Source organism: Ahrensia sp. R2A130 (genome assembly GCF_000179775.1).
Taxonomy (GTDB): Bacteria; Pseudomonadota; Alphaproteobacteria; order Rhizobiales; family Rhizobiaceae; genus Pseudahrensia.
The window spans coordinates 57672-115342 of record NZ_AEEB01000016.1 but is presented as its reverse complement, the minus strand read 5'-3'; the positions used below and the strand labels follow the sequence as shown (position 1 = coordinate 115342).

Sequence of the window (57671 nt, the reverse complement as noted above, 5' to 3'; positions counted from 1 at the left end):
TCGGTGATCTGGTGCAGGCGTTGGAGGGTTAAACACACCGCCCTCCATCAACCTCCAACGCTACACCAGTTATGAAATCCGCTTGGTCGCTTGCCAGATAGAGCGCAGCGTTTGCCATATCGCGGGGCTGGCTGAACCGCCCGAGCGGAATGACAGCCTGAAATTTCTCGCGGATTTCCGGCGTGTCCTCGCCCATGAAATCGGACAGCATCGCGGTGGGGGATGCGACGGGGCACAGCGAATTGACGCGAATGTTTCGCGGGGCCAGTTCCACTGCGAGGCATTTGCAGGCGTTGATGACCCAGGCTTTCGAAGCGTTGTACCACACCAACCCGGGGCGCGGGCGCAGGCCTGCGGTTGAGGCAGTGGCGATGATGCTGCCGCCGCCGAAGGCCGCAAGATCATCTGCCATCACTTGCGTGGCGTGGAACATGGCCTTCATGTTCACCGCTGTGATGAGATCGAAATCCGCTTCCGACACGGTGAGCGCGGATTGGTTTTTATGCGTCACGCCCGCGTTCAAAACGAACGTGTCAAGGCGGCCGAAACTCTCAGCCGCGCAATCACGCATGGCGATGTTGCCCGCCCGCGTTGCCACATCCACGCCGATGCCCACAGCACTTGCGCCGATGGCAGAGGCCACCGCATGAGCGGCATCTTCGCGAATATCGGCGATGACGACATTGGCGCCCTCTTCGGCAAACCGTGTGGCAATCGCTTCACCAAAGCCGGAGCCTGCCCCCGTGACGATTGCCGTTTTTCCTTCCATTCGCATATCGATCGATCTCCCGTTTTTGCGTGAGCAAAGCCTATGGTCATGCCCCGCAACCAGCAATAGAAAGAGCGTATGATTACGCTTCGCCCAGCCACCGAAACCGACCTGCCGAATGTCAGCGAATGGGCACGGGCCGCCTATGCGCCTTATGTTGCGCGCATCGGGCGTGAGCCTGCGCCGATGGTGGCCAACTTTGCAGCCCACCTTGCAGATGGTGATTTGCATGTGATCGAGGCGGATGGCGATGCGGTTGGTTACAGCGTTCATCACATGACCGATGCCACGTTATTTATGGAAAACATCGCGGTCGATCCGCAACGGCAAGGCGGTGGAATTGGCCGGTTTGTTTTCGACCATTTGGCCGATCTTGCCCGCGCAAAAGGTGCCGCCCGTATCGACCTCTACACCAACGCCAAAATGACCGAAGCGCTGGCTTTCTATGACCGACTAGGATTTCGCATCACCGACCAGCGGATCGAAGATGGGTTTGATCGCGTTTATTTGTCGAAAGACGTGTGACAAGCGCGTCGATTTACTTGGCGACTTAAACCGATTAGATTAACATCAAGAACAGCGTCCTTTCTCCCCTTGGAGCATGACCCGTGACCGCACAGATCATCCCCGTCGACCCGTTCGACTATATCATTTTCGGTGGCACCGGCGACCTTGCCAAGCGCAAGCTGCTGCCCGCCTTGTACCACCGCGACCATGACGGCCAACTGCCCGATGAGGCGCGGTTGATCGGGGCATCGCGCTCGAAACACTCCGACAAGGCCTACCGAAAATTCGCAGAAGACGCGCTGCGCGAATTCGTGCCTGACGACCAGATCGATGAAGACACGTTGAAACGCTTTCTAGCCCGCCTACACTACCTCTCGCTCGACGTGACGGATGACGACGGCTGGGACGAGTTGAAGAAATTACTGGGCGATGAAGACCGCATCCGCGCTTTCTATCTAGCTGTCGGCCCCAACCTGTTCGGCCCGATTTCCGAAGCGTTGGAAAAGCATGGCCTCACCGACACCCGTTCCCGTCTTGTGATTGAAAAACCGTTGGGCCGCGATCTGGAATCCGCACAGGCGCTGAACCGCGAAGTCGGCGCGCATTTCGATGAAGAACAAGTCTTTCGCATCGACCACTATCTCGGCAAGGAAACCGTGCAGAACCTGCTGGCGCTGCGCTTTGCCAACGCGCTGTTCGAGCCGCTTTGGAACAACGCCCATATCGACCATGTGCAAATTACCGTGGCCGAAACCGTCGGTGTCGGAGATCGTGCGGAATATTACGATAAAGCCGGTGCCATGCGCGACATGGTGCAAAACCACCTGATGCAGCTGCTCTGCCTCGTGGCGATGGAGCCGCCAGCAAATGGCGATGCCGATTCCATCCGCGATGAGAAGCTGAAAGTGCTGCGGTCGCTTGCCCCTATCGACGCCGACAATGTCGGCAGTTCCACAGTGCGCGCGCAGTACCGCGCAGGTGCCGGACCCGAGGGCAAGGTCGATGGCTATCTCGACGAGTTGGGCCACGAAAGCGACACAGCTACCTTCGTCGCGATCAAGGCGGAAGTAGAGAACTGGCGCTGGTCCGGTGTGCCGTTTTATCTGCGCACCGGCAAGCGCATGGCGGAGCGGATGAGCGAGATCGTCATCTCCTTCAAGCCTGTGCCCCACGCGATTTTCGGCAAGGATGCCGGAACACCGATCTCCAACCAGTTGGTGCTGCGCCTGCAACCTGACGAGTCGGTGAAGCAGTGGATCATGATCAAAGACCCCGGACCCGGCGGTATGCGATTGAAGCATGTGCCGTTGGACATGAGCTTCGCCCAGACCTTCGACGGACGTTCGCCAGACGCTTATGAGCGCCTGCTGCTCGACGTTATTCGCGGCAATCAAACGCTGTTCATGCGCCGCGACGAGGTGGAAGCCGCATGGGCGTGGATCGATCCGATTTTCGACGCTTGGGACGAAACCAACCACCCGGTCGCTACCTATACGGCGGGCACCTGGGGGCCATCGCAATCCATCGCATTGATCGAACGCGACAGCAGAACTTGGAACGATGGCACGCGCTAAGCGCGATGCAAGGGAACGACGGGACACGCTAGATGGCCATAGACCAGTTCATAGAATTCGAGACACGCGAAGACCTTGCAAACCAATTGGCCGAGGACGTGGCGACACGGCTGGAGACCGATATCGAGGCGGGGCATTTCGCATCGCTGGCATTGTCCGGCGGCTCCACGCCCAAACTGTTCCTGCAAACGCTGGCGAAAAACCCATCCTTCGAAAGCGATATGACCTATCTCGCCATGGTGGACGAGCGTTTCGTCCCACCGACCCACGAGCGTTCTAACGAACGGATGATCCGCGATAACGCTGGCCTGCAAGACCATCCCGACAGCGAGTTTCTATCACTCTGGCGCGATGCCATGACACCGGGTGAGGCTGCTGCAGCGGCTGGTGAAAAACTGGCCGAAGATGAAGAACGCCCGTTCGACGTGCTGGTTCTCGGAATGGGCGAAGATGGCCATACGGCCTCGTTCTTCCCCGGCAGCCCGCAGCTTGCGGCTGCCACCGACCCGAAACAGGCCGCCAGCTTTTTGCGCGTTGAAGCGCCAGACGTGCCGGACCCGCGCATCACCATGACGCTACCGGTGATCGTGGAGGCGACCTATCTCGTGCTGCACATCGAAGGCGAAAAGAAACGCGCGGTTTTCGAAGAAGCAATGAAGGACGGACCGGCGGACGACCTGCCCATCCGCCACGTGCTGCGCCACCCCGATGCCCACCTGAACGTTTACTGGGCTCCATAAAACGACTGGAGAGCAACCATGACGATTGCCGCCATTATCGCCGTCACCGACCGCATTATCGAGCGTTCCAAGCCGACGCGCGAAGCCTATCTCGACCGGCTCGACCGCGCCGCTTCCGACGGACCGCACCGCTCGTCACTGACCTGCGGAAACCTCGCACACGGCTTTGCCGCCTGCGGCACCGGCGACAAGGAAAAACTGTCCGGCGACACGGTGCCGAACCTTGCGATCATCAACTCCTACAACGACATGCTGTCGGCCCATGAACCGTTCGGGCGCTTCCCATCCATCATCAAGCGCATCGCGTCTGAAGAAGGCGCGGTGGCGCAGGTGGCCTCGGGCGTACCGGCCATGTGCGATGGCGTCACGCAGGGCCAGAAGGGCATGGAGCTGTCGCTGTTTTCCCGCGACGTCATCGCCATGGCCACCGCCGTTGGCCTGTCCCACAACATGTTCGATGCCGCGCTCTACCTAGGTGTTTGCGACAAGATCGTGCCGGGTCTGATGATCGGCGCGCTGACCTTCGGCCATTTGCCCGCCGTTTTCGTGCCAGCAGGTCCGATGCCGTCCGGCATGGCGAACGACGAAAAAGTCCGCATCCGCCAGCTATACGCAGAAGGCAAAATCGGCCGCGATGAACTGCTGAAAGCGGAAAGTGCAAGCTATCATTCGCCCGGCACATGCACATTTTACGGCACCGCGAATTCCAACCAGATGCTGATGGAATTTATGGGCCTGCACCTGCCCGGGTCCAGCTTCGTGAACCCCGACACCACCCTGCGCGATGCGCTAACGGAAGAGGCGGTTCGCACTGCGCTTGCGATCACCGGGCAAGGCAATCGCTTCACGCCCATAGGTCGCGTGATCGACGAGAAGGCGATGGTGAACGGCATCATCGGCCTGCACACCACCGGTGGCTCCACCAACCATGTGCTGCATCTCGTCGCCATGGCGAAGGCGGCGGGCATCGTGCTCACGCTGGAAGACCTGTCGGACCTTGCCGAATGCACCCCGCTGCTCGCCCGCGTGTATCCCAACGGCATGGCAGATGTGAACCATTTTCATGCAGCCGGCGGCCTCCCCTATCTCATCGGTGAATTGCTGCGCGAAGGTCATTTGCACGACGACGTGACGACCATCATGGGCGAAAGCCTGTCGCTGATGGCGCAGGAACCGAAGCTGTCTGCCGATGGTGGCGTCGAGTGGAAGCCCGCGCCAAAAGAAGGCGGCAATACCAACATTCTCAGCACTGTCAAAAAACCCTTCCGCGCCGATGGCGGCCTGAAAATGCTCGACGGCAATATAGGCCGTGCGGTCATCAAGACCTCTGCCGTGAAGGAGGAATACCACATCATCGAAGCGCCGGTTCGTATCTTCGATACGCAGCACGGCATCCGCGATGCTTTCGAGGCGGACGAGTTGAACATGGACGTCATCGCCGTGTGCCGCTTTCAGGGTCCGCAGGCTAACGGCATGCCGGAACTCCACAAACTCACCCCGCCGCTGGGCGTGTTGCAGGACCGTGGCTACAAGGTCGCCCTCGTCACGGATGGCCGCATGTCCGGCGCATCCGGCAAGGTTCCCGCCGCGATCCACTGCACACCTGAGGCCAAAGCGGGTGGCGGCATAGCCAAGCTACGCGATGGCGACGTGGTGCGATTGAACGCGAAGACAGGCGAGTTGGTGGCCTTGGTGGATGAGGCGGAATGGGCTGCTCGGGAACTCGCAACAGCAGACATGAGCGGCAATGAATTCGGCATGGGCGTAGAGTTATTCCACGCGTTCCGCGCGAATGTTTCGACGGCCGATACGGGCGCAAGTGTTCTCGGTTAAGGCAACTCGACAATAGCGACACCCGCAACTCCGAGGGTCGCCTCGCCAACCAGCACCTTCGCACCGCTCGGAATCAAATGAGCCGTATCGCGTGGCTTGGGCCCGTAGTTCACGATGGTGCGGAGATTGCCGCGGTCACGGACCCGTAAGTCATCTCCAGTTTCGATGCGCTCGATACCCGCACGGTCTAGCGTGTCGGAAATGATACCGTCCAACAGGCTCTCATCCGGCCAGCCAGCGATGTAGTCCACCTTACCCTGCCGCAAGCGGGCCGGATGGCCTTCAGCAGTTTCCGCAATCACATCGACACCTCGCCCTGCCTCGACCTGTTCTGCCCATTTCACCAAGGAACCGGTATTGCCTACAAGGTGACAATGAGCAGGACGCAGGCTTTCCACACGGTTGATCTTTATGTCGATCAGCGCGCGCAACGGCCCGGGCGGCAGACCATCAGGAATGCGATGGTGTTCGGTTCGTGAACCGGTGCGCGAACCGAAAACGATGTGGCCGTCGCAATTTTCAAACGTCACCGACGCCTTATCGCTCACCATCAACAGGTGCGGCACGAAGACGGCTGAGTAACCGTCCAGCGCTTCGCCGGGGCGCACTATGTCGATGTTCTGGCCTTGGCGACGCAGGGCGGAATACCACTCTAACGCAAGCGTGAAGCCATCATAATCTGCACCTTGCGGCTGGATCTCGGTTGCCCAGATCGACGCATAGTCGAAGACCAACGCGACCTTCGCACGAGTGGTTTGGGCTTTCGGTAAGTCGGCCAATTCCAGCGCTACCTGCGCGGCTTCATCGTAACCACGGTCTTCGGTATCATCGGGCCGCAGCAGGCCCGCATGAAATTGCTCTTGCGCGAAAGGCGCTTGCCGCCAGCGGAAATAGCTGACGACTTCCGCGCCGTGGGCAATGGCCTCGTGGGTCCACAGGCGAACCATGCCGGGGTGCGGGTCGGGGTTCCACGGTGCCCAGTTCACCGGACCAGGCTGCTGCTCCATCACCCACATGCGGCCAGCTTGCGATCTGTCTTTCACTCGCCCACAAGCACGGTAAAGGTCGTGGTGGAAAGCCTGACTGTCAGGATCGCCCGCGCGCATATACCAGTTCTTCCACGCCGCATCGCGACCGTGCCGTTCCAGCATGCCAATGGGGTAGCTGTCCCACGTCGCCACATCGAGATCGACGGAAACATCGAAATGGTCGAACTCGGTGTAGTGCTGCATGAAATTGTGCAGCACATCGCGGCCCGGGGAATGGGCGCGGATGATGTCGACCTGTTCGCGGTTGAAAGCGACCACCTGATCGGAGGAGTAGCGGCGGAAATCCAGCACATGGGCGGGGTTGGGTTCTGTGACGGTGAGGTTCGGCAATTCCGCATCTTCGAAACTGGCTAATTCCATCGACCAGAAGATGTTGCCCCACGCCTCGTTCAGCGCATCGACGGTGCCGTAGCGCGCTGCAAGCCATACGCGAAACCCATCGCGGGCAGCATCGCTGTAGCTCATCGTGGTGTCGTGACAGCCATATTCGTTGTCGGTCTGCCACGCGATGATGGCGGGGTGCTCACCGTAGCGTTTGGCAAAAATTTCGGTGATGCGGCGGCTTTCAACGCGGAAGCCAATGTGGCTGAAGTCGTAGTGGCGACGGGAGCCGAATTTGCGTGGATTGCCCTGCGCGTCCACCGCCACCATGTCCGGCATTTCGTCCACCAGCCATTTGGGCGGCGTGGCTGTGGGCGTTCCCATGACGATATTCAGGCCAGCTTTTGCCAGCACTTCGACGGCGTCGTCCAGCCACTCGAACTGAAAATCGTCACGCGATGGTTCAATGCGCGACCAGGAAAACTCGCCAATGCGAACTACCGTGATTCCGCATTCCACCATGCGGGCCGCATCGTGCTCCCACATGTCGCGGGGCCAATGTTCGGGGTAGTAGCAAACGCCGAGGGTCGGGGAACGGTCAGCCATGTGCGGCGGCATCATAGGCGGCCACGAACGCGCGGGCCTGTTCGCCAACCTGCGCGGCTGACCAGCCAACTTTGAACACATTGGAGCCGATGCCAAAGCCCGCCGTTCCTGCCGCAAGCCATTCGCCGATGGTCGGCACGGTAACGCCGCCCACAGCCAGCACAGGAATTTCCGGCGGCAGCACAGCTTTGATCGCCTTCACGCCGTCCGGCCCGTGGAGCGATGCGGGGAAGAATTTCAGCGCGTGGCACCCGGCTTTGACGGCAGCGAAGGCTTCCGTAGGAGTGAACACGCCGGGGAAAGACAAGCCGCCCTTGTCGCGTGTGCGGGCGATCACGTCGACATCCATATTGGGCGACACGATGAGGCGACCGTTGACGCTCCGCACGGCATCCACCTGTTGCGTGGTCAGCACCGTGCCTGCACCGATGATAGCGTGGTCGCCGAACGCATCCGCCAGCGCGCCGATGGAGCGCAATGGATCGGGCGAATTGAGCGGCACTTCGATGATGCCAAAACCGGCGTCGATCAACTCACCGCCGATGGCGACAGCATCGTCGGAATCAAGCCCGCGCAGGATCGCCACCAAGGGGCGGTGGCCTTCGAAAAGATCGCTCATGTTTCGTTTCCAATCATATTGGCCTGCTGCGCCAGCGCGAACAGCGCGGGCCAGATGAGGGTGTCGGATTCCCGTGGCGTAACGTCAGCAGCAAGCACAGCTAGCGCCCGCGTGTAGCGCTCCACCAAGGCACCGCCACCGATTATAGTGACCGCCTGCACATCGAAACCATCCTGCGCGGCCGACGATAGTTCCATGCCGATAAGATAGCCGGACAGTTTTTCGCGCAACTGGCCTGGCAGGGTTTCACCCACCAGCGCTGCAGCGCGAAGGTTGAAGAAGCGCCCCCAATCGCTGCCCTTGGTCATGAACACATCACCCACAGCAACGTCGAACGCGTTGTCGTCTGCATCCAATTCGGCGGGCTGAACGGTGTGGCGTAAAATCGTGTGGCCCGCGAAAGCATCGAACAATTCACCGGTCATATAGGTTTTGAAATCGACCAGCTTGCCCTTGGCGATACGCGCCCATTTGGAGTGAGTGCCGGGCAGCACTATGGTGCCATCGAAAGCAGGATTTTCTGCCAGCAAGGCCGCGATCTGGGTTTCCTCACCGCGCATGACGTCGGCCTGGTCGAGGGTATCTTTCATGACACCGGGCACGATAGTGAGGTGGTTTGTGCGGTGCAGTTTTGCGGCAAGTTGCGAGACATCCAACGGCAATTCGCAATAGTGGGCTTCGCTCCACCCCTGTCTACTGCCGACCATACCACAAGCGATAGCGGGTAGCTTCGGCCAGCCTTCCGTCAGTTCTCCAAAACGGGCGATAAAACCCGCTTCATCCAAACTCCCCACACCGCTTTCGCCTTTGCGGGCCTCCAGCACTTGGCCTTCGCCATCCAGCAATGCAGCACGTACATTCGTCGTGCCCCAGTCAAGGGCGATGAGCGCGGGGTCAGTCATCGATAGCCTCCAGCGCCAAGGCCACGCCCGTCTGCGCGTAGAGCACCGGCAGTTGAACGCCGGCGGACATGAGCACTGCGCCTGTCAGTTCCAGCCGCCCGTCCATCAAGCGATTACGGAATTTGCGGGAGCCGTGCATGGCGACCTTGTTTTCGGTCTGCAACTCCACCTTATAACGCCGGTTCGGGTTCAACCCCGGCACTTGTATGGTGGGTGGAACGATGGAGCGGGGACGGTCTATCTGCATCATTACGATACGCGCAGAACGCTGTTCGGCATCGACCACGCAAGCGCCTAACAGGTCGGCATCGACGGTTGTGATACGGTGGTAATCACCGCTGTGCCATAGGTCGCGATCAGCCTTGTAGCGTTCCACAGCGGCGGCGAAGAGCGCGAATTCCTCATCGCTGACCTTCCGCAAATCCAGCTCCAAACCCATGTGGCCATAGCTTGCCACCAACGCGCGGAAGTCGGGATGGAAACCCCTGCCCGACGTGTGACACCACGCGGGGCCGACATGGGAGCCCATGACTTCGGGCGGCAGAAAATGCGTGAAGCCGTGCTGGATGCGGGTTCGCTCCACAGCGTCGTTGCTGTCCGATGTCCAGAAGCGGTGGGTGCGTTTTAGGATTTCATAATCCACACGCCCGCCACCTGACGCGCAACTTTCGATTTCGACATTCGGGAAACCTTCGCGCAACCGATCGAGCAGCGCGTAAAGCGCGGTGGTTTGCCGGTGAACAGCAGGCAAGCCCGTGCGGTCGCCGGGCAACACCAGATCGCGGTTCATGTCCCATTTCAGATAGGCGGTGCGGTAAGTTTTCAGCAGGTCACCGATGACCGTGTAAAGATATTCGAAGACTTCCGGATTGGTGAGATCGAGCACCAGTTGGTTGCGGCCCAGATGGCGTGGATATGGGTCCACCGCCAATACCCAATCGGGATGGTCGCGGTAAAGCTGGCTGTCAGGGTTCACCATTTCCGGCTCCACCCACAGGCCGAATTCCATGCCCTTCTCGTCCACCACATAATCGACGATGGGGTGCAGACCGTCGGGATATTTTTGCGGGTCGGGCGTCCAGTCGCCCAGCGATGTGGTGTCGTCGTTGCGGCCCACAAACCAACCATCATCCAGCACGAAACGCTCACCGCCGACTTTCGCCGCAGCGTCCGCCAATTCCTTCAGCGCGTCGATGTTGTGGTCGAAATAGATCGCTTCCCACGTGTTCACGGTGACGGGACGGGGCTTCTTGGCATCGGGAAGTTTCAGGATGTTCTCGCGCACATGGCGGTGGAAACGCTGCGACAGATCGTTGAGACCGACGTCCGATGTCGCCACATGGATTTCAGGTGTTTCCAATGCGCGACCGGCTGGCAACATGCCCTCGCGGGAGAAATGCAGCACACCCATTTGCAGTTGGCATTCGCCCGTCGTCATACGCTCCAGCACCATGCGGTGGTTACCGGACCAACCCATATGCACGCCGAGGCAGCGACCGGATTCTTCATCCGTGGTGGGTGCCAGCATGATGGTGCCGGGGAAGGCCTCATGGCTGGTGCGACCACGTCGGTTTTCGCTCTTCACCAAACCCATGGGCACGGTGCGGCGGTCGATGGCGAACTCCGCCGTCCAGCGACCGTGGAAGTGCAGGTACTCGGACAGATGTTGCGGCACGGGAATAACGGGAGCGCTCATCCAATCGACCATGCAGTCGTCAGCGCCTTCGTTCGTAAGGCGCGATTTCATGACAGCGACGCCGGATTTCCGGCAGAGCGTGACGGTGATATCGAGGCGCAACTCGCGGTGGTCGTCGCGGCAGATGAAGGTAACGCCGTCGTCGGTCTCCGCCGTTTCCACCCACTCGAAGATCCCGGCCCAACCGGGCTTGTCAGAATCTACCCGGTTGGCCACCAGACCCGGGTGGCCCATGAAGCCCGCGCCGATTTCCGGCTGCATGGAAACAGGGGCGTGTTCGTCCATGGTGGCGTGGCCCAACGGGCGGGCGCGGGAACGGGCGAACATCTCCACGTCCATGCCATCGTCCAACCGCGCGCCGATATAGATGATCTCCGGAATGCCGGTGACCCAGCCAAACAGGATGGTCGTGTTGTGGGCGTCCAGCCGATGGGTGTGGACGATGTTTTCTGAACTCGTTTTTGGGCTCATGGCAATGGCTCTGAAAGAGGGCACGAAAGCGCGCGGCGTTGCGCCCCTCTTAGGCGCGGGCGGCTAACAGTGAAAGCCGCCCTGCTGGATATTTTATCCCTTCGTCGCACCCAATGTCAGGCCCGCGATGAAGTGCTTTTGCATGAGGAAGAACATGGCGACGGGTGGCAAAGCTGCGATGAGCGATGCTGCGGAGACCAGATGCCAGCGGGACACGAACTGACCGTTCAGCGCCTTCACGCCCGCTGTGATCGGCTTGGCGTTTTCGCCGTTGGTTAGCACCGTTGCCCAGAAATAGTCGTTCCAGACGAAGGTGAAGATGAGCACGGCAAGCGCTGCCAATGCGGGGCGCACGAGGGGCAGCACGAGGTGCCAGAAGATGCGGAACTCACCAACGCCTTCGATGCGGGCGCTTTCGATCAACTCGTGCGGCAGCGCCTTGATGAAATTGCGCATGAACAATGTGCAAAAGCCGGTTTGGAACGCCGCGTGGAAGAGCACGAGGCCAGTGACGGTGTTGTAGAGGCCGAAGCTCAAGGACAAATCGCGGACGGGCACCATGAGGATTTGGAACGGCACGAAATTGCCCGCCACGAAGATGAAGAACAGTGTTAGCGAAAACCGAAATTTGTAGATCGCCAGCGCGTAGCCCGCGAGCGCCGCGAGGCCGACCGACAGGATCATTGTGGGAACGGTGATCTTCAGTGAGTTCCACAGATATTGCGCCGCCTGAGATTCAGCGAATACCGCGTAATAGTTTTCAAACAGCTGAAACTGGCTCGGCCAGCCGAAGACATTACCCGCGTTGATGTCGCCACCGGGGCGGACAGAAGTCATGAAAATGGCGAGCAGCGGCAACAGCCAAATGAACAAAGCGATAGGCAGGCCAATTTTGTAGAGCGTTTGCGTGCCTGCGGACTTCTTCTCGATAGGGGTCGGAAACATCGGTTAAGCCCTCCGCTCGTCGCGCCACATCTTCCACAGGAAGAAGGAGATGAAAATCAGCATGATCATGAACAGCACGGTGGCGATTGCCGATCCGTAACCCATGCGGAAACCGTATTCCGATAGCGCCTGTTCGAACATGAAATATGACAACACATTGGACGAGCCATAAGGACCGCCCTGGGTCATGATCGCGATCATATCGAACGAGCGCAGCGCGCCGATGACGGTGACCACGATGGCAAGGAACGTCGCGGGCCAAAGCTGCGGCAGCACCACGTACCACAGCATTTTCCAGCCCTTGGCGTTGTCCAACCTGCCTGCCTCGATCTGGTCCGGCGACACGTTGTTGAGGCCGGTGAGATAGAGGATCATGCAATAGGCGATCTGCGGCCACAGGCCTGCGAAAATGATGCCGTAGGTAACAAGGTCTTCATCGCCCAAAATGGACGGTGGAGATGCGCCGAAGAAGCCCCAGATTTCGGCCACGATGCCGAAGTTCGGGTTGTAGAACCACGAGAAGATAAGACCGACGACCACCTGCGAAATAACAAACGGGAAAAAGAACAGCGACTTGTAGAGCCGCATTCCCGGCACGGTCTGGTTCAGGAACAGCGCGATGAACAGGCCAGCGGGCACGGCCAGCATGTACAGCACCAGCCACAATATATTGTTGTAAAGCGAGGTGTAGAAGCGATCATCATCGGCCAGTTCGACATAGTTGCCGAGGCCCAGCCACTGTTTTTCGCCAAGGCCGTCCCACGCGTAAAAGCTGATCCAGATCGACTGGAAGATCGGGATGATGACGTAGATGAGAAAGAATATCAGCGCGGGGGCAAGGAACAGCCACGGCGCAACTTGAAGCCGGTTGCGGCGATACCACGACCGCTGGTCGGCAATAGATGCAGGCACGCTGGCGTTCGGCACGGCTGGTGCGACAGTCATGGCAGTCCTCCCTCACGCGCCACCGTCGTTGCGGTGTGCGTGCTGCAAGTGTGCCAGCAATCGGAAGCGCTTGCCAAGGGGGCAGCTGGTGCCAGTTTACATTTGCACGCAGGCGCACCTGACTGCGGAGTGCAACTACGGAAACAGCACCGGATAGAGCGAGGCCAACAAGAGCGCGGCCATGGTCCAGTTGAAAATCCTCAACCGCGTTGCGTTGGTCAGCACATATTTCAACTGCTGGCCCATCCATGCCCAACTACCCACGGATGGCAGGTTCACTGCGCCGAAAATGACCGCCACAAGAAGGATGGCAGCCAAGCTTCGGTCCGGTGCGTAAACGGCGATGGCAGATAGCGCCATGGCCCATGCTTTTGGATTGACCCATTGGAAGGCAGCAGCCTGCAGAAATGTCATCGGGGTGCCGGAGGTTTCCGCATCTTTGGGCGCGGCTGCAGTGGCGATCTTCCACGCCAGCCACAGCATGTAGATGACACTGATGACCTGAAGTACCGTGCGGCTGACCGGATAAAGATCGAAAATTTGCGCCAAGCCAAGTCCCACCAACGCGACCATGGCGACGAAACCCAGCGCTACGCCCAACATGTGCGGCACGGTGCGGCGCACACCGAAATTCGCGCCAGACGCCATGAGCATCAAGTTATTCGGCCCCGGCGTGATGGACGTGACGAAGGCGAAGGAGATGAGGGCGAGGAGTATTTCGAGAGACATGATCGTTGCGCCAAAGGGCTGCGTTCAGATGAATCATGGCGTGGATTGTGCATGATATCGTTGCAAACTTCGCGATATTCAATCTATCTACGCAACAAATGATCGATCTTACCGCCATAGACCGCAGGATATTGCACGCGCTGGAACAGGACGCGCGCCAGTCCAACGTTGCGCTGGCGGAAAAAGTGGGCCTGTCACCCTCTGCATGTTTGCGCCGGGTGCAGGCTCTGGAAGCGCGCGATGTTATACGCGGCTACCGCGCTGTGTTGGACGAAAGCACGCGTGGCATCGGCTTCGTCGCCTATATGTCGGTTGGCCTTTCGTCCCACACCAAGGCCGCGCAAGAGGCTTTCGAACGCGCCATGAAAGCTGCACCCGAAGTGCGCGAATGCCACAACATCACCGGCGTGGTGGAGTACTTATTGCGTGTCGAGGTTGCAGATTTACCGACCTACAAAGCATTCCACACGGACAAGCTGGGTGCGTTGCCGCAGGTGAGCAAGATCACGACGTTTGTTGTGATGGGATCGCCGAAGGACGAGCGGGCTTAGACACAAATGCTCTGTCATCCCCGCGTAGGCGGGGACCCACTTATCAACGCATGATGCCTTACAGGCTTCGGCAGCACGATGCCCAAGATGTGCGCCCTAACATCCACCGCCACGTCTCGCAGAGAAGTGGTTCCCCGCCTGCGCGGGGATGACAACGGTGGAAGACTAGTCGGCTAAAAGAAAAACGGGCCATCCTTTCGGACAGCCCGTTTTTAGTTCAATCAACCGGAGCGAAGAGCGACCGGTCGGCCAGACCGCGCCCGTGCAGCGAAGGGCGAAGCCCGACAGCGTGAGCGCAGAAAAAGCGCTTATTTATAAACGCGGGCCTGAACTTTATCGAGACGCTCGAGGATCTTGTCGAGGCGGTCCGGCTTCAACATGAATTCCTGGAAACCTTCCATACCGGCCTTGGCCATTTCGGCTGGCGCGTCACGGTCGAAGAACTGGGCGAGGCCGGAAGCCGTGGAGACAGTTTCGAAGCCTTCCTGAATGAACTTGTCATCGCTGACGGCAGCTTTCGAGTTCGGCGGAAGCTGACCAATGGTCTTGTTCCATTCAGACTGGATTTCAGGGCGCGCGACGAAGGCGAGGAATTTGCGGGCATCTTCCTTGTTCTTCGCGTTGGTAGGAATGAACAGCGCATCGGCTGGTGCTTCCTCAGCGCGCGGCAGACCGGGAGTGATTTCCGGGAAGCGCATGTAGTCGATCTGGTCGTCGGTCAAACCGGCGTCCTTCATCGCGGCAACCGCGAAGTTGCCCATCACATACATGGCAGCTTCACCCTTGGCGAAGGGTGCCAGCGCATCCTGCCAGGACATGGTGGCGTGGTTGTCCACGAAAGAGCACTCGTCCAGCATCTGCTTCCAGTTGGTGAACACCTGGCGCACTTTGGGGTCGGTGTACTTCACCTTGCCTGCGGTCAGATCGTTGTGGAACTCGTAGCCATTGGTGCGCAGGTTGATGTAGTCGAACACGCCGGCCGCGGTCCAAAGGAACTTGGTCCCGATGGTGAAGGGCGTGACGCCGGCAGCTTTCAGCTTGCCACAGGCAGCCATCAGTTCATCCCAGGTTTTGGGCTCTTCGGTGATGCCGGCTTTGTCGAAGATGTCTTTGCGGTAATAGATACCCCACTGGTAGTAGGAATACGGCACGCCGTACTGCTTACCGTTCATCGACATGGTGGGCTTGATAGCTTCGAAGCTGGTGGACAGGTTCGGGTCAGACGCCCACAAATCGGAGATGTCTTCGAACTGACCAGCGTTCACGAATGGTGCCATACGGTTGCCGGGATACCATGCCGTGACGTCCGGTGCTTCGGCGGACAAGAAGTTGCGGATCGCGGTCTTGTGCGCTTCACGGTCGGTGATGTTGAGCGTGACGTTAATGTCCGGGTTAGCAGCCTTGAACGCTTCAACGGCAGCTTCGATGCCGAGTTTCGGCTTCGGATTCGGATCGTCGAAGTTTATGACGAGATCGCCTGCAAGCGCCGTGGTTGCGTAGAGCGTGGCGGCAGTAATTGCGGTGCCAATCTTAAAGAAGGTGGTCTTCATGCGATAATTCTCCCGTTGCATGTAAATGATGGGAGGACACGCCAAAGCGTTCGACGCCGCCTCCCAACAGCTAGGAGCACACTAACCATCAAATGTGGCGCTCGCAAACAGGCGATGGACCCAATTTATCACCATGCCTGTAACCAGCGGGTTGTTTTCGCACCGATTCCCCGCTTTGATTGCGAGACTGGGAGTATCTGGGAGAATACGGCCATGGCCGGAGTCACACTGCGCAATGTGAAGAAGTCATTTGGCGATATCGACGTCATTCACGGTGTCGATCTCGACATCGAGGACGGCGACTTCATCGTTTTCGTAGGACCGTCGGGTTGCGGCAAGTCCACGTTGCTACGTCTGGTCTCCGGTCTGGAAGACATCAGCAGTGGCACGATTGCGATTGGCGGCGAAGACGTCACCCATGCTGAACCGTCCGACCGTGGCGTGGCGATGGTGTTCCAGTCCTACGCGCTCTACCCGCACATGACGGTCTACGACAACATGGCGTTCGGCCTGAAAATGAACGGCGTGGACGCGAAGGAAATCGACGAGCGGGTGCAGAAAGCAGCCGCCATCTTGGAACTCGGCCCGCTGCTGGACCGCAAGCCCGCCGCCATGTCCGGCGGCCAGCGCCAGCGCGTCGCCATCGGCCGGTCCATCGTTCGCAACCCAAAGGTGTTCCTGTTCGACGAGCCGCTCTCGAACCTCGATGCAGAGCTTCGCGTGCAGATGCGGTTGGAAATCGCCAAGCTGCACAACGATCTCAAAAACACGATGATCTACGTCACCCACGACCAGACGGAAGCGATGACGCTGGCCGACAAGATCGTGGTGCTGCGCGCGGGTCGTGTGGAGCAGTACGGCTCGCCGCTGGAACTCTACGACAACCCGGACAACGCCTTCGTCGCCGGTTTCATCGGTTCCCCGCGCATGAATTTTCTGGATGCTGAAGTGACCTCATCCAAGAAGGGCTCTGCCACCGTCTTGGTTCCACAGTTGGGTAATCTCAAAATTACCGCCGCGACCCGCGACCGCACGCCGGACAAGGGCGAAAAGGTAGAGATAGGCCTGCGCCCGGAACATTTCATCGCGGCCACTGGCAATGCGAATTCCTTCTCCGCCCCCACCACGGTGGTGGAGCAGCTGGGTGGCAACTCCTTCCTCTACCTCGACGTCGGCGGCGACGTTCCGCTGACGGTCGAGCAAAAGGGGCACACGGATGTGAAGGATGGCGATGTGGCGAAGATCGGTGTCGATCCAGCAACGGCGATGTTGTTCGGGAGTGACGGATTGCGGATTTAGGCCACCGCAAATCACAACACATATTCCACTGTCATCCCCGCGAAGGCGGGGACCCACTTCGAAGGGCGACGGATATGTGAGACAGCAGCCGATGTGGCAACATCCGCGCGCTTCTATTGATGTTAGAGCTTGCAGATGAGTTGATCCCCGCCTGCGCGGGGATGACAATTGTGTGTGGTGACTAAGCCACCGCCAGCCCCACCTCTTCACCAGCACGTTCAAGCCAGCCCCAGAAGTCGCGGGCGTAGCTGCTGAAAACGGTGAGGTCGTAGGCTTTTCTGTCGGCCACATCGGGCAAGCGGCGTATTGTAAGCGGGATGCCGTGGTGGGCAGTGAGCGCTACGTCGCCCGGTTCCATGTTCGCGAAATCCAGCGCGATGCCGGAGGCAAGAACCCAATCGACTTTCAGTCCGGACGCCGTGATGACGACGCGGGCGTGGGTGAGGCCGGTGACGGCGGCGGCGTCCGTTTTCAGCGCCTTGCGGAGTGAATCTTCCAAGCCAGTCTCGTCGCTTTCGATGAGCCAACGACCGGGGCCCGTAGCCATGATGGTGACGCCCTCGCCAGCCAACTTATCGATAACCTTCGCAGCTTTCGCCACCGTGTCAGGCCAAGCCTGCACTTGCACGAAGGAGCTCGGCAAACGTTCGGACAGCGTGATACCGGCGTCGCCACTTGCAGCGCGGGGCATGGCGGCTTCGCCGATGGGGGAGACGGGATCGGGTGTCATCATTTTTGCTCGTTTAGCCACGCATCCGTCCTCCGTCAGGGTCGACCATATGAGGACTGACGACCTCTACAGCGACGTGCATTCCGCGAATGGGGTTGGCTGCAAACATGCGCTCACCGTGGCGGGCGCGGCCACCTTCCAGCAGTGCCAGCGAAACGTAGCGGTTCAGTTCCGGCGAGAAGCATGTGGAAGTCGTGTGGCCTTCACTTCTACCGACATCATCCTTGCCGCCCTGCACCAGATGAGAACCGCCGCGAATGCGTTGACCGTCCAGCGAAGCGATGGCCACCAGTTGCAAGCGGTCGTCCTCGTGCAGCGCGGGGCGTTCGCCGAGAACCTTGCCGACGAACGGCTTTTTGGTGGACACCATGCCACCGAGGCCAAGGTCATGGGCCGTGGTTCGTCCGTTCAATTCCGGTCCGGCAACATGCCCTTTTTCGATACGGAGCGTGCCGAGCGCTTCCAGCCCATAAGGGGTAACGCCAAGCGGTTCGCCAGCGGCCAGCAGCGCGTCCCAGATCGCTTGGCCGTGTGTAAAGCCGCAATACACTTCGAAAGCCATTTCACCGGAAAACGACAGTCGCGCCAGCTTGACGGGAATGCCGCCGATGGTGCCGTCGCGCACGCCCATGAAGGGCAAGCCCGTATCGGAGACGTCGCAATCCTCGACGCAGGCCGCCAGTAAATCACGGCTCTTGGGACCAGCCACGGCGACGCCCGCCCACTCGTCGGTGACGGAGGTTAGCGCGACTTTCAAATCGGGCCAGACCACGTCGCGGTGGTATTCGAGGTGCTCCATCACGAGGCCCGCGCCTGCCGTGGTGGTGGTCATAAGATAGCGGTGGTCGTCCAGCCGCCATGTCGTACCGTCGTCAAACAGGATGCCGTCTTCGCGCAGCATCAACCCGTAGCGAGCCTTGCCCACGGGCAGCTTGGCGAAGGCATTGGAGTAGATGCGATTAATGAATTCCGTGGCGTCCGGCCCCTGAATGTCGATCTTACCCAGCGTCGAAACATCGACGATACCGACACCGGCGCGCACCGCTTTTGTCTCGCGGATATAGGCCTGCTCGACGCTTTCGCCGTCGGCATTGTAACTCTCCGGTCGCATCCACGGGCCGTTGGGGAAACACCGCGCGCGGGCTTCGTGCCAGTCCTGCATCGGGGTTCGGCGGGTGGGTGCGAGATGGCCGTAGGCTTCGCCCGCAATCGTGCCTATGGCCGTGGGCGTGTAAGGCGGGCGAAAGCGCGTGGTTCCGACATCGGGAATATCCATGTTGCGGGCGTGGGCCATGATGGCGAGGCCGGTGACATTGGACGTCTTGCCCTGATCGGTGGCCATGCCCAGCGTCGTGTAGCGCTTCAGGTGTTCGACGGAGCGGAAGCCCTCACGCTCTGCCAAACGCACATCGTCAGCCGTTACATCGTGTTGAAGATCGACGAAAGCTTTGCCAGTGTTGCGTATCTCGAACACAGGCGCAGGGGCGTGGTCCAACTCGTCGCCGTCGATGGATGGCACATGGCTTTCGCCTTCTCCAAAACTAGCATCGGCGAGCGCTTTCGCGGCAGCTTCTTCGCCGGAGCGGAAGGCTGCGCGCAGGCCGAATTTGCCAGCCATCGCGCCAGCGCCATGCCAGCGCGTGTTGGATTCTTCTGCCGGTTCACCGGGCAGGAAGGCTTGCAGTTCAGCGTCCCAAATGGGCTTGCCGCCTTGCTGCGATGTGAGGTGGAATGCGGGGGACCAGCCGCCGGATACGGCAAGGCAATCGCAGGGAATGCGGCGGTTGCCCGGGCTGGCGACGCCGGTGCGTTCATCGAAAGAACCGACGCTGATGCCGGTCAATTCGTTCCAGCCATGGGTGCCGACGACGGCGGAACCAACATGGATTGCGGCGCGGGTTTCCGCGCCCGCTGCACGAATATGGTCCGACACATCTTGGCGCACATCTATGATCGCATTCACGATGGTGCCGGTGCGGGCCATGTCGCGGGCGGCAAGCCAGCCGGTGTCGTTGTTGGTGAAGACGGTGACAGCGCGGCCCGGCGCGACACCGAATTCCACAGCGTAGCGACGGGCGGCATCCGCCAGCATCACGCCGGGGCGGTCGTTGCCGCCGAAGACGATGGGGCGCTCCAGCGCGCCGGTGGCGATGACGGTGGACTTTGCCACGATCTGCCACGCCCGCTGGCGCGGTTCGCCCTTGTCGGGCGTTGCCTTGTGGTCGGCCACGCGCTCAATGGCGAAGATCGTGCCATCATCGAAAAGCGATTGAACCGTGGTGCGGGTGAGGACGGTGACGTTGTCCATCGCGGCGAGTTCCGCCACGGCTTCGGCTACCCAAACGTGTGCCGGTTCGCCGCCGATCATATCGGCTGCGCCGGTGAGCGAACCGCCTGCGGTGGCGCGTTCGTCGCACAGGATAACGCGAGCACCGGCGCTCGCCGCACGGCGGGCGGCAGCTATGCCTGCTGCGCCGGAGCCGACGACGAGAACATCGCAATATGCGTGCATGCGGGCATAGCGATCGGGATCTGCTTCCAGCGGCGCACGACCGAGGCCTGCAGCGCGGCGGATGGAGGCTTCGCAGAATTCCCAGAATTTTGTAGCGGTATGGCCCGGCGACTTCGGCCCCATGAAGGTCTTGTAGTAGAAGCCTGCGCCTAGCGCCTTACCAGCCAGCTGGTTCACCGCCATCGCGTCGAAAGCGAGCGACGGAAAGCGGTTCTGGGATTTGGCTTCGAGGCCTTCGTAGAGTTCGATCTCGGTGGCGCGGATGTTCGGTTCGCTGCGCGCGCCGGAGCGTAAAGTGACCAGTGCGGATGGTTCTTCGGAGCCTGCGGAAACGATGCCGCGCGGGCGGTGATATTTGAACGAGCGGGCGATGAGTTTCACGCCATTGGCGAGCAAGGCCGAGGCGAGCGTGTCGCCCTTGCGGCCCGTGTAAGGCTTACCGTCGAAGGTGAAATTGACCTTGCCGGACGAACCGTCGATCAGCGTCCCAACACCGTCGCGCAGGGTGAGGCGGTGGTTGCTCATTTTGCCCCCTCCTTCAACTGATCTGCGAACGGCCCAACCGGCTCGACTGACGTGATGTGATGGGTGATCGTATCGCGGGTGACGATCATATGGGTGCGACAACCGGCGGTGTGGTTCCACAATTCGCGGTGGGTGCCAGCGGAGTTTTTGCGGCGGTAGATGTAGGCCTTGTGGGTATCCATATCGTCGCTATCGATTGCCGGACGGATGGCCGTCGCGTCGCCTTTGTAGGTGAATTCACGGTGATCCCTTTCGCCACAAATGGGGCAATTTATACGCATATTCTTCCCCTCCCCTAATGATACCAGGCGGTAGGGCCAGCGCCCTTTTCGTCGAGCGAGCGGCCATCTTCGAAGCGCTCCAGCGTGAAGGCTTCGTTCAACTCGTGGGCCTTGTCGTTGGCGATGGTATGGGCGAAGCACCAGCCGGATGCGGGGGTGGCCTTGAAGCCGCCGTAGCACCAGCCAGCGTCGAGATACATGCCGGGCAACGGGCCGGGGCCGATGATGGGTGAGCCGTCGAGCGACATATCCATGATGCCGCCCCAGTTTCGCAGCAACCGCACGCGGGCAAAGCAGGGATACATGGCGATCAATTCCGCCGTCACCTCTTCCCATACGGGCAGGTTTCCGCGTTGGGCGTAGGAGTTATAATAGTCGATATTGCCGCCGAAGACCAAACCGCCCTTGTCCGACTGGGACACGTAGAGATGGCCGGAACCGAAGGTGATGACATTGGGAATGGCGGGCTTGATGCTTTCGGAAACGAAGGCCTGCAGCACGGTGGACTCAATGGGCAGTTCGGTGATGCCGGCGGTGGCCATGACTTTCGACGTGGCACCGGCGACAGCCACGCCGGTTTTCTCGGAGCGGATTTCGATTGGTGCCCCGTTGCGGGTGGCTTCGACGCCGACGATCTTGTCGCCCTCTTTCAGAAAGCCCGTGACCTCAGTGTTTTCGATGATGTCGACACCCAAAGCTGACGCGCCACGGGCGTAACCCCAAGCGACGGCATCGTGGCGGGCGTTGCCCGCGTCTGGCTGCAGCAGGCCACCTTCGATGGGGAAGCGGGCGGAACCGGATACATCGAGACCGGGGTTCGCGCGGGCCACCTGATCGCGGTCCAGCAGTTCTGATTTCAAGCCTAGCAAGCGCATCTGGTTTCCGCGCTCGGCATAGGCATCCATCTGGCCCGGTGAGTGAGCGAGATTGATGACGCCGCGCGGTGAGAACATGACATTGTAGTTGAGATCGTGGGAAAGTTCACGCCACAGTTCCATCGATTTTTCGTAGAACTGCGTATTGGCGGTGAGGCGGTAATTGGAGCGCACGATGGTGGTGTTGCGACCGATATTGCCGGAGCCGAGATAGCCCTTCTCGATGACCGCGACATTGGTGATGCCATGGACGGACGCAAGATAATACGCCGTCGCCAAACCATGCCCGCCGCCGCCGATGATTATGACATCGTAAGCCGGTTTCGGTTCGGCCTTACGCCAGGCAGGCGTCCAACCCTTGTTGCCGCGCAACGCCTGTTTGACGATTTGCAGAGCTGAATATTTCATCGCCGGAAGGCTCCCATCACGCGCGGTGTGCTGTGCCGTGCGGGAGCTACTTTATCGCGGGGAACAGGCGACGCAATGATGAAAGCGGCACGGCATGTCTGTTCACGCCGCAAATGGGTTTGCCACAAACGAAAACGGGCCGCCCGATGGGCGACCCGTTGCCACTCTCAGGAGAGAGGAGCGTTAGTTGGAGGCTTCGATGCGGACGTCTTCATCGGGGTAACCCATAAAGTCCTGTTCATCGTAATTGCCGTGGCAGTCGTGGCAGAATTTCTGGCTGATTTTCTGCACTTTGCCCTTGGGGTTGAACACGCCATAGACCCAGTTGCCGAACGGCTCTGCTTCGCCACCGGCGGCGACCTTGGTCATGAAGAACAGTGGTCCCTTCTGGACCTTGTTCTTCTTCGAAACGTTGAAGCTTTCCTTGGCGAGGATAGAACCTACCGGCATGGGGCCGCGCTCTTCGGAATATTTGGTGTATTCCGCAAAACCGGTCTCGTTCACGTAGGTCATGAGGAAGCGTTTGCCGTGGACGCCCACCGTTGCGGGGCGTGTCGCGGCGGCTTTCCATGACTGGTACTCTTTCGTGTTTTCGCCACCCTGCGAAGCGTAGCCTTCGCGCAGTTCTGCTTTGATGCAATCGTAAAGCGCGGTGACCTGCTCGCCCGTCAGGTCGTCTTTGGCGACGTCGCTGGTGCAGGCGGCAAATGCGGCTGGTGCTGCAAACATGGTGAGCGCGAATGTGGCGCTGGCGATGAGATGTTTCATGGTGTTCCCCCAAGGAAATTGTCGAATGTTGCCGCGACATTATGGCAGCGACAGGTGAACGGGAAATCACGGTCGGGCGGGTTCGGCTAACTTTATCGTGAGGCGTCCACCAACCCCAATTGCTCCCGGCGCATGAAACGCCATGTCAGTGCGATGGACGCAACCGCAAGACCGCCGACCAATCCGCCCCATACGCCGACGCCACCGAAGCCCATTTTGAAGCCGAGCACATAGGCCAGCCCTACGCCCACAGGCCAATAGGCGAAAGCCGCTATGACCATGGGCCAGGTCGTGTCCTGCAGCCCGCGAAGATTGCCGGAAGACGCCACCTGCAACGTGTCGAAAATCTGGAACAGGGCCGCCATGAACAACAGCGAGACTGCAGCGGCAATCACCGCATCTGCGTCGGTGTTGGCAGCATCGAGAAAGAGGCGTGACAAGGCTTCCGGGAAGATGAGGAAGATCGCAGCTGATACAAACGCGAAACCGATGGCGATGAGATAAACGGCATTGGCAGCTCGACCGATACCGGACCAGTCGCTGCGCCCTGCTTCCCCCGCCACGCGCACGGATGCTGCCTGCGACAGACCGAGCGGCACCATGAAGGCGATGGACGCCAGTTGCAGTGCGATGCCGTGGGCGGCGAGTTCTATCGTGCCCAACCAGCCCATCATGATGGATGTGGCGGCAAACAATCCGGCTTCCGCAAGGATCATCAAAGAGATGGGAAAGCCAAGACGGCAGACTTTGAAAAACGCCTGCCAGTCGGGCTTCCACAGCCGCGTGAGAATTTCGAAGGGTCGGGCAACGGGGTCGAATTTCGCAACAGCGAACATGGCGACACAGCCCGCCCCGTTGGCAATGAGCGTGGCCCATGCCGCCCCTTCCAGCCCCAAAGCAGGCGCGCCGAGATTGCCGAAAATCAGCACCCAGTTCAGCAACCCGTTGAGCAGCGCCATGGCGACCGTCACCCATACGATGATGGCTGTGCGCTCGAGGGCAGCAAGGAAATTCCGCAACCCGTTCATCAGGAATGCAGGCACAAGCGACCACTGCGCGATGATGAGATATTCTGCCGCCAGAGCCGCCGTCGTGGGTTTTTGACCCAGCGCCAGCAGAAAACCTTCGCTGAAAAGAAGCAGAGGCTGGAATGCCAGCGACACCAGCAGCAGCACCCAAAGCGCCATGCGTGCGGAGCGGCGAACCTCCCGCGTTTCGCCCTTTGCCAGCGCAGACGACACCAACGGCATGAGCGCTGCCGCGATGCCGAGCGCAAAAATAAGAACCGTGAACAGCAGTTGAAACGCCAGCACGCCAGCGGCCAGTTCCTCGACACCCAACCAACCCACCATCACCGTGTCGGTGACGTTGATCAGCATCTGCGTCACCTGCATCGCCACGAGCGGCAGACCAAGCACAAGCGTGGCGCGCAGATGGTTCGCGAACGGCTTGGTGGTGGGGGCGGCGACGATGCTCATACCAACCGCGATATAGGGGAAAACGGATGGGCGAAAGGGGTGCCCACTGCCCCTCTTCTTTTAGCAGGCTAAGACCTGTCTGCAGCTTTCGATCTTGGCGTGAAATTTACGCCATATGTCTTGCGGGCGGTGACGAGCCGCAGGTCTTCAGGGTCCATGCCTAACGACAAGATGGTGTGGGGGTCGTAGCGGTCCCTAGCTTCGGCGCGATCATATTTCGTGCCGAACAGGCGGTCGATCCACGCCATACCAAAGCTGACGTGGAAGGTGGTGTCGTGGTCGTTGAAATGGTGTTTCAGATGGCTCTGCGTAACCCTTTGGCCGAACCAGCCCTTCGGCACATTGAGATGCGCCAGCGTGTGGCAAAACTCATAAAAGGTGTAGGCCGAAATCGAACCAACGAAAATCGCCACCGCCGGATAGAGAAACCCTTTGCCCAGCCCCACAAACGGCGACAGCACCGCGCCGTGCAGGACGAGCGATACCAATCCGAATTTCAGCGCGTACCAGCCGTCGCCACCGGTGAAAAATTCGGGATCGTTAGGCTTCTCATGATGCCCGATATGACCGCGATAAAGGTCGTTGAACACGCTCTGCTGCGTCGGCGGCTCACGATGCAACAGAAACCGGTGCATCGCATATTCCACAAAGAATTGCATGACGATGCCGTAGGCGATAGCCACGAGCAGCAGTGGCGTGAAATAGGCGACGAGCAAGCCGATGCCCAACAGCCAGAACGGAAATAGCCGCTGGAGGGAGCCCATATGGATGAGAACGCGAAGGGTTGGGATCATGGGTTCACCTCATCTAGTGGAATGACAACAATACAGATTTAAAGCAGTCCCATAAAGGCTGCATCGCATTCGGCTGTTCACTTGCGTCCTTCTGGACGTTGTCCCGCGGGTTCAAGCGTAACGATCTTGCCTGGCCTTCGACATTTGATACCCTGTCACTATGAATACGATTGAAAATCTCAACACCTGGATGATGACAGTCGGGCGTTGCTCTAACGACCCCATCGAGATCGTCTCGCATTTTTGCACAACACTGGTCGAAGCAGGCGTTCCGTTGTGGCGTGTGAATATCGGCCAGCGCTTTGCCAATCCGTTGCTGATTGCCTGGGGCGTTATTTGGACACCAGACAGCACGGAAAGCTATGATGTGACGCACGCTCGTATGCTCACGGATGGCTACATTGGAAGCTCGTTCGAATATGTTTTTGAGAACCAACGACCACTTCATAAGAGCTTACGTGGGCTGGATCCGGAAAAAGATCACAGTTCATATCTTGAGTTCGCCGAGAAGGGTGGCACGGATTTTTATGCCACCTTTTTAACTTACGGCGACGGTTCACAGCACGGCTGCACCTTCACAACGCGATCCGAAAACGACTTCGCCCCCGAGCACTTGGCTATGATTGAAGAAGCTAAGTCCGGACTGTCATCGGCAATGGAACCCATAACGATGCGGAAATCGACCCGCAGCCTTTTGCGGACTTACCTCGGAAGCGGGCCATCGGAGGCTGTCTGGAACGGTTCCATCCAGCGTGGCGAGCGAACAAGTTTGCAAGCCGTCGTGATGTTTTCTGACTTACGCGGCTTCACTGCCTTTTCTGAAACACAAAGCGAGCAGGCGGTTTTCGAGGCACTTGACGGTTATTTTGAAGTCGTCGTGCAGGCCGTCGAGAAAAACGGTGGTGAAGTCCTTAAATTTATGGGCGACGGCGTTTTGTCGGTCTTTCCGATTTCAGCAACTGATGACCATGCAGAGCGGTGCCGCGATGCCGCCAACGCTGCACAAAATATACTGGTCGCTCTGGCATCGCTCAACGCAAATCGAACTGAAGCCGACAAACCAGAATTGGAAATCGGTATCGGTATCAACGTTGGTGAGGTCAGCTATGGCAATATTGGCAGCCAAAGCAGGCTGGATTTTACGGTGCTTGGTAGCGCAGTAAACTTGGCCAGCCGTGTTGAGAGTCTGACAAAATCAATTGGTGATAAGGTGCTGGCAACAGCTTCGGCAGCCAAACACGCTCCGGATTTGTTCACGGAACGCGGCTACCACGAAGTGCGTGGGGTGAGCAGCCGCATTCAAATTTTCGGTCTTATTCGCTCTTTGTATTAGCGCGTAACATTTCAACAAACACGATTGCTTTCATTCGTAGCTTTGTCCGCGCAAAGGGCTTGGGCTACCCTTCGGCAGCCTTCGCATCCTTGATCGACTTTTCGATCATGTCGCGGGCTTCGGCAGCATCGCCCCAGCGATCGACTTTTACCCATTTGCCATCTTCCAAATCTTTGTAACGCTCGAAGAAGTGGGCGATCTGGCGTCTTGTGATGTCGGGAAGGTCGAAGACGCTGTTCATGTTTTGAAAGCGGGCTGAAACTTTGGAGGATGGCACCGCTATGATCTTCTCGTCGCCGCCGGCTTCGTCGGTCATGTAGAGCACGCCGATGGGCTGGCAGTTGATGACGGAGCCGGGCATCAGCGGCAGGTGGTTGGCGATCAACACGTCGATGGGGTCGCCATCGTCCGACAATGTGTGCGGCACGAAACCGTAGTTACCGGGGTAGCGCATGGCCGTGTAGAGAATGCGGTCCACCACCATGGCGCCGGACGCTTTGTCCATTTCGTATTTGATCGGCTCGCCGCCCAGCGGAACCTCGACGATGACGTTGACGTCGTGGGGCGGGTTGGTGCCGATTTCGATCTGGTCGATGCGCATTGATAATATCTCACGGGGGAATGTGTTGGATGGTTCCTAGACCATTTTTCCGCGCAGTTGAATTACCCCGTTCGTTCTATTGAGCGGGTAATTAATTGGCGGAAATGGATCGAACGCGCTTAGGCTGCGCCGTCCATGATGTAGCGTTTCAGCTCTTCCGCCTCGCGCGAAACCTGCGCCATGCGGTGCTTCACAACGTCGGACACCGAGATAATGCCAGCCAGCTCGCCATCTTCCATAACAGGAACGTGGCGGAAACGCCCTTCCCCCATCATGGTGCGAACCGCGTCGATGGTGTCGCGCCTTTGGCAGGTGACGACGTTGCGGGTCATGCAGGCGGAGATCTGCTTTTCCAGCGCCGCTGCGCCGTCCTTGGCCAGAAATTTGATGATATCGCGCTCTGACAAAATTCCGGTCATCTTGCCGTTCTCATCAACCGCTAGAATTGCGCCGATACGGCGGTCTGCGAGAATGGTCGCAGCATCCGCCAGCGTTTCACTTTGGCTGATGGTGACGGTGTTGTGGCCCTTGGCGTCCAGCATCATGGCAACAGTCATGGCGGTTCTCCTCCTCATGGTATTAACCGTTAGTATAACACCGCATTTCATTCACGCCATATCCTGTCCGCTATCGCGGCGCAGATGAAGCGCTGAAACGGCAGGAGACGACACCATGTACCACCGCACAGGATTAGCGGCGCTGCTAGCGCTGGCAACGGCACTATCGACGCCGGGCGTATTGTTCGCGCAGGATACCACCGCCACGCCGGAGGCTGCGGCCCAAGCCGAACCTGCAGCTGACGGCTCCAAAAACCGCTTTTATCGCGGGTTGGCGACGGGCATCACCTTCTACACGCAGATCGCACAATCCGGCGGCTGGCCACAGGTGCCGGAGGGCGGAACGTTGTCTGTTGGCGTTGATGATCCGCGCGTGCCGATCCTGCGCCAGCGCCTCTACATCACCGGTGATTATCTGGGTGAAGACACGCAAAGCACGATGTTCGATGCGGCGCTGAAAGAAGCTGTCGTCGCGTTTCAAAACCGCAACGGGCAGGAACCGGACGGTGCCGTTGGCCCCGCAACTTTGGCATCGATGAACGTGCCGGTTGAAAAGCGGTTGGAGCAACTGCGCATCAACCAGCGCCGTTGGGACAACATGCCCGCGTCTTTGGGCGACCGTTTTGTGCTGGTGAATATGGCCGGTTTCGAACTGGAAGTGATCGAAGGCGAAAAAACCGTGCTCGATATGAAGGTCGTGGTGGGCAAGGATTACCACTCCACGCCGGAATTTTCTGACCTGATCAAAACCATAGAGATCAACCCGTACTGGAACGTGCCCGCGTCCATCGCCAACAAAGAGTTGAAGCTGGATTACATGAAGGGCGCAGCCACGCTCGCGAAGGCCGACAGCCAGGGCTACGAGGTGGTGAATGGCGATCAAGTCGTGCCCGTCTCGCAGATTGCGTGGACGAAATACAAGGACGACAACCTGCCGTTTCGCATCCGCCAGCGGCCCGGACCGAGCAATGCACTGGGGGACATGAAGTTTCTCTTCCCCAACAAGCACAATGTCTATCTGCACGACACGCAGGCCAAGAGCCTGTTCAGCAAAACCGTGCGCGCCTTCAGCCACGGCTGCGTGCGCCTGCACCGCCCGCGCGAGTTGGCCGAATATCTGCTGGCCGCGAACGGTTGGGATCGTGCGAAGATCGACGAGGTGGTGGCGTCCGGTGAGCGCACACGGGTGAAGCTGGAACAACCCACGCCGGTGCATCTGGCTTACATGACGGCGTGGCTGGGGCGGCAGGGTTTCATCCAGTTCCGCCCGGATATTTATGGACGCGATGCGGAGGATGCGCAGCAACTGGCACCGCCTCCATCTGACGATTTCAACTCCGGCACAGACCCGTTTCCGGTTAATGCTCCATCAGTGCTGGAGCAAGTGGACCCGCAAGCACCGATCGATAACAGTGTCGAAGTTGCACCGCTACCGCCACTCGCTGGTACTGAACCGACCTTGAACGGCGATGTTTTGGAAGAGGCAGAAACACGGGCCACGCCACCGCCGATTGGCGGTGAGGCGTTGGCTCCGTTGGAGGGTGAGGCGTTGCCGGAAATCCGTATCGTGCCGCGGGAAATTCAGGCGAACTAACGGGGCTCACTAAACCAAAGCTGTCATCCCCGCGTAGGCGGGGATGACAATTTTTGTGTGGGAAGAGCTTCGTAGATCAGATCAGTCCTGCGCCTTCGCAAACACCAAATAACAAGGCGGCCTACCCTCGCGGATGGCTTTTGCCTCATAGCGTGTTCGCGTCCAGCCTTCCCATGGCTCGTTCCAATCGGCGGCAGTTTCGGCCTGCCATTGGAATTTTCCGTGACGATTTACGTGCTGCAGCGTCCAGTTGATGTAGGTGTCGATGTCGCTTGCAAATCGGAAATATCCGCCGGGTTTTAGCACCCGGTGAATACGTTCGAGATTGGCTTGTCCGACGAAGCGGCGCTTCCAATGGCGCACTTTCGGCCATGGGTCGGGATAGAGAAGATCGACACGGTCGAGACTGGCTTCAGGCAACCAGTCCAACACCTGCACCGCGTCATCATCATGCAAGCGAACATTAGTCAGATCATCATCGGTGATCTTACCCAACATCTTGGCCATGCCGTTGATGAAAGGCTCGATGCCGATAAAGCCAGTGTCGGGTTCACCTTTGGCCTGACCGGCAAGATGCTCACCGCCGCCGAAGCCGATTTCCATTTTGAAAGCGGTTGGGCCAGCATCATTTTTGTCGGGAAATAGATCAGCAAGGTTGGCAGGTGCCGGTTCGTTCAGATCGAGCGCAAGTTTCGGCAGCATGTCATCCATGAACTGCGCTTTGCGGCCATGGAGCGGTGGGCCTTTGCGGCGACCGTAAAAGCTCTCGGTGGAGCGTGAACGGCGGGGCTCTTCTGTCGTATCTTCCCCGCCGCCCGTCATTACAGTTACTCAGCCATCGCAGCTTTGAGCGCGTCCACGAGGTCGGTTTTCTCCCAGGAGAAATGACCTTCATCGGTGGGTGTGCGGCCAAAGTGGCCATAAGCGGCGGTCTTTGCGTAGATGGGTTTGTTGAGGTCCAACTTCTCGCGGATGTTGCGCGGTGTCAGGGTCATGAGCGAGCGGATCGCTTTTTCGATTTTCGCATCATCCGCTTGTCCGCCGGTATCGACGTAAAGCGACTGCGGCTGGGCCACGCCAATCGCATAGGATAGCTGGATGGTGCACCAGTCAGCGATGCCAGCGGCCACGATGTTCTTGGCGAGATAGCGCGACACGTAAGCAGCCGAGCGGTCGACCTTGGTCGGGTCTTTGCCGGAGAATGCGCCACCACCGTGGGGGGCTGCACCGCCGTATGTGTCGACGATGATCTTACGACCGGTCAGGCCAGCGTCACCATCGGGACCGCCGATGACGAAGGTGCCGGTCGGGTTCACGTGCCAGACGGTGTCGTCGGTGATCCAGCCATCGGGCAGCACGTCGCGGATGGTGGGTTCGACCATGGCGCGGATGTCGGCTGAGGTCTGGTCTTCGCCCTTATGCTGCGTGGACAGCACGATGGAGGACGCGCGAACCGGTTTGCCGTTTTCATAGACGACGGAGACCTGGCTTTTTGCGTCCGGCAGAAGCTGGTCGAGTTCGCCGCTGTGGCGCTTCTTGGCCAGCTCTTCGAGAATTTTGTGGGAGTAATAAAGCGGCGCGGGCATGAGCGCTTCGGTCTCGTTCGACGCATAGCCGAACATGATGCCCTGGTCGCCGGCACCCTCTTCCTTGTGCTCGCCCGTACCATCATCGACGCCCTGCGCGATGTGGGCGGACTGGTCGTGCAGCAACACGGTGATTTCAGCGTGCTCATGGTGGAAGCCGGACTGCTCGTAGCCGATGTCTTTGATCGCGGCGCGGGCTGCGGCGATAATTTCTTCGGTGGTGACTTCACCCTCGCCCTTGGGGCCTCGCATTTCACCTGCGATGACGACGCGGTTGGTGGTCACCAGCGTTTCAGCTGCGCAGCGCACATCCCACGGGTCCATGCCGACTTCGGCAGCGCGGCGGTAGAACAGGTCCACCACTTCGTCGGAAATGCGGTCGGAGACCTTGTCGGGGTGGCCTTCGGAAACGGACTCGGAGGTGAAGGTGTAATTTGAGCGTGCCATAGTGCGGGGCTTTCTTGGATGGTTTTCCTGTTGGCGAGCTCCAGCGTCTTTCGCGCCATCGCTGCCAAAGAGCGTGAACGAACCGGCCGGGATTGACCGATTTCGTGATCACGAGAACTGTGGTTCGGGAAGCGCCGGAACCGGCAATTTCCCCTCATCGACGTCTTCCGCAGGATCGCAATACCAGCGGTACGAAAGACTGCGCTCCCATGTCATCCGCCCCCGATAATATCAAGCCAAGGCTGCAGGCTTGGTGAACGGCGCACGGATTAATTGTAAGGCTGCAACAGGTTCTGCGCCTTAAGAGCGCAAACCGAGCCAAGTCTAACCTTTTATCACGTTATTGGCGGCTGACCGTCTGTGTTTTCGCCTTCCGGCACGCCAACCTCATCAGCCAAAGTGCGCACCATTTCGATGACACGGCGGCGAATGGCAGGGCTGGTTATGCGCACGAAAGCGCGGTTCAACTGAATGCCTTCCGGGCTGGACAGGAAATCCACCACATAGGTCGTGGCAGAAGTTTCGTGCATACCGGTGGCGTTGTTGATCACGTCGGCAGGCGCGTCTTCGAAGAAGAAGGCAACCGGCACGTCCAGCGCAGACGAAATCTGTTGCATGCGGCTGGCACCGATGCGGTTGGTGCCTTTTTCGTATTTCTGAATTTGCTGGAACGTGATGCCCAATGCATCGCCCAGCTTTTCCTGGCTCATGCCCTGCATGGTCCGGCGCAGGCGCACGCGGCTGCCCACATGAATGTCGATCGGGTTCGGAGTTTTCTTTTCAGCCATGCTCATCCTGTTTCACAACTCAAATGCCGTGATGTTTGCCAGCCGCCGCCCTCGACCGCATTCAACCCAACCTTATACAACCTTGGCGGGCTTTGCTTTCGCGAGGCCTACCAAAGCGATTATCCAGAGGCAAACAAAAACGAAAACGGGGAGATTGCCCAAACTGGAAAAAACCGTTGGAGGAGAGGGTGTTGGCAGTGCCGCATCGACCACACCGCGCTGGCCCAAACCAAGCTGGCCACGGCTGCTGCCATAGGCATCGATCATCATCGAGATGCCCGAATTGGCCGCGCGAACGACGGGAATGCCCTCTTCCACCGCGCGCACTCGCGTCTGGTGCAGGTGTTGGTAGGGACCTGCGGTTTGCCCGTACCAGGCGTCATTCGTGACGTTCACGATCCAGCCAGGGCGCTCTTGCGCGGCTGGCAGCGCATTGCCGGGAAAGATGATTTCGTAGCAGATGAGCGCGAGCAGCGTCGGTGCATCGGGCAGATCGATAAAGCTACGTTCTTGCCCCTGCGCGAAGCCACCGGGAAGATTTGTAAGCTGCCGCAGACCGATGGATTCGAGAACGTTCTGGAACGGCAGATACTCGCCAAATGGCACCAGATGCGTCTTGTCTCGCGCGGCAAGAATTTGGCCTGAGCCGTCAATTGCATAAACCGCGTTGAACACGGCGGGACCGCCCGACGGCGATTCAACACTTTCATCCACCCTCATGGCACCGGTGATGAGTGTGGTCGTGTCCGGAAGCGCATTTGCGATTTGTGACAGGCGATCGGCACGCTGGGTCAGGATGAATGGAAAGGCGGATTCCGGCCAGATGATATGGGTGAAGTCAGCCGCAGACGAAGCTTTCGGCCCGCGATTGGCATTGGTGAGGTCGAGATAGCGCGCCATTATCTCGTCTTCGTTGGTGCCGAGCCATTTCTCTTCCTGCGCGATGGCAGGCTGCACGATGCGGATGTTCACGCCCTCTACGGTCGTCGTTTCGCTGGTGCCCAAACGATAGGCGCCGAAACCCACATGAGTTGCGATCAGCGCAACCGTGACGGCAAGCCATGGACCGCGGCGCATGGGTTCCGGCGAGAACAACGCCAACGCACCGCCTATCGCCAAAGCGAGCCACGTCACGCCATATGCACCGAACAGCGACGCGGTTTGCATCAGCATCGGCGTCGGCATGATCGCATAGCCGAACAGGTTCCACGGAAAGCCCGTGAACAACATGCCCCGCGCCATTTCAGCCAGTGTGAGCGTTGCCGCCAACATGGCGATGCGCCGCCAGCCCGGTTCCCACGCCATGCGCGCCAAGGCGCAGCCGAGGCCGGTGAAAATGGCGAGACCCGCAGGCAGCGCAACCACTGCAAAGGGCAGAAAAATCGCGAACTCACCAGCATCCACGAGGAACGCTGCGCCTATCCAATAGAGACCGGCCAAATGGTATCCGAAGCCGAACAGCCAGCCGGTGCGAAAGAACGCCATGGCTTTCGCCATCGTACCCGGCAATGCGCCGTCTTTGCGGGGGGCAGGCAGAGATCCGTCCAACCGCCAGATCAAAATAGGCAGCGTGAGGAACAGAACAGGCGAGATATGCAGCGGGGCTAGCGACAGCGCGGTGGCAGCACCCGCCAGCAGCGTGACCAGCGCACCACGCCAGCCGTGTAGCAAGATGATGGCCCCTGCCAACCGCTCCAGAAAGGCTGTTATTGGTCCGGCTGATGTTGTGTTGGCCACCATCACGCTCCGCGACGAATCGGTTGAAATCCCCTGCCCGTGTGTTTGCGTCGCGCGTGGTGGCGGGTCAATGCAACGGAAGATGCAACGAACGGCGGAACGAATGGTAGTGCCGCCGACAAAGCAAAACCGGGAGCGAGGTTTCCCTCACTCCCGGTTTACTGGAAATACAAGTGGCCAGAGGCCTGAAAGAAGTCGTTACTTACGGCAGCGACGCTCGCGGCCGTTGTAGGAAACGTAAGTGTCGGAGCGCTCGTCATAGCTGCGGTAAGCGGCGTAGCAGCGGCGGACGTGGCGTTCCCAGCGGCTTTCACGGCTGCGGCGGGCACGACGATCATACTGGGCATCTTCGTAGCCACGGCGGTAGGAGCGCTTACGGGACTTGCGAACCTCGCGGCCGATGATGGCGGTGCCCACGACACCGGCGATAATACCGGCGCCGACGAGGCGTTCGCGCTTGCCGGCATATGCGGTGTTGGCCATGGCGGAAATGAGGATCGTCGCTGTAACAACAGCGGCGGAAATGGTGATGTTGGCAGTGCGGCGCAGAGTGAGCATTTTAGCCTCCTAAGGGCGTTCAGGTTGTGCGCCGGATGCGGGAGGTATTCCCCTGCGGCGTGAGATAAACTTACGCCGGGCCGATGAGAATGGATGTGCGGTTTGGCACAGTGTGGAAAAGGATTGCAGCAGACCCACAAAGGCAAAAGGTGAGCGCTGAAATCGCTTGGGCCGGTAATGCGAAATGTGCTCGCAACGATAATGTAGGTGCAGCTTTACAGTTGCACCTACAACGTAACCGGCACTTTCCTGATCAGTAACCAGCGCGGCCTTATCCGAAATAATAATCTTCGTTGAAAACGAGTTCGCCACCGGTGTAGGTGCCGGTGTTGTAGCCATCGAAAAGCTGGAACTGCTGGGCGATATCATCGAAGGTCTCGATGGTGCCCATGGTGTCGCGCACCTCGAAGGAAATAGCGGACAATTGTGTGATGATCGTGTTGTCCGGATCGAAACCGGCGAAAGCAATGCGGTCCCCCTCACCCGGCGCCCCGTTCTGAAAATCGCCGATAATATCCACTGCGCCATTTTCCGGCGTGATCTGAAATATGTCATTGCCACCGAGGCCCAGCATGTAGTCGGTGCCGCCGCGGCCATCGATAATGTTGACCCCATCATTGCCGATCAACTGGTTGTCGGAATTCGAACCGCGCAACACAACAGCATTTCCCTGAAGCAAAGCACTCTCGATCTCGCTGTCTTCAGGGATGATATAGTCGATTTTTGCATAAACGTTGTCATAGCCTTCGCCTGAGGCTTCGACCACGGCATCGTAGGAATTCTCGACCGTATAGACATCGTTGCCGGCTCCGCCTGCCATGACGTCTGCACCGCCTGCCCCGTTGATGTAATTTGCACCGGAATTGCCGAACATCAGATCGCGCTGTTCAGTGCCATTGGAAGCGATATCATCGCTGCCCTGCATCCGCAGCACTTCGACATGATCGCTCATGTCCCAACTGACATATGTATCGACGATGTCGTCGCCTTCATCAGCCTCTTCGAAGACCACATCTCCCTCATCACGAACGACATAGATGTCGTTACCCGTGCCGCCGACCATCAGGTCGTTATTGGCACCACCATCGAGAAGGTCGCCATCGATGCCGCCGATGAGTTCATCTTCCCCGTCTCCGGCAAAGAGCTGGTCCGTTCCCGCGCCACCGATAAGCACATCCATGCCACGTTGCTCTTCAACCGGGAAACCTTCTGCACGAATGATGAATTCATAACTGCCTGCAACGGGGATTTCGGGATCGCCATTGTTGTAGATGCGAATGGTGTATTCGCCAGGAGCCAGCGCAATACTGGTGGGACCGTAGACCTGTGACTGACCAAACGAACCCAGCGCATCGTCGACAACACCGTTGGGTCTTGTGACCTGCATCTTCAGCACTGCACCGAAGCCACCCGTGCCTTGTTGCGCCACAGTGTTGAAGGTGAGTTTGGTGGTCTCTTCATCCACGGTGATTTTGTAGAAATGCGCGCCGGTGCCGTCGCCCTGCCCCAGAACACTGGTAACGGGTTCGCCATTCTGGGTGAAGTTGGGATTGCCGCCGTTAAGCGTCAGCGTCATGCGGTTCGTCAGATCAATGGCAGTGGCAACGCTTTCGTTGACCGGATTGGTGGGAAGCACCAGCGCATCAATGGGTTGGGAACCGAAAGTCGCATCGCCGGAATAGATGATGTCATTTCCGCCAAGGCCTTCAAGACGGTCGTTGCCGCCAAGGCCCATGAGCACATTGACACCATCATCGCCAAGCAAAGTATCGTTATATTCCGTACCGGTTGCGCTTTCAAAGCCGGAAAGCTGATCGCGTAGAATCCCCACCCCACCAAGCGATTCAGCATCGCCGCCGGTGGCCGTTTGTGCGGCCAAATCGATGACAACAGCCCCGTCGGAATCATAGTAGCTAACGGTGTCGAAGCCTTCGCCACCATCAAGCACATCGGCATCTTTGCCACCGACGAGAACATCATCGCCATTGCGTCCGAAGATGATGTCCTTGCCGTCGCGACCTTCAAGCTTGTTAGCGACAAGGCTACCCGAAATCTCGTCAACACCAAGGGTACCGATGACGTTTTCTATACCCGTCAAAGTGATGTCGAAAACATCACCCAACGGCCCTGCAATGATTTCCTGCAGCAAAGCCTGCCCTGGTGCTCCAAGACCGAGATCGATGAACGAGTTGCCGGTAAAGCCGCGCAATCCGTAAAAGCTAGAGTCCACATCATCATTGCTGAAGGTGAGTGTGTCAGTGTCGGCTCCACCATCAAATGTCATGCGGGTTACGCCGCCAAGACCCGTTTTGGGCACGACAAATATATCATCACCAGCACCGCCGTTGACTGTTGCACCATCGATGACGAGAGTTTCGATGACACCGGCACCGTCTTTCAGTGTCTCAGCCGCAAAGATACCACCTCGCATCGGCATCAACACGTCGTCTCCATCACCGCCGTCTAGAAAATAGCCGTTCTGCAAAATATCGTCGCCAGCGCCACCAACGAGGCGGCTACCACCGCGCCCTTCGATCAGATCAAGCTGCGCAGCAGTTTCAAATCCAGACGGACCTTCGAACCACATGCGCCCTGTCAACAGATCGTCGTTTATGGTTCCGGTAACGTGGTTGATACCGGTCAGGGTGTGCGGGGTCAGAGGCGATATCTGGCCCGGTACATAAGTGCTTGCGACACCGGTTCGGAAAATATCTAAAGTGAAAATATTGTTGCCCGGACCAACATTGTTGAGGTCAACAGCCACGCCGTAAGTTGCGAAGGAACCATCGGGAGCAAAGCGGTAATCAATCCTGTCGTTTAGGCCGCCTGCACCGCTTATGGTGAGAAAGTTGTCGAAATCGATGCTGACCTGAAAAATATTCTCGCCGCCATAGATCAAGCCGTCCCACGATGTCGCGTTGCCGTAATGATCGGAAACCGTGATAGCGTTGGCGCGAGCGAAATGGTCGAGACCGCCAGCGGCTACGAAGGACCCAGTCGCGGGAAACGCAGTGCTGAAAGTTTTGGCATCAAGCTCCAAACCCGTGATCGACTCGTACAGTTCTGTTCCGTCCGCCGAACGCAGCTCGATGCCCGATATAACGCCGTCTATAAAACCATCTGAAATGCCGCTCGTGAGAAGGTCATTGTTATCGGACAGAATGTGGACCGTGACGTTCTCGTAATTGAGAATGGTCCGGTCGAACTGCCCGTCTTCTACATCCCAAACAAGATTATCGAGCCAGCGGGTCTTGTTGAGAACGTTGCTGAGTATCGCAAAGTGATTGAAATCGGCCATCAGAATTCCCCTTGCGCGCCGCGAAATATGCGCCGCGGGAATAAAGATAAATGAGGGCTATAGAAAACACCATATACCAGATGGTGTATGGCGCGAGATGGTGTGCGAAATCACACTCTTAGAGAAAGTTGCCGTGGCGCAGTGAGTTCGCGGAAGGGCAGAAGCAAACACCAGCATCGTTGCCAACCATAGCCTGCTAGCCCGCCCGTTTCACATATTGACACAGGATTACGATGCGCTGGCCGTCGACGCGGCCTTCTATTTGGTCGGCATTGTCGGCAACCAGCGAAATACCCCGCACCGATGTGCCGCGTTTGGCGGTGAAGCCTGCGCCTTTGACTGGCAAATCCTTGATGAGGGTGACAGTGTCGCCAGCTTCCAGCACCGCGCCGTTGCTGTCTCGGTGGATGATTTGCTCATTATCGGCAACGGAAATACCGGCTTGCGCTCGCGCCAGAACGTCGGGTTCCAGATGGGCCAGTTCCAGCGTTTCGCTGGCCCAGGGTGCATCGATATCCGACAGCAAACGCCAAGCGAGAATCTGAACGGCAGGCTCCGTGCTCCAGATCGCGCCCGTGAGGCATTGCCAGTGCGGGTCGTCGCTCGCGCCATCTTCCAAACCGGCGCGGCAGGTGTCGCAGACGGCAACCGTGTCCGGCTCGACCTTAAATGGCGAAGCGTCCGGCGCGTCGCAAAGCGCGCAGGTTGTCATGGTTAGTCACCCATCTTCAGCGCTTCGATAAAGGCTGTTTGGGGTATTTCCACCTTGCCGAACTGGCGCATCTTTTTCTTACCGGCCTTCTGCTTGTCGAGCAGCTTGCGCTTGCGGCTGGCGTCGCCACCGTAGCATTTCGCGGTCACGTCCTTGCGCATGGCGCTGATCGTTTCGCGCGCGATGACGTTGCCGCCGATGGCCGCCTGGATCGGAATTTTGAACAGGTGCTTCGGGATAAGATCCTTCAGCTTTTCGCACATCACGCGGCCACGGGTGGCAGCGACCGAGCGGTGAACCAGCATGGACAGCGCGTCCACCGGTTCGCCATTCACCAGCACGGACAGTTTCACGAGATCGCCCTCGCGGTACTCCTTCATCTGGTAGTCGAACGACGCATAGCCGCGCGAGATGCTTTTCAGCCTGTCGTAGAAATCGAACACCACTTCGTTGAGCGGCAATTCATATTCGATCATGGCGCGGGGGCCGGCATAGGTGAGGTTGGTCTGGATACCACGGCGGTCCTGACACAGTTTCAAAATCGCACCGAGGTATTCATCCGGCGTCAAAATCGTCGCCTTGATCCACGGTTCGTGGATTTCCATGATCTGCATCACGTCGGGCATGTCGGCAGGGTTGTGCAGGTTCAGCACCGTCTCGTCGCGCATATGCATGTCGTAAACGACGCTCGGCGCGGTGGCGATGAGATCGAGATTGAACTCACGCTCAAGGCGTTCCTGAACGATTTCCAGATGCAACAGGCCCAGGAAACCGCAACGGAAACCGAAGCCCAATGCGGCAGACGATTCCATCTCGTAGGAGAAGCTCGCATCGTTCAACCGCAGCTTGCCGACCGCTGAACGCAGGTCTTCGAAGTCTGCCGCATCCACCGGAAACAGGCCGCAGAACACAACAGGCTGCGCTGGCTTGAAGCCCGGTAGCGCGTTGCCTGTCTGGCGTTTGTCTTCGGTGATCGTGTCACCCACGCGGGTGTCTGCGACTTCCTTGATCGAAGCTGTGATAAAGCCGATTTCACCGGGGCCGAGATGGTCGATCTCGGTCAGCTTGGGCGAAATAACGCCGACGCGGTCGACCGGATGTTTGGCATCCGTGCCCATCATGCGGATGGTCTGGCCCTTGCGAAGTTCGCCGTCGATGACGCGCACCAGCACGATGACGCCGAGATAGGCGTCGTACCACGAGTCCACCAGCAGCGCTTTCAACGGCGCGTTCCGGTCGCCGATAGACGGCGCAGGCAAGCGGGTGACGATGGCTTCCAGCACGTCTTCCATGCCCTGCCCGGTCTTGGCGGAAATCTCCACCGCGTCGGTGGCGTCGATGCCGATCACCTCTTCGATCTGCTCCTTCACGCGCTCCGGTTCGGCGGCGGGCAGGTCGATCTTGTTCAGCACCGTGACGATCTCGTGGTCGTTATCGATGGCCTGATAAACGTTGGCGAGCGTCTGCGCTTCCACGCCCTGCGAGGCGTCCACCACCAGCAGCGAACCTTCACACGCAGAAAGCGACCGCGACACTTCATAGGCGAAGTCCACGTGGCCGGGTGTATCGATAAGATTGAGAACGTATTCCTCGCCGTCCTTGGCCGTGTAGTGCAACCGCACCGTCTGCGCCTTGATGGTGATGCCGCGCTCGCGCTCGATATCCATGTTGTCGAGCACTTGCTCCGACATCTCACGATTGGTGAGACCTCCGCACATCTGGATCAGCCGGTCGGCGACGGTGGATTTGCCATGGTCGATATGCGCGACGATGGAGAAATTGCGGATTTTGGAAAGCTCGGTCATGTGGTGGATTTAGCACCAATGACGCCTGTAGCAAGCGGGAACTTGTCGCGGGGAAATCCGCTGTTCGTTTGCGCTCACGCTGTCGCCCTACGGGCTTCGCTGCGCGAGCGCGGACGACGTCCGGTCGCTGTTCGCTCCGGTGGGCAAAACTGACATCAACGCAGATTGAATTCCAAAAATGACATGCAGATTAAACTTGAATAAGTAAATTTGGGCGTTCAAAGTTGATTACTATTTAGAATAAGATCGAATTTTAGAACCGTGGGAAAATTACCTTTAACTGACGATCCGTATGTATGCTGTTGTAAGTGTTTCGCTGACCCTGGCATGAGATATTCGGCTAATCAGGCCGGCACGACTGATCCATCGAAGTGCCTGCGTTGTGGCACCATTGGTTCAAGAAAACTTACACGCGGAATTCTGGTTGAAGTAGCGCTAGGATTTTTTGTTAAAGGTTCATTTGAGAGGTTTGATTTTGGCGCTGCTCCGATGCTTGAAATCAACGAAACAAATAGCGGTGATGAATTTAGTGGCGCTATAGGTCATGACGCAGAAATACTTCGCCAAATCACTGATTTACGAGTGTTTCACTACGGACCAAATCTTTGGATGCTCGGCCATATCGAACCACTTGAGGATTTGCAGGACCAATCACGCCGTCGGATAATTATCGCGCGCATACTTGAAGAGTACCCAACGAAAATTCTCCGCGAGGGTTCGGAACTGTATCGTCTGCGAGTCAATCCAGATAAGCCGAATGACGAGAAGCAATACGATTCACCTCCTGCCAATAAACAAGGACACGGACGGTTTTGTAGGGTTGGAAAACCGATAATGTATGCCTCTCAAGATTTGGAAACCTGCATCCATGAAGTTCGGGCAGCAGTGGATGATCGACTTTACGTAGCGACCTTGCGTTGCGAGACTGATTTGAGACTTCTCGACTTAACAGCTATTCCCACAGAACAGGTTACTGACTTTGAGAGTTTAGATCTTGCCGTCCTGTTTACATTTCTAGCAGGAGAGCATGCATATAAGATAACGCGCGCAATCGCAGATGCCGTGGAAGAAGCTGGTTTTGACGGAGTTGTCTATCCTTCCTACTTCAGTCGGCTCCGCTCTGGCGCAGAAACGGTAGGGACAGTGTTTGGGATGTCGGCTCGGCGACACACGCTCTGGCAAGAACAAGAAAATCGCAAAGTTGTGCGAAATCTCGCACTCTTCGGAAGACCGTTGAAACGAAGGAAGCTCTCCGCTCTCGGAATTAACAGCGTAATGCTCGAAAGGGTCGAATATCACATCAATTTGGGACCCGTTGGCTTTTAATCTTTTGCAACTCAAGGTAAGTCGTCGCCGGTCAGCCCGTTAGCTGCGAAATCTATCCTCGCACTCCTCCCCTCCCCCATACTCACCATTCTCTCGCGCATGAGCCGGTCGTCCGGACCGACCTGATGACTGTGCGGGGGCGATCTTTCCGTAGCAGGCCGAGTAACGTTCGGTACCGGGCGGAGCGTCGGATGCCACACGCCAAACGCCAACACTCGGGCGGTTTACAGGGTAGTGTCGCGGCACCGGTAACGGTGTGTCCTGTCGATGCAGGACTTGCGTTTCAAACTGGAACGTATCGCGGATGGGGGCCGACTTGCAGGCTGAGAGATGTCTGTGCAGCAGGATCGAGCGGGGCGGAGGTGTTCGTCACCCTCGCCGTAAACTACCGGCATGAGATGAAGACCTTCGTCCCGCTGGCTCATCTTTGCGCTCACGCTGTCGGCCACAAGTGGCCTTCGCTGCGCGGGCGCGGCGCAACTAGCGCCGGGCGGCTCTTCGCCGCCTGCCTATCGCTCGGACGTTGTGAGGCGGATCGATATTTCTGCACGTCCTAACCCCACCCAACCACTGTCATCCCCGCCCACGGGTCAAGCCCGATGACAGGCTCCGGCGGGGAACCACTTCGCAACGAAACGAGAGCAAGAGAATAAACGCCGATGCTTCCCTGTATTCGCTACCTCACGTCAATCCACCGCCACGTCTCTCGGATGAGTGGATCCCCGCCGGAGCCTGTCATCGGGCTTGACCCGTGGGCGGGGATGACAATGGTGTGGGGGGCTGTTGCGGCGAAGGCCTTCGTGGGTATGACAGCGGTGTGTGGAGCTAGTGATGGCGAAAGCACGTCCCAGAAATTACAGTGATGTGGCTCTTAGCTCGTCCCCTTCCCGAACTGCGCATCGCCCCACGTCAAATCTCTATAATCAAACCCCGCCTCAATCGTCGGCTTCACCACCTCGAAATATGGCGATAGGTCGAAGTCTCGCGGTGCGAAAAGGCTGTGGTGGCGAATGTGGAGGATTTCGCCGATGGCGTAGGCTTCGCAGTCATCATCCAGACAATCTTCCAGCCGCTGAATGGACGGCAGGATGGGGTATCGGACGGACTGGAAGGCTTGCGCGATCAGGGTGGAGCAGATGGAGCGGGTTGCTTCGCCGGAGCCCAGCGCGATCAACTTGCGCCGCCAGCGGATAGGCACCGGCGGGGTGGGCATCAGGTAGCGGGCGAGATCGAGAATGTTGCGGGTGTCGTAGGCAGTGCCCAGCCCGTTGACCATGAACGCCACCACGGCGTCATGATCTGCCATGGTGAGCGCGTGGGGGCGGCAGATGCGGGTGTTGAAGCTGGCGTATTTCTCCAACGGTACGGCCACGCAACCCTCCCCCAGATTGACCTCGATCAGGCGGGGCTTGGCATCGCCACCATCGGTCCAGCGGTCGGGCTGGATGGCGGAATGTTCGACACCCTCCAGCGCATCGCCAACGAAAAGCGCCGAATGCGACCACGTGGACTGGGTGAGATATTTGATGGCGCCAGAAACCTTCTGGTTGCCTTCCACCAACAAGACATCCCCGGGGCGCAGAGCTGCGAGTAAACTGTCGGGATCGGACGGGGTGTAGGGTTCGTACCCCGACGACTGTGTGGTCAGGCGCGCCGCGATGAATTCGGCAACGCGATCCAGCAGGGTCGGGGTTGTGGGGGATGACATAATGGCAATCGGCTCGGCGGAGTTTCCTAGACGCCTTATGCCATATCTCTCAAACGAACACAGACACGCGCTTTCACGATGTACGGAAGTTGAACATTTACAGATGGCACATACGAAAAACTGAGAGAGAGGTGCGGACAGTCCCTGCGCCCCGGAATTCGGTGGGACCGTCCGCGATCGGTTTTCTCAACCAAAAAGTCGGGCCGCGCACCTGCCTCCGCTATAGGGATGGACAGAAACTGATACGCGGCCCGGCATGCTTAGTCTCGACCAGCCACTTGCAAACCGGGAGGACAATGCATGCACCACGCAGACCACAGCAGAGGCTTTGAAACCTCAGCGCCCCGCGGTCCGGCGTGACATGAGCCGATATGAGCGAATGGGGAGGCTGGAGATAGGTTTCTTACAGTTACGTAAAGGGAAGAAATTTCTTCCCGGGTGTAAATTTTTGGCTTCTCAAGTTGGTTAGGATAGTTATTCAAAGCGCTTTGATTTTTTATTTAATTTATAAATCAATAGCTTATATTCAATCGCAACAGCCCAATTGAACAAAACAGGAGTACGAGCCTGAGAAAATTAGGGCCATCATTCCTCTTGGAATTTACGCATATTTGACATCACAACCATTCGCCAAGAATGCAGAGCCAACCGGTTAATTGCGCGTAGCACCTACGGTCGGCGGGCCAGCAACTGACAAACCTTCGCGAATGCTGGCTGCGATGCGCGCTGCCACACTCTCTTCGAACCCACGTCTTTTCAGACTGACTTTGAGGTTAGCGTGGAATGTAGGATGATCCCGTCGCAACTGCGCTTGTGCTTCGGCAGCACGTTCGGGGTCTTTGACGATGCCAGCATCCATCAACACCACGGCGGCAACCATGGGCGAGCGGGCTGGATTGAGGAAGCGGGCAACATTATGAGCCTGGGTCTCGCGACCGGTCATCCATGCCGAAAGATAGCGATAGACTTCAACCCAGGCAGGACGCGCGGCAAACAAGTCTTCAGCCTCTTGCAGAAGCTGATAGCCCTCGTCCGCTTCTCCCTGCGAGATCAGCCAAGCTGCATAGTCGGCGATAATGTCAGTGTCGTAGGGGTTCAGAGAGAGAGCTTTTTGGCCGGCTTCGCGAGCAGATTTGATGTCGCCTACCACCTTGTGAACCGCCAGACGGGCCTGATAGGCGCGGGCGCTTTCCGGCCCCAGTTCAACGGCTTTGCGGCTGGTACGATCTGCTGCCATCAGCGGATCACGTTCAAGAGCATTTCGACCTTCGCGGTATTCATCGAGATACAGAAATGTCAACGCGGCGTAGATGCCGGGCAAACGCGTTCCGGCAGCAACCATTGCTTCTGCGCAGTCTCTCGCTTCTTTATGGTTCGCGTCGGACTGGTTGTTAAAGTAGCGGTGAGACTTAAGCACGCATTCCATGCCACCGCGTTCCGGCACGGTCTGCAACATGTCCGATGGGACGACAGAATAGGGTGAAAGAAGCGGTGCGATGCGGCGACCGGCAAGGTCCGCCATATCGCGGATGGGCGGATCAGTCGGCTTGTTGAAGACCTCCAGCCTTGACCAGACGATTGCACCGGCACTCCCGCGCGACAGCTGGGCATACCCCCGCACTTCATCGCCCGCCGAGTATAGTGTGACCTGAAGATGGAAATCAGCATCGCGCGGATCATCTTCAATCGGACGCTTGACCAATTCGCCACCGACGAACTCGAAATCATCGAACCGCACGGCTGACAGGATGATGGCGTCCTTCGCCTCCCGCGGCTTGAACCATTCAGGATAGCTGGCAGACGGTGTGATGAGCGTCGTTTTTATTCGGGGTCGGGCAAAGCGGTCGCCCTCATTTGGCAGGTTCTGACCAGTGGAGGACGACGGAGGAACTTCTGCCAATTTGGGCTCTGCGGGCAGATAAGTCATCCATGCCATCAAGCTAATTAAGGCAATCACCGCCCCCATGATGGGCAGAAGCACCCACGGCACGATGGGGGTAACCGGTACTGGCGCAGACCCTGTTTCTTGGACGTCTGCCGGGATGAAGGTTCCATCGGCTACAGCGAGCAGAGGATCATCAGCACGAATCGATGTGGCGGAGGCACTAGCAATCGTAGAGCCTGCATCACCGGATAAGTCGCGATCGATAAATTCGAAGGTGGGAATGTAAGAACCGGGTTGAAGTTGAATAACGGCACTAACAGGAACCTTATCCTGCGCGATTTCATCGCCTTCATCCGGCAGCGTATTCTGCGCGTTGTGCAAAGCGAGTGCCTGGCGCAAACGGCCGGCAGCTACACGAACGGCTGCGCTGTTTTGCGGATCGAAGCTCTCATCACGCCCTAGCGCATCGACGGCGATTGAATAGGCTTTGATGTCTTCGCTTTCACCACTCAGCACTTTGCTCACGACATATTTGAGAAAGTCGCTGAGCTGGCGTGAGCCAGCCAAATGAGGAGATGTAACGGCCACATCCAGCGCGGCCAAAACGGCCTCGCGCTGTTCGGCAGTCAGGATACGTTCTCCATCTGCAAGCTGCTCTGCACCTTCAGATGTGACCAATATTTCCGACTTAGTATCAGTTTCGTCACCGGGGGGACGTGCCATGGCTCATCAAACCCCCGGCTCACAGCAGGGGCTCCCGACCCGCTGATCTGCTAAAACTGTGTAAACCAACGTGCGGGGTTTTCTTTTTTTATCAACTGCCTGACCCTGCCAAAGGAACAGGTGCGTCACTTTGGACCCGGAATAGATCGCCTGTTATTACCGCGTGGAGCTGTTCCATGGTGCGCGCCAATAGTGCCAGATCGACCTCTCGCGACAGGCGGTGGTCGCCATCTTTGACCAGCGTCATCGTCACGTCATCATCGGCCAGATGCTCCACAAGACGCAGCGCATGGGTGTGGGGCACATCGGGGTCTGCCATGCCTTGCAGGATGCGAATGGAGCACCCGATTTTGAGGCCCGGAACCAACGTGAGGTTATTGCGACCGTCTTCGATCAACGCGCGGGTGATGACATTGGGCTCATCACTATACTCGGTCGGCTCCTCGAAAAATCCGTCACGGACAAGAGCTTCACGCTGCGCGTCTGAAAATGCAGGCTCCATCAGTTCCGTTGTGAAATCTGGAGCCGGTGCGATGAGCAACAAAGCAGCAACGCGATGGGTTTCGCCGATTTCCTGCAAGCGCTGCATGAGCCGCAACGCGATCCAGCCGCCCATGGAGGAGCCGACGAGAATTTGTGGTCCATCGGTTTTTGCGCGAAGTACCGCCAGCGACTCATCCACCCAACGCGAAATCGTGCCATCGGTAAATTTACCGCCGGACGTGCCGTGGCCGGAATAATCGAAGCGCAGGCTCGGCGCGCCGATTTCCATGGCAGTTTGCACCATTACATCGGCCTTGGTGCCCGCCATGTCCGACTTAAAACCGCCAAGCCAAACGAAGCCGGGCGAAGTTGGGTTGTCGTTGGTGTGTGATTGTCGTTTTATGGCAAGCTCAACCGTCTCGCCGGACGCCCATTCATGGGTCAGCCGCTCATCCGTCTCCGACATTCATTCCTCCGTGCCGTCATCAGCGTGACCTTGCCCGTCACACCCGCCACCGGCCCCTGCAAGAAGCTATAGTGACCGCCATGCCGACAATTTTGCAAGTGCTGCCTGGACTTGAATCCGGCGGGGTGGAGCGCACGGCCGTCGATATTTCCCGCGCGGTGGTCGCAAACGGTTGGACCTCCATAGTCGCAAGTTCCGGCGGACGTCTTGCATCACAAGTGGATGCCGATGGCGGCAGGCACATCGAAATGACGCTGGCCTCTAAAAGTCCGCTGACAATCTGGCGCAATGCTGCACTCTTGGAAAAGCTGATCGCCGACGAGGGCATCGATCTCATCCACGCCCGCTCCCGTGCGCCCGCATGGTCGGCCTATATCGCGGCCAAACGTACCGGCATTCCCTTCGTCACCACCTATGCCGCGATCTACAATCAGAAGAGCGCTGCGAAAGCGTGGTACAATTCCGTCATGGCAAAAGGCGACGTTGTGATCGCCAATTCCGACTGGACTGCGGGCATCGTGAAAGAGCGCAGACCGGAAGCTACTGACCGGGTGATTGCCATTCCGCGCGGGGTGGATTTCACGAATTTCGACCGCAAGGCAATCACGGCGGATCGCGAGTCGAAGCTGCGCGCCGAATGGGGCGTCGGCGCTGCCGACCGGCTGGTGGTGATGGTGTCCCGACTGACCCGCCTGAAGGGCCACCGCACGATTATCGACGCGGCACCTATCGTGCTGGCAGCTCATCCCGACATTCGGTTTGTGTTGGCAGGCGGCGCAGGAAAATCCAGCGACTATGAGGGCGAATTGCGCGCGCGCATCGCGGAACTGGGCCTTGCAGATCGTATCATCCTACCCGGTCACTGCGATGATCCGGCAGCGGCAGCCGCGACAGCCACGGTAATGGTGCAAGCATCGACACAGGCGGAAGCCTTTGGACGCACGCCTGTTGAAGCCGCAGCATTGGGAACGCCCGTTGTGGCCAGCGCCATCGGTGCCGTTACCGACACCATACTGACGCCACCAGCCGTGACCGACGACGAGCGCACGGGCTGGACCTTTCCCCCCGGCGACGCGGACGCCCTTGCAACAACGCTGAATATGATTCTCGCCATGCCCGACGCTGAGTTGGGCAGGATCACCGCTCGCGCCCATGAATACGTAACATCACGTTTCAGCCTCAATGCCATGGGCAGCGCAACTTTGGACGTCTATCGCGGCCTGTTGCAGAAGCATTAGGCAACCGGCCAAAGAGACGTGCGTTAGCTGGCTAATCATGCTAACATACTTCCCGGTCGCCGAATTCTATCGGCACCGGTTCACGAACGAACGCAATAATTCAGGAGAACACGGCCATTCGTCGTCCACATAGAGCAAGCGCACCACAAAAAAACGGACCGCGCGCCAACACCGATATTACCGCCCCGGAAGTCCAGTTGATCGACGCTGAGGGTGAAAACCACGGACCCACCAAGCTGGAAGTAGCTTTGGAAATGGCCCGTGACGCCGGTCTCGATCTGGTGGAGATTTCTCCCACCAACAGACCGCCAATCTGTAAAATTCTCGACTTCGGCAAGTACAAATACGCAGCCCAGAAAAAGGCAGCCGAAGCGCGCAAGAAGCAGAAGACCGTCGAGGTCAAAGAAATCAAGATGCGCCCGAACATCGACACGCACGACTATGAAGTCAAAATGCGCTCGGTGTTCCGCTTCTTCGAGGAAGGCGACAAGGTGAAAGTCACCTTGCGCTTCCGTGGCCGCGAAATGGCCCACATGAACCTCGGCATGGACCTGTTGAAAAAGGTCAAGGAAGACACCGACGAGATCGCCAAGGTGGAAGCCGAGCCGAAACTCGAAGGCCGCCAGATGATGATGGTGTTAGCGCCTAGATAACGCTTCGCGTTAGCTAGGCTTTTGGCTTGCGCTCACGCAGCCTGCTTTGCAGGCGCTCCGCGGGGGCGGCTTCGCCGGTCGCTGTTCGCTCCGGCTGGGGGCAAACTCGAAGTTGGTGTAATATAGAATTGAAAAGGCCCGCTGGTTTTGCCAGCGGGCCTTTTGGTTTCCGGCGAAACGATGCTTCCTAGAAGTTCTCGCCCACCAGCACTTCTTTCAAGCTGACCGCAGGGCGTGGGCCGAGGTGCTGGATGACTTCGGCTGCAGCCATACCGCCGATGCGGGCGCAGGCGGTTAGGTCGTGGCCTTCGGTGTAGCCGTGCAGGAAGCCTGCTGCGTAGAGATCGCCAGCACCCGTCGTGTCCACCAGTTTGTCGATGGCGTGGGCTGCAACGTGGTGGCGTTCGTCGCCGCGCACCGAGACCGAGCCTTTTTCGGAGCGTGTGACGGCAGCTAATTTGCAATCCTTGGCAACGCGATCGAGCGCGGCGTCGAAATCTTCTGTCTGGTAAAGCGACAGCAGTTCGGCCTCGTTGGCGAATACGATGTCGACGGTGCCGGACGTCATCAATTCGAGGAATTCATCGCGGTAACGGTCGACGCAGAACGGATCGGACAAAGTCATTGCAACTTCACGGTCATTTTCATGGGCGATGCGAGCGGCTTCGCGAATGCCTTCTTTGGCCTTGGGTGGGTCCCAGAGATAGCCTTCGAAATAGGTGACCTGCGATGCTGCCACGGTTTCGGCGACGACATCTTCGGGGCTGAATTCCACGCACGCACCAAGATAGGTGTTCATGGACCGCTCGCCGTCTGGCGTGACCAGAATCATCGAACGTGCAGTGGGCGGTGTGCCTTCCAACGGCGTGCTGTCGAAGGCCACGCCGATTTTGCGGATATCTTCGCGGAAGACGTTGCCCAGATGGTCGTTCGCCACTTTGCCGAAGTAAGCCGCGCGGGAGCCAAGGCTGGCGAGACCGGCTGCAGTGTTGCCAGCGCTGCCGCCAGACGCTTCCAGCCGCCCACCTTCGAGAGACCCCATCGCATCATAGAGATGCTCGGCACGGTCGGCGTCGATGAGGTTCATCGCGGCTTTGGTGATGTCTTCTTTTGCAAGGAATGCGTCGTCTGCATTGGCGATGATATCCACGATGGCGTTGCCAATCGTGAGGACGTCGAATTTCGGTTCGGACATATGAGCGTGCTCAGTTGTGAATTGGCGCACGGCGTAGCGATTTGCGATACGTTTGGCCAGTGCCGAAGAGTGCCGCGACTTGCGGGAACACATTCGCCTTCCCATCTATCAAACAACAACCGCCACCAACACCAAAGCAGCCATGATCGTCGAAGCCACAAACCGCGCCGTTTCCCAAGTGCTTTCCAAGCCGTTTCGCGCTGTGCTGTGGAAGTCCATAGGGCTGACAATCGTGATGCTGATCGTCATGTGGTTTTTGCTGCAAGCGGCCAGTCAGGCGTTTCTGCTGCCGCTGCTCTCCGGCGCGCCGTGGGTGGCGGCGGCGTTGTCCTGGTTGCTGGGCGCGGGCCTTCTGATCGGGATGGGTTTTCTGGTCGCCCCCGTTACGTCGGTGTTTGCGGGCGTGTTTCTTGATGAGATCGCAGAAGAGGTCGAACAGACCTACTACCCCGATGACCCGCCCGGACGGGCGCTTTCAGTGTCGGAATCTGCTGGCATTACGCTGCGGTTTTTTGGTCTCGTTGTGGTCGGCAACATTATCGCGCTGCTGCTGGTTATCTTTCTCGGCCTCGGCTTCATCATCTTCTTCGCGCTGAACGGTTATCTGTTGGGTCGGGAATATTTCCAGTTCGCGGCCCTGCGCCATGTGAACAAGGAAGAAGCGGAGCGGCTGCGCGACAAGCACGGGCTATCGATATTTCTCTCCGGTCTCGCGATTGCGGTGGTTCTGGCCATCCCCATCGTCAACCTGCTGACGCCGCTATTTGCCGGTGCGATGATGGTTCACGTCTTCAAATGGACGCAAAGTCAGCCGGCTGCTGCGGGTGCTTCTACCAACTGATCGGGCAGCCGCACGATTGGTGCTGGCACGGAATTCGTCTTTTCTTTCGCCTTGCACAGATCAGCGATGATACACTCCTCGCACAACGGGGTTCGCGCCTTGCAGGTGTAGCGGCCATGCAGGATGAGCCAATGGTGGGCGTGGTAGAGATAGTCTTCCGGAACCCGAGCCATGAGAATGGCCTCGATATCATCTGGCGTCTTCCCCGGCGCGATGCCCATGCGGTTACCAATCCGCAAAATATGCGTGTCCACCGCCATGGTGGGGATGCCGAAGGCCATGGACATGACGACGTTCGCCGTCTTGCGCCCAACGCCGGGCAGCGTGACCAACTCCTCGCGGGTTTGCGGCACGACGGAGCCGAAATCGTCCACCAGCTTCTGCGATAGCGCGATCACATTCTTGGCCTTATTGCGATAAAGCCCGATTGTGCGGATTGCTTCGCGCACGCCTTCTTCGCCAAGCGCCAGCATTTTTTCCGGCGTGTCTGCGATGGGAAACAGCCGCCGCGTCGCTTTGTTGACGCCGACATCCGTCGCTTGCGCGGAAAGCGCCACTGCCACCACCAGCGTGAACGGATTGACGTGTTCCAACTCGCCCTTCGGCTCCGGCCGTTGCAGGCGAAAGCGCTCGAAGATCGCCAGCATTTCCGCTCGCGTGTATTTTGCACGCGGTAATTTTTTGTGACGACGTTTAGCGGGCGGCTGCGTCGATTTGGGTTTTGATACACTCATTCCACGTTGTATAAAGCGGGTATGGCTTCGCACAACACCATGTCTGAACCGACCCCGCTTTTCAGCGCGCGGTTGACCCCGCACCGGTCGCTGTCGCCCCAAGGCTTTCGCATTCTGATGGGCTTCGTAGCGACGTTCTGCGTGACCGTCGGGCTGGTGTTTTTGTCAGTCGGCCTTTGGCCGGTGACGGGCTTCATGGGGCTGGACCTGTTGCTCATCTACATGGCGTTCCGCGCCAGCTACCGCGATGGCGAAACCTACGAAGACATCGAAGTGTCCCGCCAGCATGTCAGCCTTGCCCACGTCACGCCGAAGGGCGGACGCAGAGAGTTTGCGTTCCCGCAGTTCGGCACGCGTTTCGAGGTGGACCGGCATGAGGAAATCGGCATCACCGCGATGCGGATCGCCAACCGGCAGGAAACTGTGGCGTTTGGAAAATTTCTGAACCCCGCCGACCGCGAGAGTTTTGCCGTCGAGTTTTCGCAAGCGCTTTCGAGCGCGAAAAGATAAGGCGCGGTCCACCGCAAAACGCTGAAGCGGTGGTTATCGGGTGGCGGCAGCTCGCACGTCGCGCTTGTGTATGGGCAATGTCCACCACAGGATAATCCCGATGCACACGCAAGCAGTACACGCCATGCCCTCTTCTCCAATTTCCGCCTCGCCCAACCTACCCGGCCCGCTGGACGACTACGCGGTGGTACAAAGCGTGTTGGCGCATATTACCGAGAATTGGCGCAACCAGCCGGAGCTGGACGAGTTGGCGGACCTGACCGGCATTCCCGCTGCGCGGTTGCAAAAGACCTTCGTGCGCTGGGCGGGTATCTCACCCAAAGCGTTTCTACAAGCAGTGACGTTGGACCACGCCCGCCGTCTGTTGGGCGATGGATTGCCGCTGCTGGATGCGACCTATGAGTTGGGTCTTTCCAGCCCCGGACGGCTGCATGATCTTTTCGTGACACACGAGGCAATGTCGCCCGGCACCTACAAGTCCGGCGGTGACGGCCTGCACATCCGTTACGCGTTCCACTCCTCGCCCTTTGGCGAAGCGTTGGTCATGGCGACAGAGCGCGGCTTGGCAGGCCTCGCCTTTGCCGATGAAGAAGGTGAAGCCGACTCCACCGGTCGCCTCGCCTTCGACCGGGCGGGAGCGCTGGCCGATATGCAACGCCGTTGGCCGAAGGCGCGCTATACTGAAGACGATGCCTTCACCGCGCCTTATGCTAGCCGCGTGTTTCAGCCGGAACGCTGGCAAAGTGAGGATCCGCTGCGTGTGGTGCTCATCGGGACCGACTTTCAGATTCGTGTTTGGGAAGGGCTGCTGTCGATCCCCGTCGGGCAGGCCACGACTTACGGCGATCTGGCGAATTCCATCGGCAAGCCGACCGGTGCGCGGGCGGTGGGAACAGCTGTCGGGTCCAACCCGATTTCTTTTGTGGTGCCGTGTCACCGTGTCATCGGGAAAAGTGGTAGCCTGACGGGCTATCACTGGGGACTGACGCGCAAGCGCGCAATGCTGGGTTGGGAAGCGGGTGTCACCGCTGCCGACTGAAGCGCGAAAAGGACGAGCCATGAGCCAACCGAAGAAGATCGCTTTTGCAGAGAAGCTGTTGAAACCGCGTGAGATCGAGGAACTCTACCGCACGCTTTCCGAAGTCATGCCCGGTCGCACGCCCACCGCAAAGGGGCCGAAGAAGCAGCCGAACCCGTTCCGCTCCTGCGTGTCTTGCATGTTGTCGGCGCAGTCGCGTGATGCGAACACCGCTGCCGCTTCGCAGGCGCTTTTTGCGCTGGCGGATACGCCCGAAGGTATTCTGGCCTTGTCGGATGAAGACGTGGCGGCGGCCATCAAACCCTGCGGCCTCTACAACATGAAAACCCGCAATCTGAAGAAGATGTGCGCCTTCGTGGTGGACGAGTTGAAGGGCGATATTCCCGCCACCCGCGAAGGGCTGATGACCATTCCGGGCATCGGGCGCAAATGCGCTGATATCGTCATGTCGTTCACATTCGGCGAGGACGTGATCGCCGTGGACACCCACGTTCACCGCGTGTCGAACCGCACAGGTTTGGCACAGGGCAAGACGGAAGCGCACACGGCCACGAGCCTTGAAGAGCGCTCACCGAAATGGGCATTGCGCGACGGGCATTTCTGGCTGCTGCAATTCGGCAAAAAAGTGTGTACATCGCGCGCACCGAAGTGCCCGGATTGTCCGGTCAACCACATCTGCAAGGCCTATGCCGCAACCGGCTGAGGCCGGGACACGACGCCATGACGAACAAGGCCGAAGCTGCCATCAACGAGTTGATGAAGATCCATCCAAAAGGGTTTGATCTGTCACTCGACCGCATCCGTGGCCTGCTCGACCGTATGGGCAATCCGCAGGACAAGATGCCGCCGGTCATTCATGTGGCGGGCACCAACGGCAAGGGTTCGGCGATTGCCTTTGCCCGCGCGCTGCTGGAGGCGCAGGGGCTGAGGGTTCACGTGCATACGTCGCCGCACTTGGTGAACTGGCACGAACGCTACCGGTTGGCGGGAATACTCGTTTCAGACGACATGCTGGCCGATGCGATCGACCGTGTGGCCGTTGCAAATGCCGGCGAACCGATCACGGTGTTCGAGGTTTTGACCGCCGTCACCTTCGTTCTGTTTTCAGAAAACCCTGCGGACATATGCCTGATCGAAGTCGGTCTCGGTGGGCGGTTCGATGCGACCAACGTGATAGCAGATGATGCTGTTGCAGTGTCTGTCATCACGCCGGTAGCAATGGATCACGAGGCTTATCTCGGCGATACGGTCGCGAAGATCGCATTCGAAAAAGCGGGCATTATCCGACCTCGCACTCCCGTAGTGGTCGGGCCGCAGGATGATGAAGCGCTGGAGGTCATCGAGCGGCAGGCGGCTAAAAATCTCGCGTCGGTGGAAGCTGCCGGTCAGCATTATTCCGCAACGTTGCAAGACGGACGGATGCTCTATCAGGCCGAAGATGTTCTTTATGACGTCGCCCCGCCCCACCTGCCCGGTCGCCATCAAATCGACAACGCGGCCACCGCGATAACGGCAGTGAGGCGGTTTCTGGCCGGTCGCGGCCAAGAGCTTTCAGCAGATACGGTCGAGGCTGGCCTCGCTGCCGCAACATGGCCGGGCAGACTGCAAGCTGTGCAGAGCGGTGCGTTGAAAGAACGATTGGGCGAAGATGCCGAATTGTGGATCGATGGCGGGCACAACCCCCATGCCGCAGCGGTGGTGGCTGATTGGCTGGGCGGTTTGCAGCAACGCGACCCGAGGCCTGTCACATTGATCGCAGGAATGTTGAACACGAAAGACCCGTCGGGCTATTTCGAAGTGCTGGCACCGCTGTCGCCGCACGTCATCGCGGTGCCGATTATCTCCAGCGATGCAGGTGTGCCAGTTGATGAACTGGCAGAGGTCGCCGGTTCTGCCGGATTGAAAACGAGTATTGCCAACAGTCTGAGGGAGGCTATCGACATGGCGAAATCGGACGAACCCACCCGTGTGCTCATAGCCGGGTCGCTCTATCTGGCAGGTGACGCATTGGCGTTGAACGAGACGCCACCGACTTAGCTCGATGCCACGTCGCATTTGTGCGTATCGCCGGGCGTGAAAGCGCGGTAGAGGCGAAGCATGTCTCGAACCGTGTTCTTCTTCACCGTCCTGTTTCTTCTCGGCTTGTTGTGGGGCGCGTCGATCCCATTGACGAAGATAGCCGTATCTAGCGGCCATGCGCCGCTGGGCATGGTATTCTGGCAGTTGTTGGTCGCAACCGTGGTGCTGGGTATCGCGGCTCTTGTTCGCGGCTCGCGTCTCGTCATCGACCGGCGCCATTTGTTTTTCTTCGCCACGGTAACGATCATCGGAACCATCATTCCGAACTCGTTTTCCTATATGGCCGCAAGCCGCCTGCCAGCATCTGTCATGGCATTGGTTATCGCGCTTGTGCCCATTTTTTCGTTGCTCGTAGCATTGGTGATGCGGGTGGAACGCTTCGCCCCTCGCCGCGCCATCGGTGTAGTGCTCGGTGCGACTGCAATTGCGATGCTGGTTTTGCCGCAAGGGTCGCTGCCTGATCCGGCCAAGGCAGGATGGGTCCTCATCGCGCTCATCGCCCCGTTTTGCTACGGCATGGAGGGAAATTACGTCGCCACCGCCACGCCGAAGGGCACCGGGCCAGTGGCCACATTACTCGGAGCATCCATTACGGGCCTGTTTCTCGTGACGCCGATGGTTATCGCCACCGATGCCTATATCGACCCGATGGCGGGCTTCGGTAAGGTGGAACTGGCTCTTCTCGCAGTCTGCCTCATGCATGCGGCGGGCTATTTGACCTATATCTGGATGGTGGGCGCTGCGGGGCCGGTGTTCACGGCGCAGGTGGCCTATCTCGTCACGCCTTCGGGCGTGCTGATGTCCATGGTATTGTTGGGCGAAGTGCCTTCGCCATGGTTGTGGGCAGCACTTGCATTGCTATTGGTCGGGCTGTTTCTCGTGCAGCCCAAACCGGAAACCGTGGTCGTGCCGGAAGTCTAAACAGGCTTTGCGGCCATATCCTTGACGATTGGCGCGGTCACATCGTTGGCATGCTCTTCAGCGACAGCAGTAACACCTGCCTGTGAGAGTTTTTCTTGGGCTCGCGTCAGATCTTCGCCCATTACCTGCGGTGCTTCATCTGCCTGTTCGTCTTCATCCGGCTCGCGCTTTTTGCGGTGCATCAGAATGGTGAGTAGATCAGAGATCGTGTCCTTCAACTCGGTGCGCGGCACCACCATATCGACCATCCCGTGTTCCTTCAGATATTCCGCGCGCTGAAAGCCTTCCGGCAATTTTTCGCGAATAGTCTGCTCTATCACACGCGGGCCAGCGAAGCAGATGAGCGCGCCGGGTTCTGCGATATGGATGTCGCCCAGCATGGCGTAGGACGCGGTAACGCCGCCAGTGGTCGGGTTGGTGAGTACAACGATGTAAGGCAGGCCTGCCTCTTTCAGAAGTTGCACGGCGACGGTGGTGCGCGGCAGTTGCATGAGTGACAGAACGCCCTCCTGCATGCGCGCGCCGCCTGATGCCGCAAACAGCACGAATGGCGTTTTGCGGCGCACCGCCTCTTCCATCGCGAAGATAATGGCCTCGCCCGCAGCCATGCCGAGCGAACCACCCATGAATTTGAAATCCTGCACGCAGGCCGTAACCCGCTGACCATGAACACGACCGAGGCCGGAATGGATCGTGTCCTGTTCACCGGTCTTCTGGCGGTTCTCTTTCAGCTTGTCGGTGTAGCGGCGTTCGTCGCGGAATTTCAGCGGATCGGTGGCAACTTCAGGCTGCTCGAATTTTTCATACTGACCGTCATCGAAAAAATGGCTCAACCGTTCACCGGCGCGGATCGCCATGTGGTGGCCGGAGGACGGAACGACATATTGGTTCTTTGCCAGATCGGCATGGAACACCATCTCACCAGAATCCGGGTCCTTGACCCAAAGATCAGACGGCATGTCCTTGCGGCCACCGAGAAAATCGAATTTCGGCCGGACGTAGTTGGTGATCCAGTTCATCGGGGGCTCCAGAAGCGCGTCGTGTTGGTTGGCAGACTAGCGATATGGCTTACCAGAGCAATTGTGGCATGTCCAAAGGGACTTAGAGGCCAAAGGGAGTTAAAGGATAGTAGCGGTATAAATGGCCGCCGAAATCGCAATCACCCATAGGGCAACACGGTCCCAACGGCGCTCTCGGCGTTGGGCTTTGGCGAGACGTTTGATCGTGTCATCATCCAGATGCAGCCCGTTCACGGCCATCGAATCCACCGCAACGGACAAGCGCTCGGCGCGCTTGGCGAGTTCCGGTGCCTGACGCGCCAGCTGACCGAACGCTTTCACGCCTTCGATACCTTCATCGATACGACCGATAGGGCCG

Annotated in this window: 51 protein-coding genes (2 of these 51 cut by a window edge); 18 read left to right on the top strand and 33 right to left on the bottom strand. The window is 58.6% G+C overall.

The features are described from left to right. Positions 1 to 32 carry the 3' end of a PLP-dependent aspartate aminotransferase family protein gene (locus tag R2A130_RS09200; protein ID WP_009464796.1) on the top strand. It extends 1096 nt beyond the left edge of the window, so the window shows 32 of its 1128 coding nt (coding positions 1097-1128); its start codon lies off the left edge, out of view; it ends in the stop codon at positions 30 to 32. On the opposite strand, the gene R2A130_RS09195 is transcribed toward R2A130_RS09200, so the two are convergent. Further along, complete coding sequence (locus tag R2A130_RS09195) at positions 29 to 775, bottom strand: glucose 1-dehydrogenase (protein WP_009464795.1); 747 nt, start codon at positions 773 to 775, stop codon at positions 29 to 31. The genes R2A130_RS09200 and R2A130_RS09195 overlap by 4 nt on opposite strands. Positions 776 to 847: 72 nt before the next feature. Here R2A130_RS09195 and R2A130_RS09190 point away from each other — a divergent pair, with 72 nt between their 5' ends. The 4 genes from R2A130_RS09190 (at position 848) to edd (ending at position 5423) form a co-directional block, all read left to right on the top strand. Further along, positions 848 to 1294 (top strand): GNAT family N-acetyltransferase, encoded by a 447-nt coding sequence (locus R2A130_RS09190; RefSeq protein ID WP_009464794.1) that lies wholly within the window; start codon positions 848 to 850, stop codon positions 1292 to 1294. Positions 1295 to 1377: 83 nt separating this feature from the next. Then, complete coding sequence (gene zwf / locus R2A130_RS09185) at positions 1378 to 2850, top strand: glucose-6-phosphate dehydrogenase (RefSeq protein WP_009464793.1); 1473 nt, start codon at positions 1378 to 1380, stop codon at positions 2848 to 2850. A gap of 32 nt (positions 2851 to 2882) precedes the next feature. Beyond that, positions 2883 to 3590, top strand: coding sequence for a 6-phosphogluconolactonase (gene pgl / locus R2A130_RS09180; protein ID WP_009464792.1), 708 nt, complete (start codon positions 2883 to 2885; stop codon positions 3588 to 3590). Between the two features lie 18 nt (positions 3591 to 3608). Then, positions 3609 to 5423: a phosphogluconate dehydratase gene (gene edd / locus R2A130_RS09175; RefSeq protein WP_009464791.1), complete on the top strand. Its 1815-nt coding sequence runs from the start codon at positions 3609 to 3611 to the stop codon at positions 5421 to 5423. Here the strand turns inward: edd and R2A130_RS09170 are convergent. The 7 genes from R2A130_RS09170 to R2A130_RS09140 form a co-directional block, all read right to left on the bottom strand. Beyond that, positions 5420 to 7399, bottom strand: a complete 1980-nt coding sequence (locus R2A130_RS09170) for a beta-galactosidase (RefSeq protein ID WP_009464790.1) — start codon at positions 7397 to 7399, stop codon at positions 5420 to 5422. The genes edd and R2A130_RS09170 overlap by 4 nt on opposite strands. Beyond that, positions 7392 to 8018, bottom strand: coding sequence for a 2-dehydro-3-deoxy-6-phosphogalactonate aldolase (locus R2A130_RS09165; RefSeq protein WP_009464789.1), 627 nt, complete (start codon positions 8016 to 8018; stop codon positions 7392 to 7394). Before R2A130_RS09165 ends, R2A130_RS09170 begins: the two co-directional genes overlap by 8 nt. Continuing rightward, positions 8015 to 8920: a 2-dehydro-3-deoxygalactonokinase gene (locus tag R2A130_RS09160; RefSeq protein ID WP_009464788.1), complete on the bottom strand. Its 906-nt coding sequence runs from the start codon at positions 8918 to 8920 to the stop codon at positions 8015 to 8017. Before R2A130_RS09160 ends, R2A130_RS09165 begins: the two co-directional genes overlap by 4 nt. Then, on the bottom strand, positions 8913 to 11087 hold the full coding sequence (locus tag R2A130_RS09155) for an alpha-galactosidase (RefSeq protein ID WP_009464787.1): 2175 nt from the start codon (positions 11085 to 11087) through the stop codon (positions 8913 to 8915). The genes R2A130_RS09160 and R2A130_RS09155 overlap by 8 nt, the downstream gene beginning before the upstream one ends. 93 nt (positions 11088 to 11180) lie before the next feature. Continuing rightward, entirely contained in the window at positions 11181 to 12032 is an 852-nt protein-coding gene (locus tag R2A130_RS09150) for a carbohydrate ABC transporter permease (RefSeq protein WP_009464786.1), read from the bottom strand. A 3-nt stretch (positions 12033 to 12035) separates the two neighbouring features. Next, positions 12036 to 12977 (bottom strand): carbohydrate ABC transporter permease, encoded by a 942-nt coding sequence (locus tag R2A130_RS09145; RefSeq protein WP_009464785.1) that lies wholly within the window; start codon positions 12975 to 12977, stop codon positions 12036 to 12038. Between the two features lie 135 nt (positions 12978 to 13112). Beyond that, positions 13113 to 13706, bottom strand: a complete 594-nt coding sequence (locus R2A130_RS09140) for a LysE family translocator (RefSeq protein ID WP_009464784.1) — start codon at positions 13704 to 13706, stop codon at positions 13113 to 13115. Positions 13707 to 13804: 98 nt separating this feature from the next. On the opposite strand from R2A130_RS09140, the gene R2A130_RS09135 reads away from it, so the two are divergent. Next, positions 13805 to 14257, top strand: coding sequence for an Lrp/AsnC family transcriptional regulator (locus R2A130_RS09135; protein ID WP_040305569.1), 453 nt, complete (start codon positions 13805 to 13807; stop codon positions 14255 to 14257). 308 nt (positions 14258 to 14565) lie between these two features. Here the strand turns inward: R2A130_RS09135 and R2A130_RS09130 are convergent, their stop codons facing one another. Then, positions 14566 to 15807, bottom strand: a complete 1242-nt coding sequence (locus R2A130_RS09130) for an ABC transporter substrate-binding protein (protein WP_009464782.1) — start codon at positions 15805 to 15807, stop codon at positions 14566 to 14568. 213 nt (positions 15808 to 16020) lie between these two features. Between R2A130_RS09130 and R2A130_RS09125 the strand changes: the two genes are divergently transcribed. After that, positions 16021 to 17106: an ABC transporter ATP-binding protein gene (locus R2A130_RS09125; protein WP_009464781.1), complete on the top strand. Its 1086-nt coding sequence runs from the start codon at positions 16021 to 16023 to the stop codon at positions 17104 to 17106. Between the two features lie 181 nt (positions 17107 to 17287). On the opposite strand, the gene R2A130_RS17565 is transcribed toward R2A130_RS09125, so the two are convergent. From R2A130_RS17565 to R2A130_RS09090, 7 genes are all read right to left on the bottom strand, one after another. Further along, the gene (locus R2A130_RS17565) at positions 17288 to 17857 is read right to left on the bottom strand and encodes a sarcosine oxidase subunit gamma (protein WP_009464780.1); all 570 of its coding nucleotides are present in this window, start codon (positions 17855 to 17857) and stop codon (positions 17288 to 17290) included. Then, positions 17850 to 20873, bottom strand: a complete 3024-nt coding sequence (locus R2A130_RS09115; RefSeq protein ID WP_009464779.1) for a sarcosine oxidase subunit alpha family protein — start codon at positions 20871 to 20873, stop codon at positions 17850 to 17852. Before R2A130_RS09115 ends, R2A130_RS17565 begins: the two co-directional genes overlap by 8 nt. Next, positions 20870 to 21154, bottom strand: coding sequence for a sarcosine oxidase subunit delta (locus R2A130_RS09110; protein WP_009464778.1), 285 nt, complete (start codon positions 21152 to 21154; stop codon positions 20870 to 20872). Before R2A130_RS09110 ends, R2A130_RS09115 begins: the two co-directional genes overlap by 4 nt. Positions 21155 to 21168: 14 nt before the next feature. Continuing rightward, positions 21169 to 22437, bottom strand: coding sequence for a sarcosine oxidase subunit beta family protein (locus R2A130_RS09105; RefSeq protein WP_009464777.1), 1269 nt, complete (start codon positions 22435 to 22437; stop codon positions 21169 to 21171). A 183-nt stretch (positions 22438 to 22620) separates the two neighbouring features. Next, a complete protein-coding gene (locus R2A130_RS09100; protein WP_009464776.1) occupies positions 22621 to 23205 on the bottom strand; it encodes a cytochrome P460 family protein in 585 nt (194 codons plus the stop codon). 92 nt (positions 23206 to 23297) lie between these two features. Beyond that, positions 23298 to 24683 (bottom strand): MATE family efflux transporter, encoded by a 1386-nt coding sequence (locus R2A130_RS09095; protein ID WP_009464775.1) that lies wholly within the window; start codon positions 24681 to 24683, stop codon positions 23298 to 23300. A gap of 68 nt (positions 24684 to 24751) precedes the next feature. Beyond that, a complete protein-coding gene (locus R2A130_RS09090; RefSeq protein ID WP_009464773.1) occupies positions 24752 to 25477 on the bottom strand; it encodes a sterol desaturase family protein in 726 nt (241 codons plus the stop codon). Positions 25478 to 25637: 160 nt separating this feature from the next. Here R2A130_RS09090 and R2A130_RS09085 point away from each other — a divergent pair, with 160 nt between their 5' ends. After that, positions 25638 to 26810, top strand: coding sequence for an adenylate/guanylate cyclase domain-containing protein (locus R2A130_RS09085; RefSeq protein WP_009464772.1), 1173 nt, complete (start codon positions 25638 to 25640; stop codon positions 26808 to 26810). A 64-nt stretch (positions 26811 to 26874) separates the two neighbouring features. Here R2A130_RS09085 and ppa read toward each other — a convergent pair whose 3' ends face one another. Both ppa and R2A130_RS09075 read right to left on the bottom strand, forming a co-directional pair. Next, positions 26875 to 27411, bottom strand: a complete 537-nt coding sequence (gene ppa / locus R2A130_RS09080) for an inorganic diphosphatase (protein ID WP_009464771.1) — start codon at positions 27409 to 27411, stop codon at positions 26875 to 26877. Positions 27412 to 27530: 119 nt separating this feature from the next. Then, positions 27531 to 27968: a CBS domain-containing protein gene (locus tag R2A130_RS09075; RefSeq protein ID WP_009464770.1), complete on the bottom strand. Its 438-nt coding sequence runs from the start codon at positions 27966 to 27968 to the stop codon at positions 27531 to 27533. Positions 27969 to 28083: 115 nt separating this feature from the next. Between R2A130_RS09075 and R2A130_RS09070 the strand changes: the two genes are divergently transcribed. Further along, positions 28084 to 29562: a murein L,D-transpeptidase gene (locus tag R2A130_RS09070; protein WP_009464769.1), complete on the top strand. Its 1479-nt coding sequence runs from the start codon at positions 28084 to 28086 to the stop codon at positions 29560 to 29562. A gap of 81 nt (positions 29563 to 29643) precedes the next feature. On the opposite strand, the gene trmB is transcribed toward R2A130_RS09070, so the two are convergent. From trmB to lepA, 8 genes are all read right to left on the bottom strand, one after another. Next, positions 29644 to 30384, bottom strand: a complete 741-nt coding sequence (gene trmB, locus R2A130_RS09065; protein ID WP_009464768.1) for a tRNA (guanosine(46)-N7)-methyltransferase TrmB — start codon at positions 30382 to 30384, stop codon at positions 29644 to 29646. 5 nt (positions 30385 to 30389) lie between these two features. Then, positions 30390 to 31595 carry a methionine adenosyltransferase gene (metK, locus tag R2A130_RS09060; RefSeq protein WP_009464767.1) on the bottom strand — a complete coding sequence of 402 codons (1206 nt, stop codon included), beginning with the start codon at positions 31593 to 31595 and terminating at the stop codon, positions 30390 to 30392. 335 nt (positions 31596 to 31930) lie between these two features. Beyond that, entirely contained in the window at positions 31931 to 32389 is a 459-nt protein-coding gene (locus R2A130_RS09055) for a helix-turn-helix domain-containing protein (RefSeq protein WP_371179392.1), read from the bottom strand. Positions 32390 to 32455: 66 nt separating this feature from the next. Next, positions 32456 to 34123 (bottom strand): apolipoprotein N-acyltransferase, encoded by a 1668-nt coding sequence (gene lnt, locus R2A130_RS09050; RefSeq protein WP_050786103.1) that lies wholly within the window; start codon positions 34121 to 34123, stop codon positions 32456 to 32458. A gap of 195 nt (positions 34124 to 34318) precedes the next feature. Then, a complete protein-coding gene (locus R2A130_RS17560) occupies positions 34319 to 34678 on the bottom strand; it encodes a BA14K family protein (protein ID WP_009464764.1) in 360 nt (119 codons plus the stop codon). 271 nt (positions 34679 to 34949) lie between these two features. After that, positions 34950 to 37976 (bottom strand): calcium-binding protein, encoded by a 3027-nt coding sequence (locus R2A130_RS09040; protein WP_009464762.1) that lies wholly within the window; start codon positions 37974 to 37976, stop codon positions 34950 to 34952. 196 nt (positions 37977 to 38172) lie between these two features. Beyond that, positions 38173 to 38688 (bottom strand): alkylphosphonate utilization protein, encoded by a 516-nt coding sequence (locus tag R2A130_RS19140; protein WP_009464761.1) that lies wholly within the window; start codon positions 38686 to 38688, stop codon positions 38173 to 38175. Positions 38689 to 38690: 2 nt separating this feature from the next. Next, complete coding sequence (gene lepA, locus R2A130_RS09030; RefSeq protein WP_009464760.1) at positions 38691 to 40493, bottom strand: translation elongation factor 4; 1803 nt, start codon at positions 40491 to 40493, stop codon at positions 38691 to 38693. 327 nt (positions 40494 to 40820) lie between these two features. Here lepA and R2A130_RS09025 point away from each other — a divergent pair, with 327 nt between their 5' ends. Next, positions 40821 to 41819, top strand: coding sequence for an RES family NAD+ phosphorylase (locus R2A130_RS09025; protein ID WP_083804248.1), 999 nt, complete (start codon positions 40821 to 40823; stop codon positions 41817 to 41819). Positions 41820 to 42690: 871 nt separating this feature from the next. Here R2A130_RS09025 and R2A130_RS09020 read toward each other — a convergent pair. The 3 genes from R2A130_RS09020 to R2A130_RS09010 all read right to left on the bottom strand — a co-directional run bounded on the left by R2A130_RS09020 (position 42691) and on the right by R2A130_RS09010 (position 47084). Next, positions 42691 to 43527: a hypothetical protein gene (locus R2A130_RS09020; protein ID WP_009464757.1), complete on the bottom strand. Its 837-nt coding sequence runs from the start codon at positions 43525 to 43527 to the stop codon at positions 42691 to 42693. A gap of 652 nt (positions 43528 to 44179) precedes the next feature. Beyond that, positions 44180 to 46135, bottom strand: a complete 1956-nt coding sequence (locus R2A130_RS09015) for a M48 family metallopeptidase (RefSeq protein ID WP_009464756.1) — start codon at positions 46133 to 46135, stop codon at positions 44180 to 44182. A gap of 91 nt (positions 46136 to 46226) precedes the next feature. Continuing rightward, positions 46227 to 47084, bottom strand: coding sequence for a carboxylesterase (locus tag R2A130_RS09010; RefSeq protein ID WP_009464755.1), 858 nt, complete (start codon positions 47082 to 47084; stop codon positions 46227 to 46229). A gap of 80 nt (positions 47085 to 47164) precedes the next feature. On the opposite strand from R2A130_RS09010, the gene R2A130_RS09005 reads away from it, so the two are divergent. Both R2A130_RS09005 and infC read left to right on the top strand, forming a co-directional pair. Beyond that, a complete protein-coding gene (locus tag R2A130_RS09005) occupies positions 47165 to 48322 on the top strand; it encodes a glycosyltransferase family 4 protein (RefSeq protein WP_040305520.1) in 1158 nt (385 codons plus the stop codon). Between the two features lie 116 nt (positions 48323 to 48438). Further along, positions 48439 to 48975: a translation initiation factor IF-3 gene (gene infC / locus R2A130_RS09000; RefSeq protein ID WP_083804247.1), complete on the top strand. Its 537-nt coding sequence runs from the start codon at positions 48439 to 48441 to the stop codon at positions 48973 to 48975. A gap of 187 nt (positions 48976 to 49162) precedes the next feature. Here the strand turns inward: infC and R2A130_RS08995 are convergent, their stop codons facing one another. After that, positions 49163 to 50170 carry an adenosine kinase gene (locus R2A130_RS08995; protein WP_009464752.1) on the bottom strand — a complete coding sequence of 336 codons (1008 nt, stop codon included), beginning with the start codon at positions 50168 to 50170 and terminating at the stop codon, positions 49163 to 49165. 79 nt (positions 50171 to 50249) lie between these two features. Here R2A130_RS08995 and R2A130_RS08990 point away from each other — a divergent pair, with 79 nt between their 5' ends. Continuing rightward, a complete protein-coding gene (locus R2A130_RS08990) occupies positions 50250 to 51011 on the top strand; it encodes a sulfate transporter family protein (RefSeq protein WP_009464751.1) in 762 nt (253 codons plus the stop codon). Here R2A130_RS08990 and nth (R2A130_RS08985) read toward each other — a convergent pair. Next, positions 50978 to 51745, bottom strand: coding sequence for an endonuclease III (gene nth, locus R2A130_RS08985; protein ID WP_040305518.1), 768 nt, complete (start codon positions 51743 to 51745; stop codon positions 50978 to 50980). The genes R2A130_RS08990 and nth (R2A130_RS08985) overlap by 34 nt on opposite strands. A gap of 39 nt (positions 51746 to 51784) precedes the next feature. Here nth (R2A130_RS08985) and R2A130_RS08980 point away from each other — a divergent pair, with 39 nt between their 5' ends. From R2A130_RS08980 to R2A130_RS08960, 5 genes are all read left to right on the top strand, one after another. Then, positions 51785 to 52255: a DUF2244 domain-containing protein gene (locus R2A130_RS08980; RefSeq protein WP_050786101.1), complete on the top strand. Its 471-nt coding sequence runs from the start codon at positions 51785 to 51787 to the stop codon at positions 52253 to 52255. A 124-nt stretch (positions 52256 to 52379) separates the two neighbouring features. After that, positions 52380 to 53294, top strand: a complete 915-nt coding sequence (locus R2A130_RS08975; RefSeq protein WP_040305552.1) for a methylated-DNA--[protein]-cysteine S-methyltransferase — start codon at positions 52380 to 52382, stop codon at positions 53292 to 53294. Between the two features lie 19 nt (positions 53295 to 53313). Next, positions 53314 to 53997 (top strand): endonuclease III, encoded by a 684-nt coding sequence (gene nth, locus R2A130_RS08970; RefSeq protein ID WP_009464747.1) that lies wholly within the window; start codon positions 53314 to 53316, stop codon positions 53995 to 53997. A 17-nt stretch (positions 53998 to 54014) separates the two neighbouring features. Beyond that, positions 54015 to 55331, top strand: coding sequence for a folylpolyglutamate synthase/dihydrofolate synthase family protein (locus R2A130_RS08965; RefSeq protein ID WP_009464746.1), 1317 nt, complete (start codon positions 54015 to 54017; stop codon positions 55329 to 55331). A 60-nt stretch (positions 55332 to 55391) separates the two neighbouring features. Next, on the top strand, positions 55392 to 56294 hold the full coding sequence (locus R2A130_RS08960; protein WP_009464745.1) for a DMT family transporter: 903 nt from the start codon (positions 55392 to 55394) through the stop codon (positions 56292 to 56294). Here the strand turns inward: R2A130_RS08960 and accD are convergent. Both accD and ubiB read right to left on the bottom strand, forming a co-directional pair. After that, entirely contained in the window at positions 56291 to 57313 is a 1023-nt protein-coding gene (gene accD / locus R2A130_RS08955) for an acetyl-CoA carboxylase, carboxyltransferase subunit beta (RefSeq protein WP_009464744.1), read from the bottom strand. The two genes, R2A130_RS08960 and accD, sit on opposite strands and share 4 nt — an antisense overlap. 99 nt (positions 57314 to 57412) lie before the next feature. Next, on the bottom strand, positions 57413 to 57671 hold the 3' portion of the coding sequence (ubiB, locus tag R2A130_RS08950) for a 2-polyprenylphenol 6-hydroxylase (RefSeq protein WP_040305546.1). It continues 1319 nt past the right edge of the window; only the last 259 of its 1578 coding nucleotides appear in the window; its start codon lies beyond the right edge, outside the window; the stop codon is at positions 57413 to 57415.

Coding starts and splice junctions, on each gene's coding strand:
- R2A130_RS09195 (WP_009464795.1), bottom strand. CDS start 775: ATGCGAATGGAAGGAAAAACGGCAATCGTCACGGGGGCAGGCTCCGGC.
- R2A130_RS09190 (WP_009464794.1), top strand. CDS start 848: ATGATTACGCTTCGCCCAGCCACCGAAACCGACCTGCCGAATGTCAGC.
- pgl (WP_009464792.1), top strand. CDS start 2,883: ATGGCCATAGACCAGTTCATAGAATTCGAGACACGCGAAGACCTTGCA.
- edd (WP_009464791.1), top strand. CDS start 3,609: ATGACGATTGCCGCCATTATCGCCGTCACCGACCGCATTATCGAGCGT.
- R2A130_RS09170 (WP_009464790.1), bottom strand. CDS start 7,399: ATGGCTGACCGTTCCCCGACCCTCGGCGTTTGCTACTACCCCGAACAT.
- R2A130_RS09165 (WP_009464789.1), bottom strand. CDS start 8,018: ATGAGCGATCTTTTCGAAGGCCACCGCCCCTTGGTGGCGATCCTGCGC.
- R2A130_RS09160 (WP_009464788.1), bottom strand. CDS start 8,920: ATGACTGACCCCGCGCTCATCGCCCTTGACTGGGGCACGACGAATGTA.
- R2A130_RS09155 (WP_009464787.1), bottom strand. CDS start 11,087: ATGAGCCCAAAAACGAGTTCAGAAAACATCGTCCACACCCATCGGCTG.
- R2A130_RS09150 (WP_009464786.1), bottom strand. CDS start 12,032: ATGTTTCCGACCCCTATCGAGAAGAAGTCCGCAGGCACGCAAACGCTC.
- R2A130_RS09145 (WP_009464785.1), bottom strand. CDS start 12,977: ATGACTGTCGCACCAGCCGTGCCGAACGCCAGCGTGCCTGCATCTATT.
- R2A130_RS09140 (WP_009464784.1), bottom strand. CDS start 13,706: ATGTCTCTCGAAATACTCCTCGCCCTCATCTCCTTCGCCTTCGTCACG.
- R2A130_RS09135 (WP_040305569.1), top strand. CDS start 13,805: ATGATCGATCTTACCGCCATAGACCGCAGGATATTGCACGCGCTGGAA.
- R2A130_RS09130 (WP_009464782.1), bottom strand. CDS start 15,807: ATGAAGACCACCTTCTTTAAGATTGGCACCGCAATTACTGCCGCCACG.
- R2A130_RS09125 (WP_009464781.1), top strand. CDS start 16,021: ATGGCCGGAGTCACACTGCGCAATGTGAAGAAGTCATTTGGCGATATC.
- R2A130_RS09115 (WP_009464779.1), bottom strand. CDS start 20,873: ATGAGCAACCACCGCCTCACCCTGCGCGACGGTGTTGGGACGCTGATC.
- R2A130_RS09110 (WP_009464778.1), bottom strand. CDS start 21,154: ATGCGTATAAATTGCCCCATTTGTGGCGAAAGGGATCACCGTGAATTC.
- R2A130_RS09105 (WP_009464777.1), bottom strand. CDS start 22,437: ATGAAATATTCAGCTCTGCAAATCGTCAAACAGGCGTTGCGCGGCAAC.
- R2A130_RS09100 (WP_009464776.1), bottom strand. CDS start 23,205: ATGAAACATCTCATCGCCAGCGCCACATTCGCGCTCACCATGTTTGCA.
- R2A130_RS09095 (WP_009464775.1), bottom strand. CDS start 24,683: ATGAGCATCGTCGCCGCCCCCACCACCAAGCCGTTCGCGAACCATCTG.
- R2A130_RS09090 (WP_009464773.1), bottom strand. CDS start 25,477: ATGATCCCAACCCTTCGCGTTCTCATCCATATGGGCTCCCTCCAGCGG.
- R2A130_RS09085 (WP_009464772.1), top strand. CDS start 25,638: ATGAATACGATTGAAAATCTCAACACCTGGATGATGACAGTCGGGCGT.
- ppa (WP_009464771.1), bottom strand. CDS start 27,411: ATGCGCATCGACCAGATCGAAATCGGCACCAACCCGCCCCACGACGTC.
- R2A130_RS09075 (WP_009464770.1), bottom strand. CDS start 27,968: ATGACTGTTGCCATGATGCTGGACGCCAAGGGCCACAACACCGTCACC.
- R2A130_RS09070 (WP_009464769.1), top strand. CDS start 28,084: ATGTACCACCGCACAGGATTAGCGGCGCTGCTAGCGCTGGCAACGGCA.
- trmB (WP_009464768.1), bottom strand. CDS start 30,384: ATGACGGGCGGCGGGGAAGATACGACAGAAGAGCCCCGCCGTTCACGC.
- metK (WP_009464767.1), bottom strand. CDS start 31,595: ATGGCACGCTCAAATTACACCTTCACCTCCGAGTCCGTTTCCGAAGGC.
- R2A130_RS09055 (WP_371179392.1), bottom strand. CDS start 32,389: ATGAGCATGGCTGAAAAGAAAACTCCGAACCCGATCGACATTCATGTG.
- lnt (WP_050786103.1), bottom strand. CDS start 34,123: ATGGTGGCCAACACAACATCAGCCGGACCAATAACAGCCTTTCTGGAG.
- R2A130_RS17560 (WP_009464764.1), bottom strand. CDS start 34,678: ATGCTCACTCTGCGCCGCACTGCCAACATCACCATTTCCGCCGCTGTT.
- R2A130_RS09040 (WP_009464762.1), bottom strand. CDS start 37,976: ATGGCCGATTTCAATCACTTTGCGATACTCAGCAACGTTCTCAACAAG.
- R2A130_RS19140 (WP_009464761.1), bottom strand. CDS start 38,688: ATGACAACCTGCGCGCTTTGCGACGCGCCGGACGCTTCGCCATTTAAG.
- lepA (WP_009464760.1), bottom strand. CDS start 40,493: ATGACCGAGCTTTCCAAAATCCGCAATTTCTCCATCGTCGCGCATATC.
- R2A130_RS09025 (WP_083804248.1), top strand. CDS start 40,821: ATGAGATATTCGGCTAATCAGGCCGGCACGACTGATCCATCGAAGTGC.
- R2A130_RS09020 (WP_009464757.1), bottom strand. CDS start 43,527: ATGTCATCCCCCACAACCCCGACCCTGCTGGATCGCGTTGCCGAATTC.
- R2A130_RS09015 (WP_009464756.1), bottom strand. CDS start 46,135: ATGGCACGTCCCCCCGGTGACGAAACTGATACTAAGTCGGAAATATTG.
- R2A130_RS09010 (WP_009464755.1), bottom strand. CDS start 47,084: ATGTCGGAGACGGATGAGCGGCTGACCCATGAATGGGCGTCCGGCGAG.
- R2A130_RS09005 (WP_040305520.1), top strand. CDS start 47,165: ATGCCGACAATTTTGCAAGTGCTGCCTGGACTTGAATCCGGCGGGGTG.
- R2A130_RS08995 (WP_009464752.1), bottom strand. CDS start 50,170: ATGTCCGAACCGAAATTCGACGTCCTCACGATTGGCAACGCCATCGTG.
- nth (WP_040305518.1), bottom strand. CDS start 51,745: ATGAGTGTATCAAAACCCAAATCGACGCAGCCGCCCGCTAAACGTCGT.
- R2A130_RS08980 (WP_050786101.1), top strand. CDS start 51,785: ATGTCTGAACCGACCCCGCTTTTCAGCGCGCGGTTGACCCCGCACCGG.
- R2A130_RS08975 (WP_040305552.1), top strand. CDS start 52,380: ATGCCCTCTTCTCCAATTTCCGCCTCGCCCAACCTACCCGGCCCGCTG.
- nth (WP_009464747.1), top strand. CDS start 53,314: ATGAGCCAACCGAAGAAGATCGCTTTTGCAGAGAAGCTGTTGAAACCG.
- R2A130_RS08965 (WP_009464746.1), top strand. CDS start 54,015: ATGACGAACAAGGCCGAAGCTGCCATCAACGAGTTGATGAAGATCCAT.
- R2A130_RS08960 (WP_009464745.1), top strand. CDS start 55,392: ATGTCTCGAACCGTGTTCTTCTTCACCGTCCTGTTTCTTCTCGGCTTG.
- accD (WP_009464744.1), bottom strand. CDS start 57,313: ATGAACTGGATCACCAACTACGTCCGGCCGAAATTCGATTTTCTCGGT.